We start from the raw sequence: 57,671 nt of genomic DNA, 5'->3' as shown, positions 1-57,671 counted from the left end.
GGGTGTGCCCTCAATTGCTCGTTTTGCTCTACGGCGCGTCAGGGATTTAATCGTAATCTCACCGTAGGCGAAATCATTGGCCAGGTTTGGCATGCGGCCAAGACCTTGGGGCAATTTGAGCGTCAGCAAAGCGAACGTTCGGTTACAAATGTCGTGTTAATGGGCATGGGTGAACCGCTTTTGAACTTCGACGCCGTGGTCGCTGCCATGCAGATCATGTTGGATGACAACGCTTTCGGGTTATCCCGTCGTCGTGTAACGCTGAGCACCTCTGGCGTTGTACCTGCGCTGGATCGATTAGGTAAGGAATGTAATGTCGCCCTGGCAATATCCCTGCATGCAGTTAACGACGATCTGCGTGATGAGTTGGTTCCTATCAACAAGAAATACCCAATTAAAGAGTTGATGGCGGCGTGTCGCCGCTATATCGAAGACTCCAGTCGGAAAATTACTTTCGAATATGTAATGTTGCAAGGTGTGAATGACGCGCCCGAGCATGCGCGCGCGCTGATTAAATTGCTTCGAGGCATACCATCGAAGGTGAATTTGATTCCGTTTAACCCATTTCCTAATTCGGGCTATCTGTGCTCTTCTCCCGACACTATTGATCGTTTCTCAACGATACTCCAGGAAGCAGGACTGGTAAGTATTACGCGCAAGACACGCGGCGATGATATTGATGCGGCGTGTGGCCAGCTCGCTGGAAAGGTCCAGGATAGGACGCGACGAAGCGTCAAAATGATGAGAGCCGTAGGCGACTAAGGAACAAATGCTAAGGTTAAACATTATAAGGATATTGTTGGTCATTTTTTTGCATTTGCTTGTTTCATGTGTGACGGTGTCGAGTGACAAGCGTAGCGACAAAGAGAAAGCCTCGGACTATGTCTCTCTTGGTGCGGAGTATTTCCAGCATGGTCGACTTGAACCCGCGTTGCAGTATCTGAAGAAAGCGGTTCAATACGATAAAAAGTCGTACCCTGCCAATGCTTTGCTGGCGCTGGTTTATGAACAGCTGGGGCGTTACGATGAGGCTGGCGAATACTTTCGGCGCGCAATAGATCTGGTGGATACGGATAGTCGTGATTTTGGGTCTATTCATAATAATTACGCTGCTTTCTTGTGTAGCCGAGGGAAAGTGTCTGACGCGGCCAGTCATTTTCGTATAGCTTTCGAGCATTCCTTATATGCGACACCCGAGCTGGCATTGGAAAATGGTGGGTTATGCTTTATTCGCCATGACGACCTGGAAAGTGCGGAAGGATACTTTCGTGAGGCTTTGAAGCGAAATGGGAACTTGCCTCGTTCACTTGTTTCGATGGCGGAAATTTCGCTTAAGGGAGAACATTTTTTAGCTGCCAGAGCATTCATGCAGCGTTTTTTGGCGATCCAGACCAGGCCGGGTGCCGCGGATTTGCTATTGGCAGTACGTATAGAAAGGGCTATGGGAGATGACGTCAGTGCTCGAAAATTCGGGCAGACTTTGCGACAGCAGTATCCCACTTCGGAAGAAGTAAAACAGCTGGCTGAGTTGTATTGAGTTAGCTAGGATTAGTTTAGTTGATAAGCATACTTTTGGGGGCACTATGAGTAGTCCAGCGGTAAAGCAGGAAGAGTGGGCAAAAAAGGAAGAGCAGTCTGCTCCAACCAAGGAAGACATCTTGCGCGCAATGAATGCGTCTACTGGTGAAGGGCCTGGGCGATTCATAAAACAGTTTCGAGATCTGTCTGGAATGTCGGAAATGGAGGCTGCGTCGCGTATGACGATTAGTTTGCATCAGCTCCGAGCCTTGGAGGCGGACGATTTTGCGCAACTTCCCGCGCCAATTTACGTGCGTAGCTACCTGCGACGGTTTTCTGAGGTTTTCTCCGTGCCGATGAGTGATTTGCTTGCCTCGTATGAGCGCTGCGAAAGTAGTCGTGAGCCGTCAATTGCACGCGTGTCCCAGAATCAGCGAATTCATTACCGAGGGGTATCTACTAAATCTCTCATATACGGTATTGGCGCGGTCATTCTAATCGTTTCACTGTGGCTGGCGAAGATGGCGGGTCTGGATGACTGGGTGAAGGGTGTCGCAATAAACCATGGCAGTACCGAGTCCAGTGAGGTCTTGGCAATACCCAGTCAAGCACCCGAAACAGCCGATTTGGAGCCGATAACGCCGCCTGTGGAATAAATTGGTGATCAAATTGATGATAAAAACGCCGCATATGCGGCGTTTTTTCATATAATAGGCGCCATTTTTGGGTGATGAGGTATAAGTGGTGGCAAAAGGCATCCAGGCCATTCGGGGAATGCATGATGTGTTGCCGACGGATTCTCTTTACTGGCAGCATCTGGAACGATGCGTCTCCGATCTCATGTCGGCTTATGCCTTCGATCAGATTCGTATGCCGGTGTTAGAGAAGACCGAGCTGTTTAAGCGCACAATTGGTGATGTCACCGACATCGTCGAAAAAGAGATGTACATGTTTGAGGATCGAAACGGCGATAGCCTGAGTCTTCGGCCTGAAGGTACTGCGGGATGCGTACGCGCCGTTATTGAGCATGGGCTCATACATAACCAGGTACAGAAATTATGGTATAGCGGACCAATGTTTCGCCACGAGCGTCCGCAAAAAGGCCGATATAGACAGTTTCACCAAATTGGCGTCGAGGTGTTTGGCCTCGCTGGACCGGACATAGACGCGGAACTGATTGTGTTGACCCGACGTTTATGGGAAAAGCTCGGACTTTTTCCCTATGTCGGTCTGGAAATCAACACCCTGGGTACGCAGGACGAACGGCATGAATATCGCGCAGCATTGGTGGATTTTCTCCTGACAAAGGAAGAAATGCTGGATGAGGACAGCAAACGCCGATTGCACAGCAATCCGCTGAGAGTGCTTGATTCCAAGAGTGAGTCAACACAAGCGGCATTAAGAGACGCGCCGAGTTTGCTGGATTTTATTGGTGAAGAGTCTACACAGCATTTTGAATCACTCAAATTGATGCTCGACAGCGTGGGAATTTCGTATACAGTCAACCCCCGTCTGGTTCGAGGGCTGGATTACTATTCGCGCACGGTGTTCGAATGGGTGACTGATAAATTAGGTGCCCAGGGGACTGTGTGCGCTGGTGGTCGATTTGACAGTCTGGTAGAAATGCTTGGCGGTCGCGCAACTCCAGCGGTCGGCCTGGCCATGGGGGTTGAGCGTTTAATAGCGCTCATGCAGGACTTTAATACCGTTGCTGTTGGCGAGCAGCCGGATTGTATTTTGATTTTACTTGGCGACCTTGCTCAGAATGCTGGCGTACGCATTGCCGAGGAATTGCGCAGTAGCGTCACTGAGCTGCGAGTGGTGCAAAATCACGGAGGCGGCAGCCTGAAATCGCAAATGAAAAAAGCCGATCGCATCGGTGCGCGCTGGGCGATCATCATTGGCGAAGAGGAGTTGAACCAGGGCGTTGCCAGTGTAAAGCCGTTGCGTGGAGAAGGCGAACAGTCTAGCGTGAAGCTGACTGATTTGGCCGCCTATTTTGAATCTGCAAAAGTATCAGCTTGAACATACGAAGGAGAACATAGTGGAAAACTATCGTACCGATGAAGAACAGGTAGAAGCGTTAAAGCGCTGGTGGGAAACCAATGGCAAAGTCGTCATTCTATTCGGCATCCTCTTTGTTGCGGGTACTGTCGGTGGAAATGTATGGATGGATTATAAACATTCAACCGCGAGCAAAGCGTCCACGGAATATGATCTTATGATGCAGGAAATGCAGACTGGCAAGGCAGAGGCGGCCATGCAACGCGGCGCCACGCTGATGGAACAACACAAGGACAGCACTTATGCCGCCTTAGCGGCATTAGCCGTGGCCAAGCTGGAAGTGGAAAAAGGGGACTATTCCGCAGCCGGGTCGCGCTTGAAGTGGGTGCTGGATAATGTGACTGAGACTAATGTGCAACATGTCGCTCGATTACGTCTGATTCGGGTAATGGTAGAAGAGAGTAAGCTGGATGAGGCCCTCGCTTTGGCCAATATTGCGGAAGCCGGTAAATTCAAGCCTGAGTACGACGTCTTAAAGGGTGATATCTATGTTGCCAAGGGGCAATCTGATCTCGCCCGCGGCGCCTATCAGGCGGCTTTGAGTGGCGAGGGATTGTCTCCCCAAACGACATCCGAATTGAGGTTGAAGCTTGATGATCTCGGTGGCGGGGCAAGTTCTTGAAGAAATTAGTCCTAATTGTCTCTCTGAGCCTTGGACTCTGGTCTTGCGCTGAGTTGCAGAGCAAAGTCAATGGGGAAAAGCCCTTTCTCGAAACTTTGCCACTTGCACCGGTGGAAGTCAGTTGGTTTCGGCAGTTTGCTGAATATGGCGTAGACAGGTTTTCGGAGCTCCGGCCGGCGTTGGGCGAAGATCTTGTAGTTCTTGCCGATAAGCGCGGGGACGTGTCTGGCTACGTATTGAGTGACGGGGCTGAGCAGTGGCGCAAATCCATGTCGGTTCAGTTTACTGCCGGCCCAGAGTTTGGAAAAAACAAAATCCTTCTGGGGACACGAAACGCAGAAGTCGTGGCGCTTTCAGCTGAGTCTGGTCAAGAGCTATGGCAGGTACGGGTAAGCAGTGAGGTGCTATCTGCCCCGAGACTGGCTGAGGATATGGTGATTGTCCATACCGCTGATGGCAAAGTTCAGGGTATAAGTGCCGAAAATGGCCAGACTATCTGGACATTTAGTCGTCAAGTTCCTGTGTTGACCTTGCGGGGTACGGGATCACCGCTAGTTGTGGACGACACCGTGATTATCGGTTTGCCTACGGGAAAACTGGTCGCCCTGGCAGCTGCGGATGGCAAGATGTTGTGGGAAAGCCCTGTAGCTTTGCCGAGGGGGCGTTCCGAGCTTGAGCGCATCGTGGATATCGACGGGAGGATCCAGCATGCAGATGGCACGCTATATGTCACCAGCTATCAGGGACAGGTTGCCGCGCTAACTATCGAAAGCGGTAGGGTGTTATGGACGCGAGAAATGTCTTCCTACTTAGGCGTGACTATTGATGGGCGGCATCTTTATGTAACAGACGTTGAAGGTAAGGTATGGGCACTGGATAAAGACAGCGGCGCGACGGTATGGATGCAGGATAAGCTTGCTGGCGCGAATACTGTTGTGACAGTTGTTGGCGATCACCTTGTAATTGGGGATGTAGACGGTGGGCTTTACTGGATGACTGCCACCGATGGACGGTTGGTCGCACGCTACCCCTATTTAGAGTTTGCGACCAGAACGGGATTGCTTAATCCAGCGGAACCCGATGACGCGCGCGACGGTTTCAAACGTTCTCAGGGTTATAACGATATTGGCGTTGCCAGTGCTCCGGTAGCGACAGCGAATGGTCTGTTGGTTACCTATCGTAGTGGCGTTATGGCAAATATCTCTCTCAAATCGACTATGTAGTCCTTCCGGAAATCCATGAAACGAGTCATTGCCCTGGTAGGGCGCCCAAATGTGGGAAAGTCCACCCTCTTTAATCGTCTTACTCGGACGCGTGATGCGCTGGTCGCAGACGAACCTGGTTTGACTCGTGATCGTCGCTACGGCACCGTAAAAAACGCTGGTCAGTCATACATGTTGATCGACACGGGCGGCTTGTCCAATGATGAAAACGACATCGATAATTTGATTAAAGACCAGGCCTTACTGGCCGTTGGCGAAGCAGACCTGGTTTTCTTTCTGGTCGATGGCAGGGAAATTCTGAGCGCCGACGATCAACGGATCGCCCAAAAATTAAGATCTACCGGCAAGTCTATTGTTCTTGTTTTAAACAAAACCGAGCGCATGGAACGGGAGCAGGTGGTCGGCGAATTCTACCAACTCGGTTTTGATGAATTGGTCCCTATTTCAGCTGCTCATGGTAGCGGTATTGATGATCTTCTTGATTTGTTGGCTGATCGTTTTCCTGACTCCTATGAAGAGGAGGAAGAGGACTCTTCGACGGCTAAAGTGGCAATAGTCGGTCGACCTAATGTGGGGAAATCGACGCTAGTGAATCGCCTGCTGGGCGAGGAACGGGTCTTGGCCTATGACATGCCAGGGACCACGCGCGATAGCATACATGTGCCTTTCGAATATGAAGGCGATTCTTATGTTCTTATCGATACTGCCGGGGTCCGACGTCGTTCAAAAATTGATGAGAAAATCGAAAAATTCAGCGTTATAAAATCCCTGCAAGCCATAGATGAGGCCAACGTAGTCATTTTGGTCATTGACGCGCATGAAAATATCAGTAGCCAGGATACCCATTTGTTGGGTTATGTGCTGGATGCGGGCAAGGCCTTGCTCGTCGCGGTAAACAAATGGGATGGATTGCCGAAGGAACAAAAAGATTATCTAAAAAAAGAGGTAGACAGGAAACTCCAGTTTGTCAGTTTCGCATCGCTTCATTTTATATCCGCACTACATGGAAGCGGTGTTGGGAATTTAATGGGAGTTGTGAAAAAGGCCTATGCCGCCTCACGTATGCAATATCCCACGCCGCAATTGACGCGGATTTTGGAAGATGCGGTGATGACCCATCAACCTCCGCTAGTCCATGGTCGGCGCATAAAGATGCGTTACGCTCACCAAGGGGGGCAAAACCCGCCGGTTATCGTTATTCATGGAAACCAGGTTGATAATGTGCCCGATGCCTATCGACGCTATCTTGAGAACACGTTTCGTAAAGTGCTAAAGATTGAAGGTACTCCGATACGGATACAATTCAAGAGCGGTTCCAATCCTTTTGAAGGCCGTAAAAATACATTAACCGCGCGTCAGTTAAATAAACGTAAGCGAATGATGAAGCACATCAAGCGGCGGTAACTCGCCTCATCACGTCTATATCCCGGAAGTATAGTCAGTTTTTCAGTATGCCTTAAGCTACCCCCCTTATTGTGAGACGCTAACCATGAGTTCGATATGGGGAATTTTGCAATAAGCGGATAAACGTCGTACGGCAATATTTACAAATCGAACGACGACAATAATTTACGCAAAATATTTGGGGGAAGGGCGGTTTCAGTTTTTGAAACCGGGTGTATCACCAAACTTCTAGCTGAACAGCCAGCTTTCTTATTGCGAGTTGGTAATGTTCCGCCAGCCTCAAGGGATAGACAGGCTTTCTCCCCCCTCGTTTTGCCGCAATTGTTTTTAATCAGTGTAGTTTCGGCGCAATCGTCTCATATGAGGGAGCCGGTAAAAGGGGGTCAAATGAAACGCATAATTCAAACCGCGCGTAAAAGCCTGGGATTGAATGCATTATCACTAACGGTATTGTTATTCATGACGGGGTGTATCGGTCAGTTACCGGAAGGTGGGCTGGACGGTGCAGAAAATATGGATATCGCGCTAGCCGGCGAAATTCGCCGCGAGTCTCGGCGTAACTTTCAGAACGATATCGTGCGTTCCGCATTCTGGGATCAAAACAACGGAGTATTGGTTGTCAGTGGGTTTGGTGAACTGGACGATGATGACAATCAAATCACCGTATTGAACGCATTTACCCGCCAGATCCTGATTCCCAATAATCAAAACATCAATCTCAATCGCGCACTAAATAGTGATGACGATGATAACTGGGTATTGCGTCTCAATAATTTGGCCGCCGTTCCTTGTTCCATCAGTGTTACGACACGACGCGGCGTGCAGAATATTCCGGTACAAAATGCGCCACTGAGTTGTGCGGGTGCTTCGGTAGCGCCTCTTGGCAGCATTGTTGTCTCAGAAGCAGAGTGGAAGAATTCTTCTGCTCGCCTAACTGTAAAGGGTAGCGGCGCGATTCCAAACCAAGTCGTAAACGTATTCGACTCCGTGTCCGGTCAATATCTCGGTAGTGATCAGGCCAATTCCGTTGGTTCCTGGAGAGTGCGCGTTCGCAATGTGTTTCCAATTCCATGTGCTGTCAGTGTTTCGTCTAACGGTTTAATCGCTCAAGCGGTGGTTTCAAATTCGCCGTCTACTTGCTCCGGCACAATTGGTGGAATTCCATTCTCTCCAATTGGAAGTTTTCCTGGAGGTGTTCCACCGACGACTCCTAATGCGCCACCACAGTTTTTTGGTCTGGCTCCGGAAAGTGTAATTCAGGCACCGCTTGCGGACCTGACAATTCCTGTTGGTACAACAATTAACTTTGTCGGTAGCGGTTTTGATCCAGATGGTGTAGGTCAATTGAGTTATCGTTGGTCATTTACCGGTACCGCATTCATGCAAGATCGTAGCGGTGCATCGGTCAATGTGTTGTTTAGCAATCCAGGGATTTACTATGTCACCCTGACTGCAACCGACGCTAACGGCTTGTCGGATCCAACACCTGCAACGCGTTTGGTTATTGTGCAAGACACCAGTGGTTTTCCAGTTCCTGGTCTGCCAAACGGTGGCGGCTTTAATCCTCCAGAAGGATACATCGTACAGCCTGCACAACAGCAGAATCTGACCGTAAATGCAGGTCAGTCGATTTCTTTCTTTGCCGAAGGATTTGACGCTGATGGCAATTTGCCGCTGACTTTCTACTGGGATTTTGGCGGTGCGGCACCGAACATGACTGGTCCGGCTCCTGGTCCAGTAATCTTTGCGATTCCTGGTACTTATCTCGTGAGTATGGTGGTTGCTGACTCGCGCGGTTTGACAGATCCAACTCCAGCGTATCGTACAGTTACTGTTCTGGGTTCAGGTAATAACTTCCCTGGACAAGGAGGACAAGGTCCGTCTGGGTTTATCAGTCAACCAGCTTCGGATGTGTCGATTCCAACAGGTGCTTCAGTAACATTCGCAGCATCTGGCTATGATCCAAACAATAGCAACCCATTGAGCTATCGTTGGGACTTCGGTGGTGCACGTCCGGCTACGACAGTACAAAACCCAGGCGCGCTGACGTTCAATACTCCTGGTGTTTACATCGTCACCATGACGGTAACTAATGCACTAGGCCAGTCTGATCTGACGCCTGAGCGTCGTATCATCACTGTTGGTGCGAATACTTCGATCGGTGTGAATAATCGTCCGCCAGTGAGCAGAATAGTTGCTCCTGCGTCTAACGAAATTCAGATCGCTCTTGGGCAGTCAGTCAGTTTTGCGGGTACAGCAACAGATCCAGATGGTGATACACAGTTGTTGTATCGTTGGGAAATGGATGGCGCGATGCCGGATATTCGCGCGCAAAATCCTGGTGATATCATCTTCAACCAACCTGGTACTTATCGCATACGTTTCACTGCGACCGATTCGCAAGGCGCGAGCGATCCAACGCCAGAAGTTGTTAAGGTAACTGTACAAGGTGTGACTACTGGATTTAATCAGCCGCCAAATGGTTCGATCATTGATCCAAACGTCAACATGACTATCAGTGTCGGTCAGAGCCTGAGTTTCTCTGCACTGGGATCTGATCCAGAAGGTGGTCAGGTAACGTTTAACTGGAACTTCGATGGGGTTGAAGAAAATACCACCGGTCAGGTTACTCCGCCAATCACCTTCAACCGTACCGGAACCTTCCGTATACGCTTGACGGCAGTTGATAACGCTGGCGCAAGAGACATGACCCCAGATGTACGTGTGGTAACGGTAGTCGGTAACAATCTGACTCAACCACCAATTGCATCGATTGTTTCTCCTGCAACCGACGTAGTGATTCGTCGCGGTGACAGTATCAACTTCATGGGCTCTGTCTATGACCCTGATTCTGCTCCGGCAGCAATGTCTTACAACTGGGATTTCGGATTCCTGACGGGTTCTACGCAAGTGAATTACAATACTGCGTATGCGGGCTTGGTCTATTTCTCAACAGTTGGGGAATTCCCTGTTCGCTTGACGGTGAGTGATGGTATCTCTAGCGATACAGTGACTCGTATTGTAAAAGTTATTGATCCAACACCAGCGTTAGGCGCAACCATCTCAGTCATTTCTGGTTCTGCTATGGTCGAAGTTCCTGTGAACTTCCAGGTGCTCAATACAACTGGCGGTGTGATCACAGACTACTACTGGAGCTTTGATGGTGGCGCACCTGATACGACAGTAGCTTCTCCAAGCGTAACGTTTAAGCGCGCAGGAAGTTACAACGTGGCCCTATATTACACCGATGCGCAAGGTCGCTTTGGTAAGGCGACGCAAACGGTTAATGTTTGTAGTGCAGGTTTTAGCTGTGGCGGTAGTATTCCTCTGAGTGTAACGCCGGTCATAACTCTGCCTGCGCAGAACAATATGACTATCAATGTTGGCAGCAGTATTGATTTCGCTGCATCGAATGTTGGTGGTGGCTATGCTCAACGCTGGAATTTTGATGGAGCGGTTGCATCACTAACCTTCTCTAATCAGTTCGGCAGTGTTGTTCAGGCGCAAGGTCCAGGTCGTGTAACGTTTAACCGAGTGGGCAACTACAACGTAACACTGAGATATGTTGACGTAACAACTGGTGCAGTTAGTCAGTCTGCTACTCGCACTATCTCAGTTGTTGCAAATGGTGGTACGCCATTTGGCACAGGTATACCGGGTTTTCCTGGTGCGGGCGGCTCTGTTGGTGGTTTCCTCAATGCAGTGATTCAGTCACCACAAAACAACAGCACGTTTGCTTGTGGTGCGAATGTGAACTTTGAGGCCTCTAACATCAGTACCGCGATTAACTATCAGTGGACCTTCTACCAGAATGGCCAGGCGCTTGCCTTCCGCTCTGGAATAACAACCTCGATGATTTTCTATCAGGCGGGTAGTTACGAAGTGACATTGAGTGCAAACGATCCGACTACAGGAGCGGGTAACGCCACGCCTGATCGTCGTACCTTTACTGTGATCAATAGCAGTGCCTGTACCGGACAGCCGATAGGTGGTGGTGTTGGCACGCCTGGTACTGGTGGTGCAGGAGCAGGTAGCGGTTTTGGTTTAGCACCGAATGGCAATATCACCTCGCCATTGAGTGATATGACGATTCGTCGCAATGAAAGTGTTAACTTCACTGCGGAAGGATACGATCCTTCAGGTGCATCCGCTGCGGGACTGCTTTATACCTGGGATTTTGGAAGTCTACCTGCAACAGGTGTTCAACCAAATTCACAAAACGCAGGCAATATGACATTCACACAATCCGGTGTATATGTCGTTAAGCTTACAGTACGCAATGCATCTGGCGTGTCTGATCCTACGCCTTCGATTCGTGTGATAACCGTGTTGCCATAACGCTCACAGTTACTTAATCACAACTGAAAAAGCGACGTTAACTTATTAGTTTTCGTCGCTTTTTCTTTTCTGTTTTTTTTATTTTTTGCCTTGAATTATCTCGCTTCGCGTTCTATCTTTTGCAATATAAAAATAATATTTCTTCGTGGGAAGGGTCTGGGTTTTTGCTTTGGTGTTGGAATCAACATCCCCTTCAAATGCGTAAAAATAAAAATTAGTTTCGAACAATAACTTCCGGCAATTTTATCTATGCGGTCATCCTTGCTACAGGGATGTGGTGTAGTTCGCACGCGCAAATGGAGGTTATAAATGAAAACTACTTACTCTCAGAATTACCAACGCAATATATTTCTTACGTTCTCTATTTTTCTACTATTACTTTTGTCAGCCTGCGCGAAGCCGCCAGGAAATGACGGTGAGCTTCTATCTGGCGAATCTGGTGAAGAACAGGTAGATGTCGTTCGAGCCGCTGTATTGACGACCAATTTTGTTACACGTGCGCAATGGCGAGCAGACAGAAGTCGTCTCATTGTTAGTGGAAATGCAAACGCTGGTGATGCAAGCGTAGACGTCCTAAATGCAGATTCCGGCCTGTATGTCGGAACAGCGGTAGTCGATTCACGCATGCAGTGGCGTTTGTCGAAAACAATCAATCAAAACACTGACGTTCCATGTAAAGTTCGCGCGAAAAGTCGATCACTGGAATTCTCCCTGGTTGTTGCAGGCGCTCCTGCTAATTGTAGTGGAGCTGTTGTTGTGAGTAATAGCCCACCCAATGGGACGATTTTGCAACCATCGACCAATCTTGCTATTAACGCAGGTGAAACAGTTTTCTTTTCTGGAACTGCAAGTGACCCTGAAAATGATCCCGTCACATACCAATGGGATTTCTCAAATGTTGCCGCAGTAAACAATTCGCAAACACCTGGAAATATTCGATTCAATCAAGCAGGTACATACACAGTAACGCTAAGCGTTCGTGACATTTACGGCAATGTCGATCCAACACCAGCGAGTAGAACAATTACGGTAAACCCGGTTGCTACGAACACTCCACCCAATGGAATTATCCTATCACCTGCGCAAGATGTGGTTATCTCCGCAGGCGGCATTGTTCGATTAACGGCTTCTGGTGTTGACCCAGATGGTGACGCCATCAGTTACCTTTGGAACATGGATGGTAGTCGGCCGAATTTCAATATTCAGAATCCGGGTGACGTAGTATTCAATACGCCGGGCGTTTATCACATTAGTCTGTTGGTAACTGATGCACGAGGTCTGGCCGACCCAACACCGGCGCTAAGAATGGTTACTGTCGAAAGCGTACCAGTTAACACTCCACCCAACGGGCGTATCACGCAACCGACAGGTAATATGGCGATATATGTCGGCGATACTTTATCGTTTAGTGCGAGTGCTACAGATGCTGAGGGTGATGCGGTCACCTATTACTGGAATATGGATGGTTCAGTTCCGAACAGAACGACGCGAAGCCATAGTGCAACATTTTCACAGGCAGGTACGTATAACATCACCATGACCGCTACCGATGCTCGTGGTGCAAGCGATCCAACACCGGCCATGATTACGGTGTCGGTCCTGGGAATTGCGCAAAATCTTCCACCAAATGGAACGATTACTTCACCCGTATCCGATGTCGTTATCACCGAAGGACAAAGTGTAAACTTTAGTGCGCTTGGTATTGATCCCGACGGCAATACACCGCTTGCCTATCACTGGAATTTCGGTGGAGGCGCGCCGAATGCACATGTGCAAAACCCTGGCTTGATCACTTTTCCAAGCGCAGGCGTGTACGAAGTGAATCTGGTTGTAACAGATTCGTTAGGACTCGCCGATCCGCAACCGGCGACGCGATTGGTAACTGTCGAGGGTGTGCCGGTGAATCGTCCGCCTGTCGGGTCGATTGACCAGCCAACAGGAAACATTACGATAGATGTTGGCGACACTGTGTACTTTAGTGGCAGCGCTACAGACCCTGATGGAGATGCAGTCACATATTTCTGGGATATGAACGGGGTTGCACCAAACACGACTACCCGTGTACCAGGAAATATCAGCTTCCAGAGTCCGGGGGTTTTCACCATTCGCTTGATAACGACTGATGTGCATGGACTGTCCGATGCGACACCGGAACAAGTTGTTGTTACCGTCAACTATCCTGCGGTTATTAATGTTCCACCTAACAGTGTGATATCGACACCGATAGGCGATGTAACAATTAATGCTGGTGATTGGTTGAATTTTTCCGGATACGGATTTGATCCGGACAACAATACGCCACTGACTTATCTCTGGACGTTTGATGGAGGGGCGTCGTCTTCGGTACAGCAGAATCCAGGTGTGGTGCAATTTACGACACCAGGTGTGTTTCATGTAACATTTACCGTGAGCGATGCACTAGGTCTGAGTGATGCTTCTCCCGCAACAAGAGTGATTACGGTTCGCGATTTTCAACCTGCGAATAGTCCACCTAACGCAGTCATTCTTTCACCGGCCAGCGATATGACGATATACGAGGGTGATCGCGTGTATTTTGCCTCGTACGCGACAGACCCCGAAGGTAATACGCCATATGTTTACTCGTGGAATTTCAATGGTGCACGCGCTGGCAGTGCATTGCAAAACCCAGGTGAGGTCTTGTTTACAACAGCGGGTACATACAACATACAGTTGAGTGTAACCGACAATCTTGGGGCGAGCGATCCGACGCCAGCAACACGCACGATAACCGTAGTGGCGAATGTGCCTGTATCCGTGCCACCGAATGGTATTATCAATACGCCCACTGGAGATTTGACGATTACTGTTGGTGATCGCGTTAACTTCACGGCATCCGGTGTTGATCCCGATGGCAATTATCCATTGAGCTATCGTTGGAGTTTCGATGGTGCTGTTCCAGATATACTCGCGCAAAATCCAGGTCAGATCAGTTTTAATCAAGTAGGTACGTATCGGGTGCGTCTGGTAGTTACCGATGCGACTGGTATTTCTGATCCTGTTCCTGCAGAACGCTTGATTACAGTTGTGGGCAGTGCAACAACAAATCAGGCGCCAACAGTGTCGATTAGTCAACCGTTAACAAATCGGACAATTAACGTGGGTGATTACGTCTACTTCAGCGCTACGGGTGCAGATATCGACGGACATTATCCACTCACATACCACTGGAGCATGGCTGGAGTTGCGCCGAATGCGATGGGTGCCACTCCGGGTAATGTGCAATTCAATCAAGCGGGGACATTCAATATCCGCGTTTGGGCCGTCGATGCGCTTGGTTTGATTTCTCAAACCTACGCCGAGCGTGTTATCACGGTTATTGGATCAACCACGAATACCCCACCTAACGGTACGATAATCTCGCCTACTGCTGATGCAACAATACGCGCGGGAAGTTGGTTGTATTTTGATGGTAGCGGCTACGACGCTGATCAAGATGCGTTGACTTATCAATGGGATTTTCAAGGTGGTGTGAGTACATCAATCAATAACACATGGGCGACGCCGGGTTGGGGTCGGTTTGATGTTCCCGGTGTCTACACGATAACGCTAACGGTGACCGATTCCAGAGGGGCTGTTGATTCAAGTCCCGCGACGAGGACGGTGACAGTTACTTACTAGTTTTGCTGCTGCGTTGTGTCTTTAGTGGCCCTTGTGGCCACTTTTTTTTGGCGGTACAAAATTATTCGCGGGCGACTTAGGCGAAGTGAAATAGTAACGTTTGTAGAATCAAATGCGGTCTGAGAATACGTTAAAGAAGATAGCCGCGATTCTTTTTTCCAACAGAAACATTTGCCTTGGTAGCGACGGATCGTCGACAGCCTATGTGAAGGCTGGGGAACTTTCCATGACCCCGATTCGGTTCGAATTTGATGCTCTCTAATGTTAGGATAGGCCCACGTTGGCCATCCTCTTTCGGCCTGCCAAGCGTTTAATTTTTAGAAAATGTCCTGGAATAGCTTATGAAACAAACAGTTGTTGTTATCGGTCAGGGGGAGATGGGTGGCGTGTTTGCGCGCGGATTGCTGCGAGCGGGCTATCCGGTCTATCCCGTAACCAGAGATATGGATATGCAAGCCGAGGCGGAGCTAATCCCGGACCCTGTGTTGGTGCTTTTGGCAGTTGGTGAGGCTGATCTACAAGCATCTATGGAAACTATTCCAGAAAAATGGCGCGGGAAACTGGGTTTGTTGCAAAACGAATTATTGCCTCGCGACTGGAAGCAGTATGGATATGATCAACCTACTGTGATCTCCGTCTGGTTCGAAAAAAAGAAAGGACAGGATGTGAAGGTCTTGATACCGAGCCCGGTATTTGGACCCGCCGCCTCTATATTGATGGAAGCGCTGACATCGCTACAAATTCCAGTTAAGAAAGTAGAGACAGAAATTGAGATGCAGCGGGAGTTGGTGCTGAAAAATGTTTATATCGTTACCACTAATGTTTCGGGTCTAGTGGTTGGTGGAGATGTCGAAACCTTGTGGAAAGAGCAACAACAACTTGCACGAGAAGTCGCCAGCGATGTAATCGACATTCAAGAATGGCTTACCGACACACAATATGATAGAGAAAACCTGTTAGAAGGTTTCGTTGAAGCGATTAACGGTGATCCAAAACATATGTGCATGGGACGCTCGGCGCCTGCACGTTTAGCGCGAGCTGTAGCTCAGGCTGGAGAAGCGGGGATCGCGGCAAACAAACTGCGTGATATTCAAGGCAAACAGTGAGCGGTGCGACGATGAGTAATGATAAGCCCTATCGCATTCATACGATGGAACTCGGTCCGATGGAAAATTTTGTTTATCTGATCGAAGATATTGTGACCAGGACCGCTGCAGTCGTCGATCCCGCCTGGGAAGTGAGCAAAGTCAACGCCAAAGCAAAATCACTTGGCTTGAAGATAACCGATATTTTGCTGACGCATAGCCATTTCGATCATATCAATGGCATTGGCGATGTACACAAGGAATTTGATGCGCAAGTGCATCTTTTGAAGGAAGAAGCAAAATTTTGGGGCGAATACCAGGATACGCCAACAACACATCATGGCGGCGACATGATACAACTCGGTAAAACTGAGATATCTGTTTTACACACGCCTGGTCATACACCAGGTTCAGCATGCTACCGATTAGGAGATGATTTAATTACCGGCGACACACTGTTTGTTTTTGGTTGTGGCCGTTGCGATCTCGAAGGTGGCGACCCTCATGTGATGTACCAGACCTTGAAAAAGCTCGGTGGCAGTATGCCTGCTCATACCTGCATTCATCCCGGCCACAACTATTCCGATCGTGAAACGAGTCGTATGCAGGACGAACTGGACGGCAATCCTTTTATGCACTTCGACGACGAGAAAGACTTTGTCGAATATCGTATGGTGAAACACGACAAGATTCGAAACGCACCCTATCTGCCAGTGCCGCGCAAATCGTAGTTGCACAGCGAGTGGACGCAAAACATTTTTCCATATCTGTCGTTATTCCCACTTTCAATAGATGTTCGCGTCTGCAAACATCGCTCGAATCTGTGTTTTCCCAGACGCGTTTGCCAGACGAAGTCATTGTTATTGACGATGGCTCGACAGACGGCACCGAAGAAATGCTTGCGCAAAGTTTTCCTCAGGTGATTTACATAAAGCAAGATAATTGTGGAGTGAGCTCTGCCCGTAATTCGGGTATAGCATTGGCCGCCGGGGAGTGGATTGCCCTTTTGGATTCCGATGATAAATGGATGCCTGAAAAGCTTGCGCAGCAGGAAGCGGCGTTACGCGCGAAGCCAGAATATTTGATTTGTCATACGGAAGAAATCTGGATACGCAACGGTGTTCGCGTCAATCAGATGCGAAAACACCGCAAATACGGAGGATGGATATATCAGCGCTGCCTGCCACTTTGCGCAATTTCACCTTCATCGGTATTAATCCATAAAAGTGTTTTTCACGAAATCGGCGTGTTTGATGAAAACCTGCCGGCGTGTGAAGACTATGACTTGTGGCTGAGAATGTGTTCGAAATATCCCGTATTGTATCTAGACCAGCCTCTAATAAAAAAATATGGGGGACATGAGGATCAGCTGTCCAGGCGCTATTGGGGTATGGATAGGTTTCGTATTCAATCGCTGGCGTCTATTTTGAAGCATGGTGAGCTAGACCCAAATTTGCACGATGCAACGCGTGAAATGTTAGTTAAGAAGATTTCCGTTTATGTTAAGGGGGCACAAAAACGGGGAAAGCTCGAAGAAGTGCATCGGTATAAACGACTGATTCGGGAGTTATGATGAGACAGGCTTTTATTCACTGCGCTTTGTCTGCAGAAGCACGACCGTTAATTGATGCCCATAGATTGAAGCAGATCGAAAGCAAACCGTTCGCAGTTTATCAGCGGGAAAACGACTTCCTGGTGGTGTCAGGCATTGGAAAGCTGGCGTGTGCGGCGGCGATCGCTTATGTCTATGGAAAGTATGCCCACCCGAATGATGTGTGGATTAATGTCGGTGTTTGTGGTGCGAAGGGGTATGAAACTGGGAAAACCCTGTTAGTGAATAAGCTAATTGATGTTGCGACGAGTAAGACATTTTATCCGCCGTTGCCTCCATTAAGCAATCTTGAATCTGAAATCTTGTATTGCGTCGACACGCCTGAGTTGGCATATAATCATCCCGGATTGTATGACATGGAGGCATCTGCATTTTATTTTACCGCCAATCGATTTTCTACTGCAGAACTGGTTCAAAGTATTAAGACGGTTTCCGATACCGATAATAGCGGAATTGGTCACGTCGATAAGGCCTATGTAATCAAGTGTGTTGACGCCTTGCTGCAGCCGTTGCAATCTATGAAAGCCCATCTACTGGAATTGGCCGAGTCCCTGCCTTCCGATGAGCTTGTATTGCCAATTTATCATGAGCTATGTAAACGCTTTCACTTTAGTGCGACGCAACAGCGGCAGTTGTTGCCGCTGCTAAACCGCATGTTTGTCCTGCAGGGGCCTGAGATTAACCTGGACGAAATGGCAAAGATAAAATCCAGTGCAGAAGTTTTGTCCCAACTTACTCAACGTGTGGAAAATATTGTGCCGGAATTCTAACTATGCTTTTTCAAACGCTTTACATTGAAGAAGAAGTAGCGAGTCACCCACGTGTACTGGAAATCACCGGGCGTTTCCCTGAGGCGAAAATCGTGTACTGTGAAAACTATGGTGAGGTATTTAATCGTTCAGCACAAAGTTTTAGATTGCAGAAGCAAAACCCGTCCCTGATTCTGGCGAGAAAGTACAAAAATCATGTGTTAGAAGCACCAGAAGGCTATGGTATCGGCGCCTCAGAGAATTACTATTTTTCCCACATGTTGAACTGTGTGTACGACTGTCGCTACTGTTTTTTACAAGGCATGTACCAGTCGGCGAACTATGTACTGTTTGTCAACTACGAAGATTTTTTTAGTGCGATACAAGTGCTTCCTTCGCGGCACGAGACATCGCATTTCTTCTCTGGGTATGACTGCGACAGTCTCGCGCTTGAGCCTGTTACTGGCTTCGCAGAGGCCTGTCTGGACTTTTTTCAGCAACAGCCAGGAAAGCTTCTTGAGTTGCGCACCAAAAGTACACAGATTCGCGGCTTGCTCGGACGTGAGGCAATGGATAATGTGGTTGTGGCGTTTAGTCTGTCGCCGGAAAATATCGCTGAGAGTCTTGAGCATAAAACGCCTCCGTTGCAAAGGCGTTTGGATGCCATGAATAAATTGGCCAATGCAGGGTGGAAGTTAGGGCTACGTTTCGATCCAATTATCTACCATGCAAACTTCAAACAACACTACGATGAATTGTTTAGCCAGGTTTTTTCGGCAATCAAACCTGAGTCGATTCACTCCGTGAGTCTAGGGGTGTTCCGCTTGCCTACAGGCTTTTTCCGTAAGGTGCAAAAACTCTATCCCGAAGAAAAACTCTTCGCGGGTCCGATGCAGGACCGCAAAGGAATGATGGCCTATCGTGATGATGTGGAACAGGAGATAATGGACTATTGTAAGCAGCAGATAATGCGATATATTGACAACAACGCCTTTTTTCCTTGCCTATATGACTGACGATATACATGACTTAAAAGTATTGGTAACCGGTGCCTCCAGTGGTATCGGCCTGGCGATTTGTCGCCAATTACTTGAGGCAGGTGCGAGGGTCTTAGGGGTGGCACGAGACCCGGCAAAAATGCCTCTCTCGCACGAGAAATTGTCATTTCATTCCATGGATTTGGCTGATCTAGATCAACTGCCGACGAAATTGAATGCGCTGTATAAACAACATAGCGATGTGAATGCGCTTATCTGTTGCGCCGGTATGGGGCGTTTTGGCTCGCTGGAAGAGTTCTCTTTCGATCAAATACGTTCTCTTTTGGACCTGAATCTCGTCGGACAGATATATGTTATCAGGCAATTTCTACCTGGATTGAAGCGATTTGATAAATCCGATATCGTTTTAATGGGCTCAGAGGCCGGTATTAGTGGTGGTAGACGAGGTGCGATATATAGCGCAAGTAAGGCTGCGCTACGTGGCTTTGCTCAGGCATTGAGGGATGAAAGCGCCAAGGCAGGCGTACGCGTCAGTATTATCAACCCGGGTATGGTCAAGACACCTTTTTTTGATCAATTGGCTTTTTCACCTGGAGAAGATTCGGATAACTTCATTGAACCAGATGATGTCGCGCAGGCAGTAATGATGATTTTGCGCACACGAGCCGGAACAGTCTTTGACGAAATCAATTTATCACCATTGAAAAAGGTAATTCAGTTTACAAAAAATCAGGGTTTGTAAAAAAGACTGAGATTGCCTTGAAACACTTTGACGTAGTTTATATCTTTAAAGTAAAGGTATGAGTTGGACATTCTGGGAGGAAGGAAATGAGAACGATATTTTTTAGCGTGGCCGTTGGCGTTTTTATAATGTTATCCGCATGTGCTTCGCAGATTCCACAGTCTGAAAAAACTACCGCGCCTGATGTTGCGAAGATCGAAGACATTCCAGCGGGGCCGCCAGGTATGTTTGACGGTGAAATTTCTATGGCGGTTGCTTCGGCCAGTACCCCAAAGCCCGAATCAGAACCTGCTGATGGTTTTATAGGCATTATACAGCGTATGGAGGTAAATCCATTTACCCAGTATTCGCGGGAACGTAACCAGTATTCATTCTATGTCGGCGCAGAATTGGAAGCTCAGCTACAGCCAGGTAAGGCGCTGATACTACGCGAAGACTCAAGTCAACCTGGACTGGTTTGCAAGTATCATCTTGATGGTAAACTCGACATTGCCAATATTAGCTTTGAAGAATTAAAGTCACGTCAAAAGGCCTGCGCAAATTTGATGTTTACCTTTGATAAGCAGCTCAACGAAGAATAGCTGATTTAGTACTGGTAATGGATGCCCATGCCTGAATAAAAAATATTCTGCTCCAGTAGAGTAAACTCGGCTTCCAGTGTAAGGGCTTGCTTGAAGCGTAGACCTAGACCGATGCCACCGGATACGCCGTAGTCACGTTGTGGAAGCTTCTTTTCTCGTGTGTTATTCGTTACGTTTTCGTATAACAAACCGAGTTTCGTTTTGGCATAGAAATTATGGGTAAATGGGTAACGATACACGCCATAGGCTGCGATTGTCCACACATCGAAGCTGCCAAAATTGCCATCACCTTGATTGTATTTTCCGCCTGCGAGGCCGATGTTTGCCTCTGCCTCGATAGCGGTACGTTCATCCAGGCCATAACCGTAATACAAACCAGAGGCCAATAGTGGTTTAGTGTTTGCGGTATTGATTAACATGGCACCTACCCTGGCAACAAGATACTCACTATTGGCATGTGAATTACCCAAGCAGACAAATGTTAGTAGTGTTCCAAATATTATTTTTTTGTACATATTCTTTATCTCTTTTGTAATCTTGTCAGAGTTCTTCCAGCCAAATCGTATAGCAAGTGGTTGGGAACAGAATTTTAGTTGTTGCGATGCATGTCAACGAGAATAGAGTTTTGTTCTGTTGAGAACATTTTCGAAGGCTCCCATTCGCAACATTACCTAAAATCAACAGACCATAACTGGCCCGAAGACACATCAGTAATATCACTGAAACCAAAAACACTAGGAAGTCCGAGTGGATTGTAAAGTACGTCACTAACCGAAATCGTGTATTGTGAACTTACGTTCAACTCACGGCCTGCTTGCCACGCTTCTCCTCCCGTTTTTCGTTCGCGTACGAAAAGAGTTTCGTGTTCTCCGTCATAGGATGACCAGATGCTAAAGGCATTTCCGTTGTCACTGATACCGAAATACTTCAATTGATGATCAATATTGGAATCGTCCGACAACTTGAATGACTCTGACCAGTTCAGAGTGTCGAAAGTATTAGTCCAAATTTGATGTGTAATATTGACATCAATTTCTGTGAATTTGTACTCCCAAATCGCGATGACTTCCGATTCATCTGTTGCTTCAGCATGGAGACTTTTTGGTGTCCCCAAGGTCTCGGCCGCGCCGATATTGTCGACTGAAATCAAAGAAGGTTTAAGCTTCCAGTTACTGCTCGTTGTAAATTGATTGGCGTATACGCTGGTGATGGTATTGCCATTGTTGGTTTCGTCCTGAATCCAAAGCGCGTGAACTTTTCCTGATTGATCAACAAGGGCTTGAAACTCGGCAATCGGACCGCTGTTGTTGTCAACAATAACAGCGGCGGCACTGGATATAGAACCAAGCCCAATCTTCAGTTCGTCTTTTTCGTCAAAGCCAAAACTATTTGACCAATAATTCGAAAAGCTGTCGCTGGCGTTTCTTTGTTCCCAAATGGCTATTGCACCTTCGCCAGATTGCAGCAGCACAATCTCTCCTATTGCTCCAGTTTGTGTTCCATCGGATACCAGCTTGGCCAGGCTTGCATCCCAACTGTTGCCAAATCGGCTTGCATTTGCGTAGAGTTGGGTGTCCTGTTGCCACACAACAATTAAATCGCTGCTTATTTGCTCCGCTGATTGGGCAAGGGCAAGGGTGTCTACTCTTGATACATTTAGGGGGGCGCTGATTCTATATGCGTCTGACCACGCCTTGTCGACGATGTTAACTGACTTTATCCACAATCCGTCACCTGTTGCGGAGCCGCCTGTTGGGGTAACTATTTGTGACCACAAGACCTGAATATTCCCTGCGCTGTCTTGCATAAGTTGGACATTCTCTATCGCGCTTACATTGGCACCCGGAAGAGAAACCGCTTCTCCTGCGTTATTGCTCCAAACTCCGAGATTGTTGACGGAGTATTGTGCCTTCAGCGTCTGATTTTCTAGCCAGGTTAATGCGATAATGCCGTTACTTACGCTAATCTGTGCGGCGCTGTTTGTTTGCTCAATATTTAACGGTATTCTCTGCGCAGAAAGCCAACTGTCATTAGCAGCGTTGTAATGAGCATGTAAAAGATCATAAGTTGAGGAGACTTTTTGATACCACAGAAAAGATACGTTTCCGAGTTTGTCACTGGCGACATCAAAGGCAGGAATAACACCAAAGCTACTGTTATTGGTTATGTTCGACACAACAGTTGGTGATTGACTCCATCCTGTCGCCAGTTCATATCGATTGGCATGGATAACACCGCGTCCATTCTCATCGAATAGCCAGCTTAGCGTGACATTGCCTGAGGCATCGCTACGCAAATCAATTTGTTTGAATTGACGGCCTTCGTCTTTTTGATCCATGCGCTTAGCTTCTAGCCATTTTGCTTCGTCTGCATCATATCGACGAGTCCACAGGTGAAAGAGTTTGTGCTTATTGGCGCTAGTCCAAACCAATGTGATGTTGCCGGCGTCATCGATAATTTGATTGGAGAAATCGCTATTTTCGGAGTGAGTACTTCTATTTCCCCAGTCTTGCGCAATCTCGATGGAAACAGTCCCTTTGGCTTTTCCGCCCCTGTTGTCGCCAACGGTATAGCTGAATTCATCAGTGCCAGAGTCGCTGTCAATATGGGGCGTATAGGAAAAAACACCTTCACCGATATAAAGTACGTTGCCTTTTGAAGGAGGCGTCCAATCTAGCATAATGAGTTTGTCCTGATTGGGGTCAGTATCATTATCGAAAACGTTGAAGGTAATGGAGTTAGTTCTTGCTGCAGTGATCTCATCGTTACTGGCTACGGGCGCGTAATTGATGTCGCCAACATTGAGCACGACGGTGCCTTCGGAGCTGAGTTCACCGTCGCTGACCTTGACGATAAAGCTGTCTCTACCCGTGTAGCCTGGGGTAGGCGTGTATCGAAGTTCTCCTGCATCGTTCAGCGATATGCTGCCTTTACTGGTTTTACTGATTAGCTCAAACGCCAGGACGGGGCTGTCGACATCGACAATTGCGCCGCTATCAAGCAGCATAAGTGGTGTGTTGACCTGATCGGTGAATATAGCGATCGGCTTGTCAGTAAACACCGGGGCGTCATTGATATTATTTACGACGATTTTAACGTTAGCGCTGTCGGTACCACCATGCCCGTCGGACACTGTGTAAGTAAAACTGTCGCTGCCGGTAAAGTCAGTATGCGGTTGAAAAACCAGGATTCCGGTTTCACTGCGGCTAAGTGTTCCAAATTCTGGTGAAGTATAGGCAGCGAGGGTGAGTTTGTCGCTGTCCAGATCGGTGTCATTATTGAACAGTGCGTTCAACTCGAGCGGTTCGTCTTCGTTTATCTCGTATACGTCGTCTTGTGCGACAGGCTTGTTGTTTGGTTGATTCGCTAGCTGTATTCCGCCACCGCAACCTACAAATAGAAGACAAAACAGCCCCGTGATTATTGTTTTTTTCATCTTTATTATTATCCTTTTGGATGAACCCGAGGTGGGTTTCCTTTTTATACAGATTCAGATATATAGCCTGGCCGAGTTTTATACTCCAGTCGCCATTAATGTTTCCTTAAGGCGAGCTGAAGAAGTGGATAACTGCCTGAATGATATGAAAATAGAATCGGGCTATGGAGTGATTAAGTGAACAAAAGTTTAGCTACCAACGCCCTGGCGGCGCTATTAGTGGTCGGTGGTCTGGTTTCGCCGCAGTTTGGTGATCAGATCTTCTCAGTCGGTATTTTTGCGCTGTCTGGCGCATTGACTAATTGGCTGGCAATACACATGTTATTTGAACGCGTCCCGCTTTTATATGGATCAGGGGTGATACCCAATCGATTCGCCGAATTTAAACATGCGATCAAGCAATTGATCATGACTCAATTTTTTACCGAGGCGAATCTAAAACGATTTATTGCCGAAGAAGAAGACACTATCAGCCAGTGGTTGAAGCCTGGGCAGATCATTGATGCGCTGGACTACGAGCGCATATTCAAGAAACTGGTCGATGCGATTATGGAGTCGTCCTTTGGCGGCATGCTCGGTATGTTTGGTGGAGAAGCCGCCCTGGATCGGTTGAAAGAGCCGTTTATTGAAAAGATCAAAACGGCATTGAATGAGATGGTGAGTGGTCCGGTGTTTAAGCAAGCGCTTGCCCGGAGTATCGATGCGGACAGCTTGAGCGCCGATATGTCGCAGCGCATCGAATCGATTGTCGATCAGCGCCTGGATGAATTGACACCGCAAATGGTTAAACAGATTGTTCAGGAGATGATTAGACAGCATCTGGGCTGGCTTGTGGTGTGGGGCGGCGTTTTCGGAGGTTTGATTGGCCTGTTGGTGAGCTTGTCAGGCTTCTAATAATTTAAGCTCGGCGCAAACTTGTCGAGCGATAGCCTTGGCCTCAAAACCGAGTAGCGCAGCAATAGCATCGGTACCTTTGTAAGCGATCACCTGGGCATTGAGGGCGTCGGCAAGTTCGTTACCTGTTTCGGGTGGAGCAACATTATGTTGTTCCCCAATCAGGACCATGCAAGGGCAAGTAACTGAGGGCGTGGTTTGCTTCAAATAGAGATCCTTGAGCACTGCCCCCGATTCTCTCCTTTCCTGGATTTCGTCGCGAGGGTGTGATGATGGCATATCGTCTAGCCATTCCCTGTCTTCATTACGCCAAGGAATAACCACAGGGGGAATCGTCAATTCTTCACCGATCCAGGCCTGTGGGCCTAGGGGATTTATCAGCACGATGGCTTTGGGCTGGGACTCCTGTGCAAAGCGAAGTGCGAGCATGCCTCCCATGCCGACACCAACCATAACAGGTGTAATCAATTGGTGTCTTTCGGCAAAACGTTTCGTTTGATTTAGATAGTCTGCACTGGTGGTGTGTTCGAGACCTTTATCTGCGGCCTCAAGATTGATGGCGTATGTTTGAAATTGATTTTGGCGGAAGATGTTTTCCCACACGCACCATTCCCAACTTCCGCCCCCGGCTTCGTGTATAAACAGGACGGATGGGAGGGGCATGAGTTTTATTCCAAGAAAAAAGGCCGGTAACGGCCTTTTTCGATTAAGCGGCGTTAGTGAGTACGAAGCTCGCGAGTGATGCGTATACGAGTAAGCACACGATAAAGATAATGGTGACGCGCGTGGTTTCTGCTTTGTCCTGCTTCATCTTTATCTCCTCCTTCATGATGAGATGAAAATCGATTAATGGGAAAGTATATGTGTCGGGAATTTTGCTTACAAGTTATTTTTATGGATCAATAAGGCATTTAATCATATTAGGTCATTCTAATGTGATCATGAGCTTACAGGTTATAGATGTATGACACGGTGATGGCGCTAATGGCTGGATTAACCTGCAAACCGCTTGTACCAAGGGAAAGAGACTTGCCGGAGGAAAGCTGGATCGCCCGTGTATCGATAGAAAAATAGAAATCGTCGTATCGAATATCTATATAAAATCTTCCGCTATATCCGACACCGATACGGCGATAGGATTTTAATTCACAGGATTGCTCAAGAGCGGTTAGTGCTCCAGTGGCTTCGTTGATCAAATCAATCCCAGCCTGATAGCAGGTTGGTGAACTGGATTCTACGCCTTCGGTTAAATATCCGTGGCCGACAATATCCGCGTATCCCAAGCCGAAGCCTAGCCCTACGAGTACATATCGACGGGGTGTGAAGTCTTTCGCGCCATAGGAATAAAACAGACTGGCCTGGGTCGAAAATGTATTGGCAATGGTATAGGTTCGTAAATCCCGAGTGGTACTGCCATTGGGGCGCTTTATCGTCTGGCTCAAGGCGTGAGCCTGCTCGAAACCAAAAGCATAGTCGTATCCAAAATCTGTTTCGTCGATGAAATTCAATCGCGTCTTAAGCATGACCTTGGGCATAAGGTGTAGATCGCCGTTGAATCGCGCGGATGCGCCGTCTATACCGGGGGAAGTCGTTAGCAGATACCCTGTAAGCCCGCCGGCAATATAGCCACCTTCCAGAAAATTCAAAATGTGGTTTCCGCAATCTGAGTTTCGGATCTGTTCGAGCAGATCTGCACAGGCGTCAAGTTTTTCTTGTATGGTTTTCTCTGGCTGAAATATCTTGTCTGATTGTGACCAGGCGGGAAATATGTGGCACAGCAGGAGAGCAAAAACGAATAACCGGGATAGATGCATTGTGTAATAAGCCAAACGGCAGATATAAAGGACTAACTGAGAAGCAATATTACTGCCGACTGGTCAAGCGGGTACGAGCATCTCGTCGCGACGATTCTCCAGCCTGATGGCGCTGGGTCCACCGAGTAATCCTGTGCTGTAAAGACTGTTATAAAGCTGTTTCGGTGCTCCGCTGACCGTGAGCGCTGAGACTCGTCTGGATAAGGCGCGCAAGGTATTGACCAGGGTTAGCAGTGTAATACCACTTTCGATATCAAGCTGACTAACGTCAATCAGTAACTCGCTGTTGTAAGGAATCGGGTTATCCGCTAGTGTCTCCACTAGATCAAGGATGTTGTCTCGCTTGATTTCGCCCTTGAGTACAATGATCCCTTCCTTGGGTCGTGTGATATTAAGATCCGCGATCGCGGTATTCATTGATTTGTGTCCGTTGAAATCATGTCAGGCATTTTTAGCAGAGGTGATTTACTAAAGCCAGTCCCCCATTAGTACTAGGTTTATCTGTCGTGGCTTTAGATATGCGGCAGAGTAGTTGGTTTTATGGTAGATTTCTGGCCTTTCGGCACTGCGCGCACATGGAGATGGTAAGTGGAATTTTTATATGAATACGGCCTTTTTACCGCCAAAACGTTGACTATCGTCCTGTCACTAGTCATAGGATTGATACTGGTTATATCCATGGCGAGTCGAAACCGCGATGAGCGGGATGCTCATATTGAAATTCGTCGTTTAAACGAAGCGTATGAAGATACGAAAAGTGTCCTCAAGCAATTCATGGCAAATAAGCAGCAAGCTAAGCAGCTGCAAAAAGAACAGAAGCAAAAGGACAAAAAGGAGAAAAAGGGAAACCGGGAAAAACGACCGCGAGTATTCGTGCTCGATTTCCATGGAGATGTAAAGGCGAGTGCGGTGTCTCACTTACGCGAGGAAGTTAGCGCCGTTTTGATGATCGCGGAAGATGGCGATGAAGTGTTTGTCAAACTCGAAAGCGCGGGTGGCATGGTACATGGCTATGGTCTGGCCGCGTCTCAGTTGCAACGATTACGTCATGCCAAGATATTCCTGACGGTATCTGTAGATAAGGTTGCCGCAAGCGGTGGCTATATGATGGCTTGTATTGCTGATCGCATCATTGCCGCACCATTCGCTATAGTTGGTTCTATCGGTGTGGTGGCTCAGCTTCCCAATTTTCATCGACTTTTGAAAAAGCACGACGTGGATTTCGAGTTAATCACCGGTGGGGAATACAAGCGTACACTTACGGTATTTGGGGAAAATACGGATAAAGCGCGAGCTAAGTTCAAGGAAGATATTGATGATACCCACGAGTTGTTCAAAACATTTGTAAAAGAACATCGTGAGGTTGTCGATATCGCGCAAGTCGCAACAGGTGAGCACTGGTTTGGGCGACGCGCGCTGGATTTGAAACTGGTGGATGAGATTCAGACCAGCGATGATTATCTGCTCTCGAAATACCAGGATCACGACCTGTATCAGATCACGCACAAGAGTAAGAAGCCTTTATCATCCCGGATTGCCGGATTTGCCCAAGGGGTGGCCGACAAATTACTGTTGTCCTGGTCGACTCGACACCGCGAAAGAGAGTTGTTGTAGTGTTCTGAAGCGCATAAATACCGTATTTCATCTTTATTTGGTCAATTATTTGACGCGACATTCCGATTCCTTGAAATTCAAGGCAACGGAATCTTTTTTGTTCGACTATTTCACTAAGTTTTTCTTTCCCTCACCTATACTTTCAGTAATAAATCATACAATAAACTGAAAATAAGCTTTCGAATAATAAGAATATTTCCAGATGGTGCTAAACCACTGGAAAAGCAGCAATGTATCGGGTGCACGTGGGAGAGGTTTGCCCAAATTGGAGATTGGTTCTTGTCGTCTAGGTATTTGAGTGATCACCAACAATAACTGAAAACAATGATTACTTAGAGAATTTCATATTGTTGTGGTTCTAGTAAGACCTCTCATGTCTGCGTGTTGATCAGGTTTATCCTGGTTCTCCGAATAAATCGGTAACAGTATTGTTTACCGTGGTGTGGGGCATGGGGCGCGAAAGAACTACAAATAATGGACTGCTTGATTCAAATCGCTCGTTGATGAAAAACAACGACGGGCTTTTCCTTGTTCTTATTTTTCTTGTCTTTTGTTTCTTCAGTATCGCGCAAGCGAAAGCTATCGATATTCCCCTCAACCATGTGCCAATCGCTGGTGCTAAATGCAACGCCTGTCATATTGATGGATTCGATGGCGCAGCTGTATCCATGTCTCATGAGGTTGTCCGCAATCGCATTCCTTGCCAATTATGTCACTCCGAAAAATATGTAGGTGAGCGCTCGAAAACGCACATCGCCAGTAGCGGGGAGTGCCAGACTTGTCATATGAGCACGAATTGGCTACCTGCGTTTCTTGAGCACGGGCAGCTGAAAGGCGCATGTGTGGATTGTCATAACAGCCAGATCGCCACGGGTAAATCGACAGGACATCTCGCTGTTAGTGACGATTGTGAATCGTGTCATGTGAGTCGCAACTGGACTGAAATTGTCCGTTTTGATCATGCGCAGACGATAGGTGATTGCCTTTCATGTCATACAGGTCCGGCAGGCTCGTTTAAACCAAAAACGCATCTTTTATCGAGCAATAATTGCGATAGCTGCCATGCTGTGAGTGCATGGGTGCCGGCCATGCGCGTGGATCACCAGGAAGTATTTGGGCGTTGTGAAGACTGTCATAACTCAATTGTGGCGGTGGGTCAGACTGCAGATCACTTTCGCACCAGTGAAGCGTGTGATAGCTGTCATAACACAGGTACATGGTTCGATGTGAAACCAGGGCATCTTGCCAAGCCGCGACTTAGCGGACGCCTTAACCATTTGCCGGTCGACCATAATACCTTTGTTGACGGATGCGGAAATTGTCACGGCGTCGATGCTCAAGGTAAGCCTTTGACTCATGTTCAAAGCTCGAATCGCTGCGAGGCATGTCACAGTGTCATTACCTGGAAGCCAATTCTGTTTTTTGATCACAATGAAGTGAGTGGTGCGTGTAATTCCTGTCACAATATGATTGCTGCAGTTGGACAGCCTACTGCGCATATACCGACGACTGAAAATTGCTATGCCTGTCACTCGCAGGCGACCTGGCGTCCTGTTATACGCGTCGATCATACTCAGGTGCTGGGAGTTTGCGTTGACTGTCATAACAATCAGGTCAGTCTTGGAAAGCCCACGACGCATATTCCCACCTCGGATAATTGCAAAGCGTGTCACTCCGAATTGACCTTTAAGCCAGTATTGCAAGTGGATCACCTGCAGGTAAATGGTCGCTGCGTGAATTGTCACGATGGTGTGCTTGCAAGCGGAAAAAATCTCACTCATATAACAAGTACCGATAGTTGTTCTGCTTGTCACTCCACCAATTCATGGCGTGCAGGCGTGAAAGTGGATCATCTGCAAGTTAGAGGTACGTGCGAATCCTGTCATGACGGGGTGTTGGCAACAGGCAAACACGCAACCCATATTCCCACCAGCGATGTATGTGGTGCCTGTCACAATACGACGATCTGGCGTTTAGTCGAATCTGTCGATCATAATGAAGTTCAAGGCGCTTGTAGTGGATGTCATCAAGGTGTCGTAGCAACAGGAAAATCTCGGACGCATATATTTTCCTCAGATTCTTGCGAAGCCTGTCATACGACAACGGTATGGCAACCGGCAATTACTGTTGACCACCAGGAAGTATTTGGTGTTTGCAGCAGTTGTCATAACAATCGTATCGCCAGTGGTAAGCCGGGGACGCATATTCCAACACTTGCCGAATGTGATGTTTGCCATAACACCCGACGCTGGCAAGGTGTCACAATAGGTCAAATACATACCGGAATATCGGATAACTGTTTCTCCTGTCACAACGGTAGAGAGGCAACCGGTAAATCGCTAACTCATATTCCAACGACGGATGTCTGCGAGGTTTGTCATACCACAGCGATGTGGGTGCCAGCCAAGAGCGTGGATCATCAACACGTGCTGGGCGAATGCGTTGGATGTCATACCGGTGCGCTCGGCAAGAATACGGGGCATATTCAGTCCTCAGATGTTTGTCAGGCTTGTCATACAACATCGAGATGGAAGCCTGCTCTGAAAGTGGATCATACCCAGGTCGCAGGTTTGTGTATCGCGTGCCATGATGGCGTAACGGCAACAGGAAAGAATGAAAGCCATATTGCCAGTAGTGATGGATGCGACATGTGCCACTCAGTCGCATCATGGAAACCGGCAAAACGTGTCGATCACACTCAGGTTATTGGAGATTGTTTTTCCTGTCATGACGGCACGATCTCGATGGGTAAGAATAATGGCCACATAAATACCACAGACATGTGCGGTACTTGTCACACGACGCTACGTTGGAATGCAGTCAGAAAAGTTGATCACAATGAAGTGCTAGGTATTTGCCAGGACTGTCATAACGGAACCATCGCGACTGGAAAAAATGCTGCACACATTACATCGAGTGAGGCCTGCGATGCGTGTCATGTGACTACCGCCTGGACATCTGTTGCCGCCGTAGATCACACACAAATCACTGCCGCCTGCGTTAGTTGTCATGACAATGGTCTGGTGGCGGGAAAGCCCAGTTACCATATACCGGTAACCAATCTGTGTGAGGTCTGCCATTTCACCACAAGCTGGAAGCCCGCGTCGGCAGTTGATCATGCGGAAGTCGTTGGTGCGTGTAGCGACTGCCACAATGGCACGACAACGGTAGGAAAGAGTGGCCTGCATATTCCTACGACTAATGATTGTAAGGAGTGCCACAATACCGCCCCATTTACCTGGGCCGATATCGTTGTCGTCAATCACGATTTTGTCAGAGGACCGTGTTTCGGATGCCACAACGGTATCAGTGCTACGCCTAAGTCGAACGGACACATAAATACGACAGAAGTCTGTGAGGCATGTCATACGCCAGCGGGTTGGAGTCCGACCACTATTGTTGATCACAAAGAAGTTATTGGCATTTGTACCTCTTGCCATGACGGGACTACTGCGCCGTATAAAAACCAGGCACATATTGACTCGTCTGAAGCATGTGACCTTTGTCATTCCACGCTGCAATGGAAGCCTGCTATAACGGTGGATCACACCCAAGTCAAAGGTGTTTGCGTATCCTGCCACAATGGCGGGCCTGCGCCAGGAAAGAACGCTGGACATATCTCTACAACAGACGCCTGCGACACCTGTCACTCGACAGCAACTTTCAAACCTGCGATTCGTGTAGACCACAACGAAGTCCTGGGGATTTGTGAAAGTTGCCATAATGGAACCGCAGCGCCAGACAAGCACGCGGAACATATTAATTCCAGCGATGCCTGTGGCGCCTGTCATTCGACTATTGCCTGGGTTCCCTATATATCGGTTGATCACAATGAAGTCATCGGTAAAGAAAACTGTGGTGCAAATTGTCACAACGGGACCAAGGCGAAAGGTAAGTCGGACGGACATATCAATACCACTGAGTTGTGTGGCGCTTGTCACACGACGCAGGTCTGGTCGCCAGTGGCGCTTGTTGATCACGCCGAAGTGTTAGGCGTTTGTAGCGATTGTCATAATGGCATTCTGGCGCCTGATAAATCACCGCAGCATATTAATACGACGGATGACTGTGGTGCCTGCCATAACACCACGCGTTGGATGCCTGTCGTTACTGTGGACCATGACTTTGTGCTCGGTGAATGCGCTAGCTGTCACAATTCGGTATTAGCGCCAGGTAAATCAGCGAAACATGTTCCTACAACGAACAATTGTGGTTCATGCCATGTGCCGAATGTGTGGACGCCGGTAACAAAAGTGGATCATGCGGATGTATTAGGGGCATGCGCGAACTGCCATGACGGCACCTTTGCCACACCGAAGAATGATACGCATATTACCAGTAGCGACGTCTGTGATGCGTGTCATTCGACCGAACAATGGGTGCCATATATAGTTGTTGATCATTCGCAAGTCATTGGTGATTGTATTGCCTGTCACAATGGAATTGTTGCAATTGGAAAGCATGATGCGCATATTCCGACGACTGATGTATGCTCGGCTTGTCACTCGACATCAATATGGGTTCCAGCGAGTACGGTAGATCACAATGAAGTTGTCGGCACATGTGACACTTGCCACAACGGTATTGCTGCTCCTGGTAAAAATCAGGGACACATCAACAGCAGTAATGACTGCGGGGCCTGCCACTCAACCACGGCATGGAAGCCCTATATTATTGTCGATCATGCGTTCGTTATTGGTCAGTGCATTGAGTGTCACAATAATCAACTGGTACCTGGTAAAACCCCTGACCACATTTTGAGTTCAGACGCGTGTGATGATTGTCATACGACGTCATACTGGACCCCAGTAATAACTGTTGATCACGTTTCAGTTATTGGTCAGTGTTTCGATTGCCACAATGGCACAACGGCTAAAGGCAAATCATCAAGACACATCAGTAGTAGTGAGGCCTGCGATGCATGCCACTCGACAAATGCTTGGACGCCGGCTATACGCGTTGACCACGCTCATGTAATTGGGTCGTGTGGTAACTGTCATAACGGCGTTACCGCGCCTGGGAAGGATCCAGGTCATATCACTACTACGGATGCCTGCGATGCTTGTCACTACACAACGCGATGGGTTCCGTTGATTGTTGTGGATCACAATCAGGTTATCGGTAATTGTGACGCGTGCCATAATGGAAACGTGGCTATCGGAAAACACCCCACGCATATTTCATCAACTGGAAATTGTGGTGCATGTCATCTCACCACTTCCTGGGTTCCGTTCGGTGTCGATCATAATGATGTTATCGGTCCGTGTGAGAGTTGTCACACTACACCGGCAAACCACTCCGCTGTTGGCGTGACAACAGGCTGTGACCAATGCCATTCAACGACGACCTGGTTCCAGGCAAGTAATCCGCTACCTGTACCTGCAGGGGCGATTCTTCAGCGCGGGTTTATACAGGGAAATATGTAAGGGCTATTGTATACCACGATTTGGCCAGCTTGATACCCAGGCATTCAACTGCTAAATCGACTGGGAAGGCACTGCAAAAAAGGCTCAATTACTCAGTTTAAATAGCGCGTCTGTTTGCATTTTGGCGCACCTCACAAGCGAACTAATTTGAAGTCCGTATTGCAAGAAAAAAAATTTAACGCAAATTGAGCGGGTCATATTTTTCATTGTTGTGGAATATACTCGCGCTGACTGACGATCAAGTCGTCCTGCGTGAACCATAATAAATCGGGGCCCGTGCCGTAATATGCGTTGCTTCTGACAAGCAGATTGTTGGCGTCGAAGACATCGTCGTGATAGCCCCAGACTATATCGTCGGGAGTAAAACAGCTCAAATCGGGGCCGGTACGATAGGTCGTGGTACGTATCGGTAAGTCGTTTGCATCACGCGTGAGTTGTTTGCAGGAATGGATATTATCGTCTGGGGTAAACCACGTGGCATCAGGGCCTGGACCGCCATGATGCATGATAACGGTTTCAATTCGTCCTGTAGCGTCGTAACTCAGGTCATGGTAATAGACTATCGTGTCATCAGTAGTAAATGGTATGCCGTCAATACCGGTATCGGCATATAGAATATAACGGACAAGATTTCCGGCAGCGTCGTAAATATTCAACCAGTGCTGATAAACAGAATTGTCTTCGAACGTGAACCAATCGTTATCTGCGCCGGGAGTAAGATAAGTTGCGACCTGTTGTTGATCCTGAACTATCGCGCCGTATCGTGTGATCCAGCCGATCTGGTCATCGTTGGTAAACCATGTGCCATCGTCTCCGGCAAGTGACACGGCAATATGGAGCATCTCGCCGTTACTGGCATCCGTTTGCTGGCGTTCATAATAGCGAACTTTATCGTCAGCGGTGAACCAGGTGCCATCGGCGCCTCTGCCGTCATAAATAATGTACGCAATAGTATTGTCTGTTGGTGCGTAATCGGTGTATAGCAGGACGACATCGTCGGGCGTTAACCAGTTTGCATCTGCGCCGGGTGCGCTAAAACGGGTGCTGCGTAGTTTTTGGTTTCCGTTATATTCGATGTTGTAATAGCTGTCTATTTCACCATTCAGGTAGGAAACCTCTCGGGTTAGCAAGCTGCTGCCGTCTGAATTCGTAAAGCGACCGCCTATAATTCGACGATTGGAATATTCCTGTACGCTCATGGGTTCACCGACAGAAACTTCTGGATAGGCGATACTATTGCCGATTCGATCGAAAGATGTTTCCTTCGGGGGCGAACATGCAATGAAAGACAGACTAGATAGGACCAAGATACTGGCGGCTCGGATCATTGGATATACCCTGATTCTTATTGTGTAGCCAGTTTACGTTATAGCGAGAAAGCCTTCAAGAAACCTTACGATATAGCCATTTTTCCAGAATTTTTATCAAATTTTCGAGTGTGAGTGGCTTGACCAGATACGCATTCATGCCAATTTCCAGACAGGTATTTTTGTCATCCTGGCTGGTATTGGCAGTGAGAGCAATGATCGGAGTGGCAGAGGACTTGGTTTTGTTTTCGTGTTCTCGAATGAGTTGGGTCGCCTTTATGCCGTCCATATGGGGCATTTGCAAGTCCATGAATATGAGATCAAAGTATCTGGTTTGTGCTAACTCCACCCCCTCCCTGCCATCATTGGCGATCTCAGTCTGCAATCCCAGTTTGTGTAAAAAGGTAGTGGCAACCTGTTGATTAACTGGATTATCCTCAACCAATAGGACTTTGCCCGAAAAGGCGTTCCGATATTGACTCCACAAAGTCGTTTGTGGAGCCGTGGGAATGCTTTTGGGCGCCTCACTTGAGGCGGGTAGCGAAAGTGGGAGCGAAAACCAGAATCGTGTTCCGTGCGCAATATTGCTTTCCACACCTATTTCACCCTGCATGAGATGCACAAGTTTTTGGGTGATGGCCAGACCGAGACCGGTTCCTTCATAGTGGCGAGTTCTGGAACTGTCAACCTGAGAAAACAGGTCGAAGATTTTGACCTGATTTTCGGGAGCGATTCCAATGCCGTTATCCTCAATTGCAAAACGAAGCAAGTTCCTGGCGCTATCGACCTCGGCTTCGATGCTAATTTTTCCATTACTGGTGAACTTGACGGCGTTTCCAAGCAGGTTGGCAAAAATCTGTTTCAATCGATTCTCATCGCCAACGATGATTTGAGGTATGTCGGGGTTGATGAACAGGGATAGTGTGATATTTTTTGGCTTCGCTAATACCTCGAACATCTCAAACATTTCGCGAAGTAATCTATGAAGATTTAGTTCTCGAGTATGTAATTCCATCTTTTTCGCTTCAATCTTGGATAAGTCGAGAATGTCGTTGATTAATGCCAGGAGTTGCTTGCCAGAGGTTTGTGCAGACTGGGCTAAATTCTGCTGCTCAGAATTTAGTTCGGAGTCGAGCAACAGTTCCGTCATGCCAATCACGCTGTTTAGTGGCGTTCTGATTTCATGGCTTATGGTGGATACAAATTCAGACTTGGCTTGATTTGCTGTCTCTGCGGAGTATTTAGCCAATAGTAGTGCCTGTTCAGTCTCTTTGTATCGCTCAATGATGTCTTGCAGTTGTTGCGTACGCTCTCTAACGCTTAGTTCAAGCTGGGCCTGAGATGTTTGAAGAATTTCCTCTGCCAGTTTTCTTTCAGTAACGTCATGGAATACGCATATGTGCGCCAAGGTGTATCCATAACTATCTGTGAGGTTGGATTTGGATATTTGTAAATGACGGGTAGACATTCCATCGTAAAATTTAGCTTCACTCTCTGATTGTTCAGTATTGTTTAGAATCGATGATAATTCTTGGGTGAAATTTTCATCCAGTATCATGTGGCAAAAGTCTTTTCCTGGAACAATGGTTGAAGATTTGAAGAATAGTTGTTCACTGGCATGATTGGCTAACAGTAGTTTTCCTGAATCGTTGATGATCAATATCGGCTCATGCATGATAGTCAATATCGTCTGTGCAATATCTGTTAAGGACAAGCTGCTTAAGCGATGTTTGTATACGATGAAAGCGGTATAAACTAATAAGAAGCAAACAAACGCAAAACCGACCGGGAATACACCAAAGCCATAAGCAGGAAGAAAGTCTATAGCTCCTAAAATGCCGACAGAAAATGCCTTGGACAACTCATTTGCTCTTCGCTTTCTTGCCGAGTTAGGTTGTGATTCGCGTATCGCATCAAAATACAAATAAAAACATGTGCTCATGTAGATTGAGAAGTACAACATGTAAAAATAGGCGTATGGGCCAAGATGTACATAGTAACCCCAATCGTAATGTGTTACGCCTGATACATAAGCCGGATGTGTGATCGCGAGATAGGCGAATATGCTGGACATGATGAATGCGCTGGCAACAAACATACGAAATCGTGTCAGCATTTCCAGAATAAAATAAGAGAGCAGGGTAAAGCCTGCCGGGATGAAGGCGACGCCCGATTCTGCAAAACTTGCCCAAATGATCGCGGTGTGTTCGTCGGTAGACGCCGCAACAGCCGCTGCCCCAGACATCCAGATAAATATGGGTAGAGTAAACGCAACGTATACCCAACCTATTCGCGACCATTTTTCACGAATCAGTGTAATCAGACTTAATATAAGAATGAGTATTGCCGTGATTCCGCTGCATGCGGCGTATAGGGTTAGGGAATAATTTGCGTTTACGACGTCAGCTAACATTCGGTCTTTTTTTTGGAAGAAGTTCTTTGTTAACTATTTGTATCGGAAGCCCGTGTAACCGTCTTAATAACCTTAAAGGAGTAGTCTAAGGAGCAAATGCGCGAATACGTCACATTGTTTCAGAACTAAGACTGAATTAGTGCGATTATCCAGGGGGCAGCGAGTGGTGTGATCAACGCAGACGCGGCCATCGCAAGACCAGAATACGCCCCCATTTCCTGGCTAATGTGAAATGCTCTGGCTGTACCGATGCCATGAGCGCTCACGCCCATAGCGATCCCTTTGATTCTGTCGTCCCGAATTCGCAACAGGCGATATATAAGAGTGCCTATCATTGCGCCAGTAATGCCGGTAAGGACGACTGCAACTGCGGTGAGCGTGGGTAGTCCGCCAGTTTTTTCAGCTATGCCCATGGCAACGGGTGCCGTTACGGATTTGGGGGCCAGAGAAAGAATTATGGCGTTATTCAAACCCAATGCCCAAGCGATGCCGATGGTAGACAACAAACCTGTCAACGATCCAAACGCTATGGCACATAGAAGTGGAATCCAGGTCTTTTTTAGTTTTTGAAACTGCTGATACAGTGGGACGGCTAGTGCAACAGTTGCTGGCCCGAGAAGAAAATGAACAAACTGCGCGCCTTCAAAATAAAGCGTATAGTCGATTTTGGTCAGCCATAGCGCGCCGATGATGAATATGATGGCTATCAAAACAGGGTTTAGTAGCGGATGAAATTTATACCGCATGTAGAGTTGTACCCCGATCAAATAGGCGACTATCGTTAACGCGAGGCCAAATAGCGGTGAAGCAGATAAATAAACCCAGATGACTTGCGCATAATTGTCAATCATGTTTTTTTTCTGCTCCGAAAACGCGTAGGAAAAATATCAAAGAAATGGCGGTTACTAGCATGGTGATGATGGTGCTGAGCAACAGCGTAGTGCCTATGGCTATCCATTCGGTTCCCAGCTTGTCCATGTGGACCATTACACCCACGCCTGCAGGTATGAATAATAGTGATAGGTGAGTCAAAAGGTGAGAGGAGGTTTCATTTAAATAGCTTTTTGACTGTCGGCTTTGTGTCAAAAAGACAAAGAGTAAAATCATGCCTATTACGGGTCCAGGTACAGGAAGCGCCGCAAGGATAACCACGATTTCACCGAGAAGCTGGAAGACTAGTAAAATTGCAAGACCGCTAAGAAATCCCATTATAAATATCCTATTTCACAAGCCGTATTATTCTATATGAGTAGTCTGGAAAAAACGTTTTTCCGAATGTTTTCGTTTTGATCTTAAGCTGCCTCTTAGCTCACCCGATAGCGTATTTGAATTTATGTACGGAGTAGATTTATGAAAAAAATTGGAAAATTATTAGGGATTGCCGGGTTTGCCCTGGTTATTCTGTTTCCACCATACAATATGCTCGGACATGTTGAATGGGGTTTCATTCTGAGTAATATCGTAGGTGCTTTTGGTAAGGGAGTGCCTGTTTACGAGCACATCAACTATGTTTGGCTCGTTGGTGAGCTGGCTGTGGTTGCACTGATTTCGTTTTTAGTGATGAGACAGCGCTAAAAGTCGATTAACCCTGTTGGGTTTGTGTGTTTTTAAGGTTATAATCCCCGCGGCAAAATAATTAGAGTGTCCACAAATGGTCCGCCGGGGTGTCTCGTCTGTATTCCTGTTATTCGTCATTTTAGGTTTTTCCTATCCAAAACTTTCGCTAGCGCAATCGGAAGCAGAACCGGAATTTAACTACAAGTGGTCGAAGCAGCAAAAGCTCATTACCACGAATATCGTGGCGAATACCTTTATAGGCGTCTGGGGGTTGAGTGTGTGGGACTATGGGGTCCGCGACATGCATTTCACCAACGAATCCTGGTTTCAAGCGAATACACTGCACGGCGGAGCAGATAAAATTGGCCACACCTACGCGACTTTTGGTTTGGGGCATATGTTTGCCTGGTACTTTGAGCGCTGGGGATATACTCAAAAAGAAGCGGCGGCCTATGGCGCCCTGACTAGTCTTGGTATGCATTCCTTTATGGAATTTGGCGACTCGTTTAGCTGGTTTGGGTTTTCCTATCAGGACTTCAGCATGAACGTACTGGGCGCGTACCTCGCTTATTATTTGTATCAACACCCGCAGCGTAATCGATACCTGGATTTACGCGTGGAATATATTCCGAGCGGGACAACTTACGATGTTTTTACCGACTACCAGGGCTTGAAATATCTCGCGGCGCTCAAATTGGAGGCGTTTCCCTGGATCCGTTCACCTGTATTGCGCTACCTTGAGTTGCATACAGGTTATTTTGTTCGGGGATACGAAAAAGTTAAGGAAGCAAAACAACGACATGTTTATGTAGCTGTTGCGCTAAACGTCGGGCGTATGTTTCGGCGGCAGGGCGTTAAAAGAATGGACTGGTTTTTACGCTATTTTCAGGTTCCCTTTGCGTATTTGCCGGCAACAGTGGATCTAAATGGGGCAAGTCGAGCGCCGCAATTGCTTCATTATCAATGAAAACAACAGGTTGCATAGAGTTTTCGGTTGGGTAAAATAATTTGCTAAAAACCGCCCATTCTACTGTTTTTATAAAGAATTCAAGGTAAAATAGCGGCCTTTTTTATCTGGCTGGAATGGCGGGCAAAATCGGTTTTGATTTTGCTAGTCTCTCGAACTTGATTTATCTGAGCAGGACCTAGATCCTGGCATCCGCAGTTCTCCCCAGCTTAAGGTGTAGGCACCGGAAGTGTTTCGCAATGTCCGAGTCAAGACGCCTCACCCGAACCCGAAGCGTGCTGGGTTGCCAGAATACAATTTTCAACAACCACTTTATATTAGAGTAGAACGATGACCGACCTAAGCAAATACAGAAACATAGGTATCTTTGCCCACGTAGACGCGGGTAAGACCACCACTACTGAGCGTATTCTCAAGCTCACCGGGAAGATCCACAAGCTGGGTGAGGTGCACGATGGTGCAGCGACCACTGACTTCATGGACCAGGAGCGCGAGCGCGGCATCACTATTCAGTCCGCTGCAACGACCTGTTTCTGGAAGGATCATCGTTTTAACATCATCGACACACCGGGACACGTTGACTTCACTATCGAAGTTTATCGTTCACTAAAAGTTCTCGATGGCGGTATTGGTGTTTTCTGTGGTTCCGGTGGTGTTGAACCTCAGTCAGAAACTAACTGGCGTTATGCGAATGACTCTGAAGTCGCACGTATTATTTACGTTAACAAACTCGATCGCATGGGAGCGGATTTTTACCGCGTTGTAGGCCAGGTCAAGAATGTACTTGGTGCACGTCCGCTGGTAATGACACTGCCTATTGGTATCGAAGATGATTTCTCAGGCGTCATTGACCTGATAAACATGAAAGCATGGATGTGGGATGATTCTGGTCTGCCGGAAAACTATGAAATCGTCGATATCCCTGCCGAGTATCAAGACAAGGCCGCTGAGTACCGCGCGGAATTGGTCGAAACTGCTGTTGAGCAAGACGATGAGTTGATGGAAGCCTATCTTGAAGGTAATGAGCCGTCTGTTGAAGACCTCAAGCGTTGTATACGCAAAGGTACTATCAACCTGGATTTCTTCCCAACCTTCTGCGGTTCATCGTTTAAGAACAAAGGTATTCAATTGGTGCTTGATGGCGTTGTTGATTATCTGCCTAACCCAACTGAAGTTAAGCCTCAGCCTGAAGTTGACCTTGAAGGTAATGAAACAGGTACATTTGCCATTGTTGATGCTGCCAAGCCTTTGCGCGCGTTGGCGTTCAAAATCATGGACGACCGCTTTGGTGCATTGACTTTTATCCGTGTTTACTCGGGTAAATTGGAAAAAGGAACGACAGTTCTGAATACCTATACCGGTAAGACTGAGCGTATCGGCCGTATCGTAGAGATGCATGCCGATGAACGTATCGAACTGGATGGCGCACAAGCAGGTGACATTGTCGCGGTAATCGGTATGAAGAATGTTCAGACTGGTCACACGTTGTGTGATCCAAAGGTGCCCGCGACTCTGGAACCAATGGTATTCCCTGAGCCGGTTATTTCTATCGCTATCGCACCAAAAGACAAGGGTGCTTCCGAGAAGATGGGTATCGCGATCGGCAAGATGGTTGCTGAAGATCCATCTTTCCGTGTTGAGACGGATGAAGAATCAGGTGAAACTATCATCAAGGGTATGGGTGAATTACATCTTGATATTAAGGTTGATATCTTGAAGCGTACTCACGGCGTTGAAGTTACCGTTGGTAAGCCTCAGGTTGCCTATCGCGAAACAATCACCAAGCGTGTTGAAGATAGCTATACGCACAAGAAGCAGACAGGTGGTTCCGGTCAGTTTGCGAAAATTGACTACATTGTTGAGCCTGGTGAACCTGGTTCAGGTTATACCTTTAAGTCTTCTGTTACCGGTGGTAACGTTCCTCGTGAATTCTGGCCTGCAGTTGAAAAAGGCTTCAGAGACAGTATGGGTAAAGGTGTGCTTGCCGGATACCCGTGTCTTGATGTTCACGTTAATCTTACCGATGGTGGCTTCCACGCGGTTGACTCTTCTGCGATTGCATACGAAATCGCTGCTAGAGCGGCTTACCGTCAATCATTACCAAAGGCCGGTCCTCAGTTGCTTGAGCCGATCATGAAGGTAGACGTGTTTACACCGGACGATCACGTTGGTGACGTTATCGGTGACTTGAACCGTCGTCGCGGCATGATCCAGGGTCAGGAGTCTGGCGTAACAGGTGTTCGCGTTAAGGCGGAATGTCCACTGAGCGAAATGTTCGGTTACATCGGCGATCTGCGTACCATGACTTCTGGTCGTGGTCAGTTCTCCATGGAATTCGCGCATTATGCGCCATGTCCGAACAATGTTGCGGAAGTGGTTATCAAGGAAGCGAAAGAGCGCGCTGCTAAGAAGTAAGCGACTTCTGTTTCTATTGAATCGAAAAGCCGGGGTTTATCCCCGGCTTTTTTTGTTTCGGGGCATGGTTGTCGCTATGTCGTTTGTCAGGGGCTAGCGGTTTGATTTTTTGTGAGCGAGCCTGCTATTAATGACCGACGCCAGCACAAACGAAAAATCGTTGGCCCGGGAACGCTCGCAACACGACACTCCGGCACAAACCACCCGTCAATTAATCAAGCTATCGTGATGGGAAGACTGAGGAGAATTGAGATCAATTTCCGGCATCGGCATTTGCATATGCTCATGGGCGTGATTGTCCGCAGCAAAACCAAATTCGTCTGGCGCGCTGACGTGTGCATAGCCATGCATTTGCATTAGAAATAAGTAGACACCGCAAAAGATTAACGCGTAGTTGGAAACACGACTGAAGTTTTCAAAAGATTTTGCTTTGCGCCAACCGGTCAATACCAGCAACATCACCGTCAAGGCTGTAATTTGCCCAAACTCGATGCCGACATTGAATGAAATAATATTCATCAATAAAGCATCTTCACTCAATGGGAGTTGTTGTAAACGCGTCGATAGGCCCAGGCCGTGAATCAGTCCAAGAACCACGATCATGATCAACAGATTCGGTGGAGGAATTTTTAAATGCTTTCGAAATCCATCCATATTGGCAAAGGCGATATACGCAACACTCAACCCAATAATCGCGTCGATGACGAAGTAATTCATCTGGATGCCATTAAACGTAGCAAAGATCAGTGTTACGCTGTGGCCCAGCGTGAAAGCGGTAATGTACTTGACGATTTCTTTGAACGTAGTCAGAAAAAATATGATGCCGAAGACAAAAGCGAGATGATCATAGCCTGTGAGCATATGAGTAGCACCTAACCATAAATAGCTTAAATTGCCTCCCTCTATGATGGACTGCTTTTCCTCTTCAGACATGCCATGCCCAAAAGCGATAGATGTCACCAAAAGTGACGCCAAAAAAAATAGAAAACCAAATGTGCGACGTGACAATATCATATAGATTCCTGAAAAAAATTGTTGCGCTATTCTACCGTGCAAGACCGATGTTTTATGGACTATCAGGCCACCGTTAATAGAATAGGTTTTCCTCGAGTGATTACCATGGTGTGCTCATATTGAGCAGAAATATTGTTTTCCGCGGCGACCAGGGTCCAGCCATCGTCGGCTTCGCTGACTAGCGAACTCTTGGTGGACAGAAAAGGCTCAATAGTGATTACCTGACCATTTTTTAACATGCGTGTATCCTGCGGCACGTAATAGCCGGGAATCTCCTTAGGTTCCTCGTGCAGGCTGCGACCGACGCCGTGACTGCACAGATTTTTTATTATCTTGAAACCTCTTTGACGCGCGACTTTTTGTATCGCTTTGCCTATGCCATTAAGTGGCTGCCCTGCGCGTGCCCGTGATGTAGCTTCTGCAAGTGCAAGGCGTGTTGCCTGACACAAGCGCTCTTTGAGCGCTGAGCTGGGCGGAACGATAAATGTGCCGCCGGTATCAGCAAAATAGCCGTTTTTCTCCGCTGAGACATCAATGTTTACCACGTCGCCAGCGGCGATGATGCGGTCTCCCGGAATTCCATGCGCGGCTTCTTCATTAATGCTTATGCAGGTGTGGCCTGGAAAGTTGTAGCTCAATTTGGGTGCCGAACGAGCGCCGTGTTGTTCGAGCAATACCCTGCCAATCTCATCAAGCTCCAATGTCGTCATGCCAGGTTCGCAGCGTTGCATCATGGTTTTCAAAACAATTGCCACAATTTTGCCAACCACTCTGAGTTGCTGTAAGTCATTGTCCGTTTCAATTGTCATCTTAGTTACCTGTCATAGATGCGGAAAACTTGTCTCTTTCGTCTTTGGCATCGCGAATAATCTGAATTCCTCCCCGCACAACCACCAAAGCGATCGCCAAACCAATAATTAAATCCGGATAAGGCGAGGAAAGATAGTAAACCAGAAATCCTGCGACGATTATGCCGATATTGGCAATGGCATCGTTTTTAGTAAAAATCCAACTGGCGCGCATGTGCACTTCGCCATGGCGATGTTTTGCAATGAGTAAGATGCAGATGGAATTGGCAATGAGTGCGACGAAGCCAATGCTAATCATAAAAATGTGTTCGGGTTCGCTGCCCACAAAAAATCGCCGTATTACATCTATTGCGACAAAGAGTCCGAGTATAAGCTGGAAAATACCACTGATATGGGCAGCCTTAGCTTTTACTATGACCGCCTTTCCTACGGCATATAAGCTGATGGCGTAAACAGTGGCATCGGCCAACATATCGAGGGAGTCGGCGATTAGCGCTGTTGACTCGCTCAGAAAACCGATGACTAATTCCAGGACGAACATCGCGGTGTTAATCGCAATAAGCCAGATTAAGACGCGAGTTTCTTCACGGTTTTTTACTTCAATCTGACAATCACAACCGCTCATAGTGATGACCTTTATTTGCCAGCATGAGAAATCAATCGATCCAGGTTATCGGCAAATGCCTTCTTGTCGTTGTTATTAAGCGCGGGTGGGCCACCGGATTCAATGCCGCTGGATCGCATAGTGTCGAGAAAGTCGCGCATATTTAGACGCTGGCGGATATTCTCTGGTGTAAAAAGCTCACCTCGCGGGCTAAGTGCAAGCGCGCCTTTTTCAATTACATCGGCGGCAAGCGGGATGTCGCCGGTGACGACAAGATCACCAGGCTCTGTACTTTCAGTAATGAGTTTATCTGCCACGTCAAACCCATCTTCTACACGTTTGAAAAAAAGGTTCGGGCAGGCGGGGACTCGCATATAGTGGTTTGCCACCAATGTGGTGCGAATGCCGGTTCGCCGTGCAGCCTTGAACAGTATCTCTTTTATTGCGACCGGACACGCATCCGCGTCTACCCATATCTTCATATGACGAAACATCTAAGAAAAATATGTCACATGCTACCAAAGGAAGGCCATCTTAGATATTGCCAATAACCCACATTCCCCCTCGGGATCTTAAATTTTCGTTGCTAAAAATGCTAAACTTGGCCTGTTTTTGAGTTCCAAAGAGGTTGTTATGGCTGGCCACAGCAAGTGGGCAAATATTCGCCACCGCAAAGGGGCGCAGGATGCCAGAAGAGGGAAAGTATTCACCAAGATTATCCGTGAGATCTCTGTGGCGGCCAAAATGGGTGGAGGGGATCCCGCTTCCAATCCACGTCTGAGGGCAGCGATAGATAATGGTCTTGGTAATAACATGCCCAAAGATACCATCGAGCGGGCGATTAAACGCGGCGTCGGTGGCGACGACACGGCTAATCTTGACGAATTAGTTTATGAGGGTTATGGGCCTGGGGGTGTGGCAGTGATGGTTGAGTGCATGACGGATAACCGTAATCGTACTGCGGGTGAGGTGAGACATGCCTTTACCAAACACGGTGGTAACCTGGGAACTGATGGCTCTGTCGCCTATCTTTTTTCAAAAATTGGGATCATCAGCTATGACGCCGGTGTCAGTGAAGATGCAGTCATGGAGGCGGCCCTGGAGGCCGGCGCAGAAGATGTATTAAGTCATCCGGATGGCAGTATCGATGTGATGACTTCCCCTGAAAATTTTGGCGTGGTTAAAGATGCGCTCGATGCGACCGGTTTGTCGGCGGTAAACGCCGAGGTAACCATGCAGGCATCGACGAATGTAGAACTCGATTTGGAGAAAGCCGAAACCATGCTTAAGATGCTTGATATGCTGGAAGACCTGGATGATGTTCAGAAGGTCTACTCAAATGCGGAAATCTCCGACGACATAATGGCAAAGCTTGGGTGACACACATATTAGGCATAGATCCTGGCTCTAGAGTGACCGGATTCGGCATCATCCGACAGGAAGGGCAGCAGCTGTACTATGTGAATAGCGGCTGTATTCGTACGCAAAATGACAACTTCATTGCCAGGCTTGGTGAAATCTATGAAGGCGTGCAACACATCGTCAAGACATATAAGCCGCAAACCGTGGCAATCGAAAAAGTGTTTGTCAAAAAGAATGTAGAATCGGCGTTAAAATTGGGGCAGGCACGTGGCGCGGCCTTATGTCCGTGCGTGCTCGAGGGGCTTGAAGTAAGCGAGTATTCGCCAACGCAGATTAAGCGAACTGTCGTTGGTGTGGGGCGGGCGAGTAAGGAGCAGGTGCAACACATGGTTATGCGTTTGTTGCGTTTGTCCGAAACTCCGCCAAGTGACGCGGCCGATGCCTTGGCGATCGCGCTTTGTCATGTGCAACAGATGAGTATCAGGCGTTTGGGCTTGTCGGCCTGAATCGCAGTAGAACGGGTAATAGTGGTAGATAACTTCAGGGTGTTACATGATCGGTAGACTTCACGGGGTGTTGATTAGTAAGCAGGCGCCGACCTTATTGCTCGACGTCAACGGTGTAGGGTATGAGCTGGAAGCGCCGATGACGACGTTTTATAACCTGCCTCCGCTCGGGGAGACGGTGACACTGCATACGCATCTGGTGGTTCGTGAAGATGCGCACCTGCTGTTTGGTTTTATACAGGCTTCTGATCGGACTCTATTTCGTAGTCTGATTAAAATAAACGGTGTAGGCGCAAAGTTGGCGCTAACTATTCTCTCTGGCATGTCAGTTAAGGAGTTATCGCGTTGTGTCGAACGCGATGATCCCGCACCCTTGGTAAAGCTACCGGGTGTTGGGAAAAAAACCGCCGAACGCTTAATTATTGAATTGAGAGGTAAGCTCAAAGAGCTTGCACCTGCGCCGACGCTTCCGGATGCCGTGGCAAAAATGACGGCCAGTGTGTTGCCTGCAGATCAGCCAGATCCGATTGAGGATGCCGTAAGCGCATTGGTTGCGCTGGGGTATAAAGCTCAGGAAGCGAGTCGTATGGTCAGAAGTATCGAAAGCCAGAATAAATCCAGTGAAGAAATCATTCGGATGGCGCTCCAGAATGCCGTTGCAAAGGTGTGATCTATGATCGAATCTGACCGTATTATTTCCGCCCAAACCGCGCGTACGGAAGATGCGATTGATCGCGCAATTCGACCAAAGACACTGGATGACTATGTAGGGCAGGCAAAGGTGCGCGCGCAACTGGAGATCTTTATCGAAGCGGCGCGGGCGAGGTCTGAAGCCCTGGATCATGTGTTGCTTTATGGCCCTCCTGGCCTGGGTAAGACCACGCTTTCCAATATTATCGCGACCGAACTCGGTGTAAATATTCGCCACACCTCCGGCCCAGTGCTGGAGCGCCCCGGTGATCTCGCGGCATTGCTCACCAATCTTGAAGCGCATGATGTTTTATTCATCGACGAAATACATCGTCTGGGCACTGTGGTGGAAGAGGTATTGTATCCTGCCATGGAGGATTACCAGATTGATATCATGATTGGTGAAGGCCCTGCGGCACGATCTATCAAGCTCGATCTACCACCTTTTACGCTAGTTGGTGCAACTACGCGCGCCGGCCTGCTTACATCACCGCTCCGTGATCGTTTTGGTATTGTGCAACGCCTGGAGTTTTACTCCGTGGAAGAGTTGGTGAAGATTGTGTATCGCTCTGCAGGTATCCTGAACATGTCTATCGACGCGGATGGTGCGCGTACAATCGCACGTCGTTCTCGTGGAACGCCGCGTATTGCCAATAGATTACTGCGTAGGGTGAGAGACTACGCCGAGATCAGGGCCGATGGCATCGTAAATGAATCTGTTGCCGATGCCGCCTTGAGAATGCTCGATGTAGACAATGCCGGCTTTGACATGATGGATAGAGAATTGCTTCGGGCAATTATCGAAAAATTCGACGGCGGACCGGTCGGCGTAGAAAATCTTGCAGCGGCAATCGGTGAAGAGCGGGGAACTATTGAGGATGTTTTAGAGCCATATCTCATTCAGCAAGGTTATCTGATTCGAACGCCGCGTGGCCGTGTGGCAACCGCCAATGCTTATCGTCATTTCGGATTAACAGAAAATGCATCCGGCCCGGACGTTTTTCAAAATAGTGATCTATTTACCGAAGATACTAACGTCTGAAGCATGAAAGTGTTTGAAAAATAGTACATAATGGCGCGGTTTTCGTTGTTTTGTACCGCCTATAGTCCAAAATGCCGGGAAAGGTTTAATTCTTGCTAATGAAAACGTCACGCGAAATATAGATTGCACTGGAAGTGATCAATCTAGGTTTCAGCCGCGAAAACGTTTTATCAAACAATTATCATGATTTCGTTTTTAACATCAGGGTAATACTCGCGTTTGGTCTGGACCAGCATGCAATCAATGACAATGTCTGTTGTCGTCGAGGAGCGACGGTAGATGTGTGTGAACGACTCGGAAGGAGAGTGTAAGTGTCAGATGAATTGTCGATAGTCAGCCTGATTTCCGGGGCATCACTGGTAGTGCAACTAGTGATGGGCCTGCTTGCGGCGGCATCTGTTGTCTCGTGGACCATTATTATAGGTAAGTGGCGTTTGATGAAATGTGCGTCCACGGCAGCGTCCAAGTTTGAACAAAAATTCTGGTCTGCGAGCGATCTCTCCGAATTTTACAAGCAAAACTCAAATGAAAATCGCAAGCCGGGTGAAAATGGTATGGCCGCAATTTTCGAGGCAGGATTTCGCGACTATGTCAGGCTCCGCAAAGACGGCGAACTAGGGGCCGTAGTTGTCATGGAAGGTGTGCAGCGTTCGATGCGTGTTGCACTTAATAGAGAAATCGATGCGCTCGAAACACATTTGCCCTTTCTGGCAACCGTCGGTTCCACTAGTCCATACGTAGGCTTGTTTGGTACGGTATGGGGTATTATGAATTCCTTTCGCGCACTAGGTAATGCCAAGCAGGCGACGCTCGGAATGGTTGCTCCAGGTATTGCAGAGGCGTTGATAGCAACAGCGATTGGTCTGTTTGCCGCGATTCCGGCGGTAATCTTTTATAACCGCTATATCACTGAACTTGATCGCCTAACGAATCGCTACGACGCCTTCTTCGAAGAATTCATCAATCTATTGCAGAGACAGGCGCATAAATAATGGCCGCAGGCGGACAGCGTCGAGAGCGGCGCAGGACAATGTCGGAAATCAACGTCGTGCCCTATATCGACGTGATGCTGGTGTTGTTAGTGATTTTTGTTATTACGGCGCCGCTGTTGACCCAGGGCGTGAAAGTGGAATTGCCCAAAGCCGCTTCCGAACCTATGGAAACAAAGGATAATCAGGAGCCGCTGATTGTTACCGTCGACAAAGGCGGGCTTTATTATCTGAATATCGGTGCTGATCCAGAAACGCCGATCGGTCATGACGATATGGTGAATAAAGTGGCGGCGGTAATTCGATTTAAACCGGATACGCCAGTGTTGGTTAGAGGCGATCGGGATGTGAATTATGGCGCGGTTGTTGTTGCGATGGCTTTGTTGCAAAAAGCCGGGGCGCCCAGTGTGGGTTTAATTACCGAGACGCCGGACCGGCCTAAGAAAAAATAGCATGTTCAACTTCAATATTATTAAACGCCATCCTAAAGCCTTTGTGGCCGCGCTTATCGGGCATATTATCATCGCCGTGTTATTCACCGTCAGCTTCGAATTTACCTATATCCCGGACACGCCACAGGAAGTGGACGTGGTTCAGGCAACAGCTGTTGACGAGGCCCAGGTGCAGGCAGAGTTAGCCAAGCTTCGTCGCATTGATGCGGAGCGTAAAGCCAAAGAAGAAGCCAGGGTGCAGAAGCTGGAGACGAAAGCTCAACAGGCGGAAGATAAACGGCGCAAGGAACAAGAGCGGATCGCAAAACTTTCAGAGCAGCGCAAAATTGAAGCTCAGCGTAAGCAAGAGGCCGAGGATGCGCGTAAACAGGCGGAAGAAAAACACCGCCAATCGCTAGAACAAGAGCGTGCACAGGCAGAAGCTGTGAAACGTAAGCTAGAAGAAGAGCGACAGGCCGCTGAAAAACAGGCACGCGAAGCAGAAGAGCTTGCGCGAAAGATGCGCGAAGAAGCCGCTGCAGAACTGGCAGCAAAGGCAAAGGAAGAGGAAGAGCGAATGTTGCGCGATCAGCTTGCGGCGGAATCGCGTGAGGTTGCAGCCAATTCTGAGCGTATGAAGTCGGAGATTGCCAAGATTTCTGAAATCTTCAGGCAACAGGTGCAACGTAACTGGAATAGGCCGGGCACGGCCAAAGAAGGAATGCAGTGTGTAGTCAAAATGCGTCTGCTTCCCAATGGTGACGTAATAAATGTTAGTATCGTCAAAAGTAGCGGCGATAAAGTATTCGATCGCTCAGTGGAGACCGCAGTGCGTAAGGCAGCGCCGTTTCCTATGCCTAAGGACACTGCTTTGCGGCGGGAAGTATCCGATCTGACATTTGTGTTTAACCCGACTAAGAAATAAACAGGAAAAGAATGCGACTTTTTTACCTTATCTTGTTTTCTGTGATCTTCTCAACGCCGGTATTTGCTGCGTTGACAATCGAAATCACCGAAGGCGTGGAAGGTGCGCAGCCGATTGCTGACGTGCCTTTTTGCTGGAAAGGACAGGGCACGCCCCCTCAGGATATTGCACAAATCATCGACGGTGATTTGCGCAGAAGCGGGAAGTTTAATCCATTGAAGCGAACTGATATGTTGAACAAGCCCTGTTCGCGTGCAGAGATCAGATTTCAAAACTGGCGTATTCTTGAAATACCCAATTTAGTCATTGGCACTATTGAGCAACGCGGCACCCTGTATGACATCGAATTTCGCCTGTTTGATGTATATCGCGCCAAGCTGCTCAAGGGGCTCAGATACCAGCAGCTCTCGACCGAGCAATTGCGCAAAGCCGCTCATCAGATCGCAGATTCAATCTATGAAGAACTCACCGGTGAGCGCGGTGCCTTCGATACCAGTATTGCGTATATTAAAAAGCTGGACGATAACCGTGGTTTTGGCTTGTTCATCGCAGATTCGGATACGGAGGCTGAGCAGGTCGTTTTGCGTTCTCCGTCCGCGATTTTGTCTCCGATGTGGTCGCCCAAGGGGCGTAAACTCGCGTTTGTAAAGACGGGTAAGTCCAATCCGGCTATTTATATGCTGGATATCGACAAGATTGGTGACCCAAAAATACCACTGGAAGAAAAGCAAGCAAAGCGCTTGTCGCCTGCATTTGAGAAATTCAGCTCGCCTGCCTGGTCGCCCGATGGTAAGAAAATGGCGATGGTTAAGTACGAAAATGGTAGCGCGGATATTTTCGTGATGGACCTTGGTAGCAATGATCTGGAACGAATCACGGATCATTGGTCTATCGACACCGAGCCGACGTGGTCGCCTGATGGGCAGAGCCTGATATTTACTTCGGAACGCGGTGGATCGCCGCAGCTTTACCAGTATTTCTTCTCGAGCAAGAAGATCAAACGCTTAACCTTCGAAGGTGCTCAGAATCTGAGAGCTGCATTTTCGCCTGATGGACGTATGATTACTTTTGTACATCTCTCGGATAACAAGGACTACAATATCGCTACCTTAGAATTGGACGGCGGAATTATGCGTATTGTGAGTCGTAAGGCTGATGGTGAATCTGAGCATGAGTCGCCGAGTTTTGCGCCAAATGGCAGCATGATTATATATGCGGCAAACTACCACAAGGGTAAGATGGCGAAGAAAACCGCACTCTCTGCTGTTTCTGTAGATGGTGGATTTCACCAGAGATATATAAACAAAACCGGCAGCGGTGAGGTAAGAGAACCTGCCTGGTCGTCTTTTTAGTGATAAATATGTGGATTCAGTCCTAGAACTCCGCATATTAGCAGGTATAATAAGCGAAATTTTGCGCCGGCATCAGTTGTCGGGGTGGGCGTAGGTTAACAGGCTAACAGTGATAAGGAGTGACAAAATGAAGCAGGTTGGCAAAGTCCTATTGTTGACGCTAATTGCAATTGCCTTTGTCGGTTGTGGCGGTAAAGAGGTCAAGGAAGAAGCGCCGGCTGAGGAGGTAGTGACTACTCCAGTGAAAGAAGAGGTTAAAGCAGAAGAAGTCGTCGAAGAGAAGGCCGCCCCGGTTGAAGAGGGTAAAGACCTGCTTTCTGAGCGTAAAATCTACTTCGATTTTGATAAAAGCGAAATCAAGGATGAGTTTCAGGCCATAATCGAAGCTCACGCCAAACATTTGATGGCGAATCCTTCCATATCGATTTCGATCGAAGGGCATTGTGATGAGCGTGGAACGCGTGAATACAATATGGCGTTGGGCGAAAGACGCGCGCATTCCGTCATGCAAATGCTTTCTTTGCTTGGTGTGAGTAAGCGACAGATTAACACAGTGAGCTTTGGCGAAGAGCGTCCCGACGTAGATGGTCATGATGAGTCTGCCTGGCGTTGGAATCGTCGCGCTGTTTTCGTTTACAACGAATAGTGTCCGAGAGTACGAGGATAATCTTGCCAGTGATCGCCTGGATTAATTCTTTTATGCCTACAATAACCCGCCATGTCGTGGCGGGTTTTGTTGTCTCTGTCATTTCGATTTCCTCACCTGAATTGATCGCTGCCGAAACCCGAAATATGACGATAGACCAGCGTTTATTGCGTATCGAACGGATGATGGAAAACCAGAACCTTGTTGATATGTTCATGAAGTTGCAAAGTCTGCAACAAGAGGTCGAGCGTATCAGAGGGGAATTTGAAGTCTTGTCTCATGATATAAAAGGCATGAAGCAGAGTCAGAAGGATTTGTACCTGGATCTGGATAATCGAATTCAACAGGTCGAAATGGCAACGAGTAATCTGAGTAACGCCGGCAACGGCGCATCACTGGGCGATTTAGGTTTCGGTTCAAACGGTGGCGATACTGGCGTGAAAGCGGGCGAGCCTGCTTCTGAACAGGAAATGTATCAAGCGGCCTTGAATTTGTTGAGAGATGGAAAGTTTCAAGAGGCCAGTGAGCAGTTCAAATTAGTGTTGAACACCTTTCCTAGCGGCAACTATTCCGATAATGCCCAGTATTGGTTGGGCGAATCCAGTTACGTTTTAAAAGACTACAAAGTTGCGATATCTGAATTCTCCAAAGTGATTAGCCAATACCCATCTAGTAGCAAGATTGCCGATGCGCATCTGAAAATTGGATTCAGTCACTATGAATTGGGTGATAACGAGAAAGCTCGCCAGTCACTCGAAAAAGTCATCAAAGATTTTTCCGGTACCACCTCGGCACGTTTGGCGCAAAGCCGACTGCGCCAAATGAAGTTGCAAGGCCGGTAGTCTCATGCCTCTGTCGAGGCCTTCTTTAAAGCGTCACTGTACATGTCCAAAGATAATTCAGATCGTCTTCGTATAACGGAAATCTTTTTTTCCTTGCAAGGCGAATCGCGTAGCATTGGCTTTCCAACGGTATTTATTCGACTCACCGGGTGTCCACTACGATGTGCCTATTGCGATTCAGCTTATGCTTTTCAGGGTGGTGAATGGCAACAAATTCAGGCAATAGTTGAACAAGTTGCCAGCTACAAGCCGCGATTCGTCACGGTAACCGGTGGAGAGCCTCTGGCACAAAAGAATGTTCATCGCCTGTTGACGTCGCTATGCGATCAGGGTTTTAACGTTTCGCTTGAGACCAGTGGCGCTATCGATATATCGGCGGTTGATATCCGTGTTTCCCGCGTCGTAGATGTTAAGACGCCGGGTTCAGGTGAGGCGTCGCGAAATCGCTGGGAAAATCTACTGTGCTTGAATAAGAACGATCAAATTAAATTTGTTCTTGTTGATAGGGCTGATTACGAATGGGCAATTGAAAAAGTAAGAGAACACGATTTATCGAATAAGTGTGAGGTATTGTTTTCTCCGGTATGGGGTTCATTAGCGCCCAGGGAGTTGGCTGACTGGATTGTTGAGGATCGTTTGAACATAAGATTTCAGTTGCAACTGCACAAAATATTGTGGGGAGATGAGCCTGGACGCTAAAAACAAAAAAGCCGTTGTTCTGCTGTCGGGTGGTCTGGATAGTGCCACGGTACTGGCGGTCGCGAGGTCGGAAGGCTACGAGTGTTTCGCGCTCAGTTTTGACTATGGGCAGAGGCATGAAGCGGAACTGAGAGCGGCAGTCAATGTTGCAAAGGCCGCTGGCATCAAAGAGCACAAAGTTATCAAGCTTGATATGCAGCAATTTGGTGGTTCAGCGTTAACCGATAGCAATATTGCTGTGCCCACGTCGCCATCAGAGGGTATCCCTGTTACCTATGTACCTGCACGAAACACCATATTTTTGTCTTTGGCGCTGGCGTGGGCAGAGGTATTAGAAGCGGAGCATATATTTATTGGGGTTAATGCTGTTGATTACTCCGGCTATCCTGATTGTCGACCAGAATATATTCTGGCATTTCAAAAGATGGCAGCTTTGGCAACCAAGTCAGGAGTTCACGGGCGCCCAATAAAAATTCACGTTCCCTTGATCAATCTGAGCAAGTCTCAAATCATCAAATTAGGCACAAGTCTTAGGGTTGATTATGGTCTGACAGTCTCATGTTATTCCGCTGATGCTGACGGTAAAGCTTGCGGTGTGTGCGACTCCTGTCGTTTGCGCAAAGAGGGTTTTAGCAAGGCGGCGATACAAGATCCTACATCATATATCTAGTTGAAAATTAAAATTTGTTGCGCGGTGGTCGAAAAATAGTTCATGGGAAAGTATATTTAATTTATCCCTTAAATAATTATATTGCGATATTCCATGTTTGAGCATGCCTCTTAGGCTAAAATGCTTGCAAGTTTTACTAGGGTTCTGCTGTACCAGATTCATGGCGGTGAGCGTATTTTGCTTCCCCCATAATTTATTTTGGAGGTAATTCAATGGAATTTCAGAATTTTGCGGAAGCGCAATCTGTTCTTCTTTGGTCGGCGTTTGCGATTGCAGTAGTGATGGGCGCAGTTGTGAATAAAACAAATTTCTGCACCATGGGCGCGGTTTCTGACTGGGTTAACATGGGCGACACCGGTCGTTTACGCGCGTGGCTGTTTGCCATGGCAGTGGCGATGATTGGTGTGGCAATACTTGAAGCAGCTGGAGTCCTTCGCATTAGTGATGCTTTTCCTCCCTATCGTGGTGGTCAATTGGTATGGTTGGAGAATCTGCTTGGTGGTTTGATGTTTGGCATTGGGATGACGCTGGCGAGTGGCTGCGGTAATAAATGTCTTATTCGAATTGGTGGCGGCAATATCAAGTCAATTATGGTGTTAGCTATCATCGGCGTGATCGCGTACTACATGGTGAATCCATTGCCGGGTACAGATGAAACCTTGATGTCGCTGCTGTTTTATCGCTGGATGCGGCCAACAGCCATCGACATGGGGGCCTCGCAGGATTTAGGCTTTTTATTTGGTGGTGCCGAGAGTGCGGCAATAGCACGGACAATTATTGGTGTGGCGATTGCGCTGCTGGTTTTTGTATTTGTATTCAAGTCAGCTGAATTTCGTAAAAGTTTTGACAATATACTCGGTGGTCTAGTTGTGGGTGGGGCTGTTCTCGCGGCCTGGTATGTTAGCAGCACCGTGTCGGTTAACCTGGACGGTGAGGTCTATAATCTGGCCAAATTTGCCCAGGACTGGGACTTTCTTGCGGAATCCTCTGAAGGGAAGCCTGCGGAAATACGTAGTTTGAATCCGCAGTCATACACGTTTATAAATCCCATGGGGCAGACAGTCGGTTATGCTGCGACGGGCTTTCAATCTAAATTCCTAACCTTTGGTATTATGTCGGTGTTCGGGGTAATTCTGGGCTCATTCCTCTGGGCTGTGATTAGCAAAGGTTTTCGTATAGAGAAATTTGCAAGTTTTGCCGACTTTCGTAACCACTTGGTTGGCGCGGTGCTCATGGGTTTTGGCGGCGTGCTGGGTATGGGGTGTACGATTGGCCAGGCCGTCACTGGTGCATCTACGCTAGCAATTGGATCCTTTATTACTTTTGGTGCAATAGTTCTCGGCTGTGCCTTAACGATGAAAGTTCAGTATTACAAGCTGGTGTATGAAGAAGAGGCCACTTTCATGAAATCATTGATTACGGCATTTGTTGATTTCAAAATGTTGCCGGCTAGCATGCGCAAACTGGACGCGGTGTAGTCTGCATAAAAGGGCTTGTCATTTTCTGATAAAAAGGTATTATAGCGCCCTCTTTTTAGGGCCGTTAGCTCAGTCGGTAGAGCACCGGACTTTTAATCCGTTGGTCCTGCGTTCGAGTCGCAGACGGCCCACCATAAAACGAAAAGGGCTTGCATATGTGCAAGCCCTTTTTATTTTTCAAAACGCCTCGCTATCGGTGGATTGAAAAAATACATCTTCCAGTTCGCGCTGTAATCGTCGTCTCTCCCAATAGTCTTCAATAGATCGCCAATAAAGTTTTCGGGCGGGCCGACCCCGTTTTGTGGTCTCGATATTATCGTCATTCTGGTACTCTTCGTACGCGTCTTCCTCGTATGCGGATATAGCCATCACTGCTCTCCTTTTTTGTTGTCAGCTTGTCGCGCATATTTTTTTTATTCGATGCGGCTTCCCAGGCGATGGAGTTAATGCGATGTTCCCTCCTCCATAATATTGTTGAGTGTCCCCCTGTATTTTAGTTTCGACTATAACTATTCAATGATTTGCAGGAGTGCAAAAATTGTTTTATGGCGCTATTACCGTCCGGCAGGTGCGAATAATGCCGTTTGGTGCATTGTGCCGCCCGGCACGTCTTGTTCAGGGGGTTGACGATTAATTGCTGCTAATAGGTTGACATTGAAGGGGGTATAAAGGACAATTTGCCGCTATTTTTTGGAGGGGTTCCCGAGTGGCCAAAGGGATCAGACTGTAAATCTGACGGCTCCGCCTTCGAAGGTTCGAATCCTTCCCCCTCCACCATATTCATGATTTGCAGCGGTTTCTGTGAGTTGGAAACGCTTGATCGGCTGATGCCAAGGTTGGGCGTTTTATTTGGAAAGGGCTGATCGGCCGACATGCGGGTGTAGTTCAATGGTAGAACCTCAGCCTTCCAAGCTGATGACGTGGGTTCGATTCCCATCACCCGCTCCATATTAGGGGTTTTTGCTCACATGGCTCAGGGGTAGAGCACTCCCTTGGTAAGGGAGAGGTCCCCGGTTCAAATCCGGGTGTGAGCACCAGTTTCGGTTACTTTATATATTGATATTTGTCTTTGGTTCTTTAGAGGGGATGGTCCATGTCCAAGGAAAAATTTGAGCGTAAGAAGCCGCACGTAAACGTCGGAACGATCGGTCACGTTGACCACGGTAAGACAACGCTGACAGCGGCGATTACCAA

At 47.8% G+C, this 57,671-nt stretch carries 51 protein-coding genes and 4 tRNA genes (1 of these 55 running past the window's edge); 40 read left to right on the top strand and 15 right to left on the bottom strand.

Annotated features, from left to right (window positions below; genetic code table 11):
- The 16 genes from rlmN to OEZ43_18660 form a co-directional block, all read left to right on the top strand.
- On the top strand, positions 1 to 762 hold the 3' portion of the coding sequence (gene rlmN, locus OEZ43_18735) for a 23S rRNA (adenine(2503)-C(2))-methyltransferase RlmN (GenBank protein MDH5547620.1). 336 nt of this gene lie to the left of the window's left edge; the window shows 762 of its 1,098 coding nt (coding positions 337-1,098); the start codon falls outside the window, past its left edge; its stop codon occupies positions 760 to 762.
- 7 nt (positions 763 to 769) lie between these two features.
- Positions 770 to 1,537, top strand: a complete 768-nt coding sequence (gene pilW, locus OEZ43_18730) for a type IV pilus biogenesis/stability protein PilW (GenBank protein MDH5547619.1) — start codon at positions 770 to 772, stop codon at positions 1,535 to 1,537.
- A gap of 46 nt (positions 1,538 to 1,583) precedes the next feature.
- Positions 1,584 to 2,174: a helix-turn-helix domain-containing protein gene (locus OEZ43_18725; GenBank protein ID MDH5547618.1), complete on the top strand. Its 591-nt coding sequence runs from the start codon at positions 1,584 to 1,586 to the stop codon at positions 2,172 to 2,174.
- Between the two features lie 88 nt (positions 2,175 to 2,262).
- Positions 2,263 to 3,543, top strand: coding sequence for a histidine--tRNA ligase (gene hisS, locus OEZ43_18720; GenBank protein MDH5547617.1), 1,281 nt, complete (start codon positions 2,263 to 2,265; stop codon positions 3,541 to 3,543).
- A gap of 19 nt (positions 3,544 to 3,562) precedes the next feature.
- Positions 3,563 to 4,204, top strand: coding sequence for a tetratricopeptide repeat protein (locus OEZ43_18715; GenBank protein MDH5547616.1), 642 nt, complete (start codon positions 3,563 to 3,565; stop codon positions 4,202 to 4,204).
- Complete coding sequence (gene bamB, locus OEZ43_18710) at positions 4,201 to 5,427, top strand: outer membrane protein assembly factor BamB (protein MDH5547615.1); 1,227 nt, start codon at positions 4,201 to 4,203, stop codon at positions 5,425 to 5,427. Before OEZ43_18715 ends, bamB begins: the two co-directional genes overlap by 4 nt.
- A 15-nt stretch (positions 5,428 to 5,442) precedes the next feature.
- On the top strand, positions 5,443 to 6,831 hold the full coding sequence (der, locus tag OEZ43_18705; GenBank protein MDH5547614.1) for a ribosome biogenesis GTPase Der: 1,389 nt from the start codon (positions 5,443 to 5,445) through the stop codon (positions 6,829 to 6,831).
- A gap of 387 nt (positions 6,832 to 7,218) precedes the next feature.
- Positions 7,219 to 11,169: a PKD domain-containing protein gene (locus OEZ43_18700; GenBank protein MDH5547613.1), complete on the top strand. Its 3,951-nt coding sequence runs from the start codon at positions 7,219 to 7,221 to the stop codon at positions 11,167 to 11,169.
- Between the two features lie 309 nt (positions 11,170 to 11,478).
- Complete coding sequence (locus OEZ43_18695) at positions 11,479 to 14,808, top strand: PKD domain-containing protein (protein ID MDH5547612.1); 3,330 nt, start codon at positions 11,479 to 11,481, stop codon at positions 14,806 to 14,808.
- A gap of 341 nt (positions 14,809 to 15,149) precedes the next feature.
- Positions 15,150 to 15,914 carry a hypothetical protein gene (locus tag OEZ43_18690; protein ID MDH5547611.1) on the top strand — a complete coding sequence of 255 codons (765 nt, stop codon included), beginning with the start codon at positions 15,150 to 15,152 and terminating at the stop codon, positions 15,912 to 15,914.
- Between the two features lie 11 nt (positions 15,915 to 15,925).
- On the top strand, positions 15,926 to 16,624 hold the full coding sequence (locus tag OEZ43_18685) for an MBL fold metallo-hydrolase (protein MDH5547610.1): 699 nt from the start codon (positions 15,926 to 15,928) through the stop codon (positions 16,622 to 16,624).
- Between the two features lie 11 nt (positions 16,625 to 16,635).
- Positions 16,636 to 17,466 (top strand): glycosyltransferase family 2 protein, encoded by an 831-nt coding sequence (locus OEZ43_18680; GenBank protein MDH5547609.1) that lies wholly within the window; start codon positions 16,636 to 16,638, stop codon positions 17,464 to 17,466.
- Positions 17,463 to 18,275, top strand: coding sequence for a hypothetical protein (locus OEZ43_18675; protein MDH5547608.1), 813 nt, complete (start codon positions 17,463 to 17,465; stop codon positions 18,273 to 18,275). The genes OEZ43_18680 and OEZ43_18675 overlap by 4 nt, the downstream gene beginning before the upstream one ends.
- A gap of 2 nt (positions 18,276 to 18,277) precedes the next feature.
- Positions 18,278 to 19,270 carry a DNA photolyase gene (locus OEZ43_18670; protein ID MDH5547607.1) on the top strand — a complete coding sequence of 331 codons (993 nt, stop codon included), beginning with the start codon at positions 18,278 to 18,280 and terminating at the stop codon, positions 19,268 to 19,270.
- Positions 19,263 to 19,994, top strand: a complete 732-nt coding sequence (locus OEZ43_18665; protein MDH5547606.1) for an SDR family oxidoreductase — start codon at positions 19,263 to 19,265, stop codon at positions 19,992 to 19,994. Before OEZ43_18670 ends, OEZ43_18665 begins: the two co-directional genes overlap by 8 nt.
- An 86-nt stretch (positions 19,995 to 20,080) precedes the next feature.
- On the top strand, positions 20,081 to 20,575 hold the full coding sequence (locus tag OEZ43_18660; GenBank protein ID MDH5547605.1) for a hypothetical protein: 495 nt from the start codon (positions 20,081 to 20,083) through the stop codon (positions 20,573 to 20,575).
- A gap of 5 nt (positions 20,576 to 20,580) precedes the next feature.
- Here the strand turns inward: OEZ43_18660 and OEZ43_18655 are convergent, their stop codons facing one another.
- Positions 20,581 to 21,090, bottom strand: coding sequence for a porin family protein (locus OEZ43_18655; protein ID MDH5547604.1), 510 nt, complete (start codon positions 21,088 to 21,090; stop codon positions 20,581 to 20,583).
- A 152-nt stretch (positions 21,091 to 21,242) separates the two neighbouring features.
- Positions 21,243 to 24,011 (bottom strand): cadherin-like domain-containing protein, encoded by a 2,769-nt coding sequence (locus OEZ43_18650; protein MDH5547603.1) that lies wholly within the window; start codon positions 24,009 to 24,011, stop codon positions 21,243 to 21,245.
- 177 nt (positions 24,012 to 24,188) lie between these two features.
- On the opposite strand from OEZ43_18650, the gene OEZ43_18645 reads away from it, so the two are divergent.
- On the top strand, positions 24,189 to 24,905 hold the full coding sequence (locus tag OEZ43_18645; GenBank protein ID MDH5547602.1) for a DUF445 domain-containing protein: 717 nt from the start codon (positions 24,189 to 24,191) through the stop codon (positions 24,903 to 24,905).
- Here OEZ43_18645 and OEZ43_18640 read toward each other — a convergent pair.
- The 3 genes from OEZ43_18640 to OEZ43_18630 all read right to left on the bottom strand — a co-directional run bounded on the left by OEZ43_18640 (position 24,894) and on the right by OEZ43_18630 (position 27,136).
- Complete coding sequence (locus tag OEZ43_18640) at positions 24,894 to 25,568, bottom strand: alpha/beta fold hydrolase (protein ID MDH5547601.1); 675 nt, start codon at positions 25,566 to 25,568, stop codon at positions 24,894 to 24,896. The genes OEZ43_18645 and OEZ43_18640 overlap by 12 nt on opposite strands.
- A gap of 284 nt (positions 25,569 to 25,852) precedes the next feature.
- Positions 25,853 to 26,551, bottom strand: a complete 699-nt coding sequence (locus OEZ43_18635; GenBank protein MDH5547600.1) for a hypothetical protein — start codon at positions 26,549 to 26,551, stop codon at positions 25,853 to 25,855.
- A 231-nt stretch (positions 26,552 to 26,782) separates the two neighbouring features.
- Complete coding sequence (locus OEZ43_18630) at positions 26,783 to 27,136, bottom strand: hypothetical protein (protein MDH5547599.1); 354 nt, start codon at positions 27,134 to 27,136, stop codon at positions 26,783 to 26,785.
- Between the two features lie 171 nt (positions 27,137 to 27,307).
- Between OEZ43_18630 and sohB the strand changes: the two genes are divergently transcribed.
- Complete coding sequence (gene sohB, locus OEZ43_18625) at positions 27,308 to 28,333, top strand: protease SohB (protein MDH5547598.1); 1,026 nt, start codon at positions 27,308 to 27,310, stop codon at positions 28,331 to 28,333.
- A 488-nt stretch (positions 28,334 to 28,821) separates the two neighbouring features.
- On the opposite strand, the gene OEZ43_18620 is transcribed toward sohB, so the two are convergent.
- A complete protein-coding gene (locus OEZ43_18620) occupies positions 28,822 to 29,010 on the bottom strand; it encodes a hypothetical protein (GenBank protein ID MDH5547597.1) in 189 nt (62 codons plus the stop codon).
- A 108-nt stretch (positions 29,011 to 29,118) separates the two neighbouring features.
- Here OEZ43_18620 and OEZ43_18615 point away from each other — a divergent pair, with 108 nt between their 5' ends.
- Entirely contained in the window at positions 29,119 to 33,759 is a 4,641-nt protein-coding gene (locus OEZ43_18615) for a hypothetical protein (GenBank protein MDH5547596.1), read from the top strand.
- Positions 33,760 to 33,962: 203 nt separating this feature from the next.
- On the opposite strand, the gene OEZ43_18610 is transcribed toward OEZ43_18615, so the two are convergent.
- The 4 genes from OEZ43_18610 to OEZ43_18595 form a co-directional block, all read right to left on the bottom strand.
- Positions 33,963 to 34,958, bottom strand: coding sequence for a hypothetical protein (locus OEZ43_18610; protein ID MDH5547595.1), 996 nt, complete (start codon positions 34,956 to 34,958; stop codon positions 33,963 to 33,965).
- Between the two features lie 184 nt (positions 34,959 to 35,142).
- Positions 35,143 to 37,479: an ATP-binding protein gene (locus OEZ43_18605; GenBank protein MDH5547594.1), complete on the bottom strand. Its 2,337-nt coding sequence runs from the start codon at positions 37,477 to 37,479 to the stop codon at positions 35,143 to 35,145.
- Between the two features lie 125 nt (positions 37,480 to 37,604).
- Positions 37,605 to 38,330, bottom strand: a complete 726-nt coding sequence (locus OEZ43_18600) for an LrgB family protein (protein MDH5547593.1) — start codon at positions 38,328 to 38,330, stop codon at positions 37,605 to 37,607.
- Positions 38,323 to 38,688 (bottom strand): CidA/LrgA family protein, encoded by a 366-nt coding sequence (locus OEZ43_18595; GenBank protein ID MDH5547592.1) that lies wholly within the window; start codon positions 38,686 to 38,688, stop codon positions 38,323 to 38,325. Before OEZ43_18595 ends, OEZ43_18600 begins: the two co-directional genes overlap by 8 nt.
- A gap of 141 nt (positions 38,689 to 38,829) precedes the next feature.
- On the opposite strand from OEZ43_18595, the gene OEZ43_18590 reads away from it, so the two are divergent.
- From OEZ43_18590 to fusA, 3 genes are all read left to right on the top strand, one after another.
- Entirely contained in the window at positions 38,830 to 39,054 is a 225-nt protein-coding gene (locus OEZ43_18590) for a hypothetical protein (protein MDH5547591.1), read from the top strand.
- A 76-nt stretch (positions 39,055 to 39,130) separates the two neighbouring features.
- Positions 39,131 to 40,003 (top strand): YfiM family protein, encoded by an 873-nt coding sequence (locus OEZ43_18585; GenBank protein ID MDH5547590.1) that lies wholly within the window; start codon positions 39,131 to 39,133, stop codon positions 40,001 to 40,003.
- Between the two features lie 330 nt (positions 40,004 to 40,333).
- Complete coding sequence (gene fusA / locus OEZ43_18580) at positions 40,334 to 42,418, top strand: elongation factor G (protein MDH5547589.1); 2,085 nt, start codon at positions 40,334 to 40,336, stop codon at positions 42,416 to 42,418.
- A 207-nt stretch (positions 42,419 to 42,625) separates the two neighbouring features.
- Here fusA and OEZ43_18575 read toward each other — a convergent pair whose 3' ends face one another.
- From OEZ43_18575 to OEZ43_18560, 4 genes are all read right to left on the bottom strand, one after another.
- Positions 42,626 to 43,432, bottom strand: coding sequence for a HupE/UreJ family protein (locus OEZ43_18575; GenBank protein ID MDH5547588.1), 807 nt, complete (start codon positions 43,430 to 43,432; stop codon positions 42,626 to 42,628).
- Positions 43,433 to 43,494: 62 nt separating this feature from the next.
- Positions 43,495 to 44,241 (bottom strand): type I methionyl aminopeptidase, encoded by a 747-nt coding sequence (gene map, locus OEZ43_18570; GenBank protein MDH5547587.1) that lies wholly within the window; start codon positions 44,239 to 44,241, stop codon positions 43,495 to 43,497.
- 1 nt (position 44,242) lies between these two features.
- Entirely contained in the window at positions 44,243 to 44,866 is a 624-nt protein-coding gene (locus OEZ43_18565; GenBank protein MDH5547586.1) for a cation transporter, read from the bottom strand.
- A gap of 11 nt (positions 44,867 to 44,877) precedes the next feature.
- Positions 44,878 to 45,327 carry a YaiI/YqxD family protein gene (locus OEZ43_18560; GenBank protein ID MDH5547585.1) on the bottom strand — a complete coding sequence of 150 codons (450 nt, stop codon included), beginning with the start codon at positions 45,325 to 45,327 and terminating at the stop codon, positions 44,878 to 44,880.
- 151 nt (positions 45,328 to 45,478) lie between these two features.
- Between OEZ43_18560 and OEZ43_18555 the strand changes: the two genes are divergently transcribed.
- The 14 genes from OEZ43_18555 (at position 45,479) to OEZ43_18490 (ending at position 56,611) form a co-directional block, all read left to right on the top strand.
- Positions 45,479 to 46,225: a YebC/PmpR family DNA-binding transcriptional regulator gene (locus OEZ43_18555; GenBank protein MDH5547584.1), complete on the top strand. Its 747-nt coding sequence runs from the start codon at positions 45,479 to 45,481 to the stop codon at positions 46,223 to 46,225.
- Entirely contained in the window at positions 46,222 to 46,713 is a 492-nt protein-coding gene (gene ruvC, locus OEZ43_18550) for a crossover junction endodeoxyribonuclease RuvC (GenBank protein MDH5547583.1), read from the top strand. Before OEZ43_18555 ends, ruvC begins: the two co-directional genes overlap by 4 nt.
- Before the next feature lie 46 nt (positions 46,714 to 46,759).
- A complete protein-coding gene (gene ruvA / locus OEZ43_18545; GenBank protein MDH5547582.1) occupies positions 46,760 to 47,383 on the top strand; it encodes a Holliday junction branch migration protein RuvA in 624 nt (207 codons plus the stop codon).
- Between the two features lie 3 nt (positions 47,384 to 47,386).
- A complete protein-coding gene (ruvB, locus tag OEZ43_18540; GenBank protein ID MDH5547581.1) occupies positions 47,387 to 48,445 on the top strand; it encodes a Holliday junction branch migration DNA helicase RuvB in 1,059 nt (352 codons plus the stop codon).
- A gap of 311 nt (positions 48,446 to 48,756) precedes the next feature.
- Positions 48,757 to 49,437: a protein TolQ gene (gene tolQ, locus OEZ43_18535; GenBank protein ID MDH5547580.1), complete on the top strand. Its 681-nt coding sequence runs from the start codon at positions 48,757 to 48,759 to the stop codon at positions 49,435 to 49,437.
- The gene (gene tolR, locus OEZ43_18530) at positions 49,437 to 49,886 is read left to right on the top strand and encodes a protein TolR (protein ID MDH5547579.1); all 450 of its coding nucleotides are present in this window, start codon (positions 49,437 to 49,439) and stop codon (positions 49,884 to 49,886) included. The genes tolQ and tolR overlap by 1 nt, the downstream gene beginning before the upstream one ends.
- 1 nt (position 49,887) lies before the next feature.
- Positions 49,888 to 50,790 carry a cell envelope integrity protein TolA gene (tolA, locus tag OEZ43_18525; protein ID MDH5547578.1) on the top strand — a complete coding sequence of 301 codons (903 nt, stop codon included), beginning with the start codon at positions 49,888 to 49,890 and terminating at the stop codon, positions 50,788 to 50,790.
- Between the two features lie 11 nt (positions 50,791 to 50,801).
- On the top strand, positions 50,802 to 52,142 hold the full coding sequence (gene tolB / locus OEZ43_18520; protein ID MDH5547577.1) for a Tol-Pal system beta propeller repeat protein TolB: 1,341 nt from the start codon (positions 50,802 to 50,804) through the stop codon (positions 52,140 to 52,142).
- 127 nt (positions 52,143 to 52,269) lie between these two features.
- A complete protein-coding gene (pal, locus tag OEZ43_18515) occupies positions 52,270 to 52,788 on the top strand; it encodes a peptidoglycan-associated lipoprotein Pal (protein MDH5547576.1) in 519 nt (172 codons plus the stop codon).
- 53 nt (positions 52,789 to 52,841) lie between these two features.
- Positions 52,842 to 53,630, top strand: coding sequence for a tol-pal system protein YbgF (gene ybgF / locus OEZ43_18510; protein MDH5547575.1), 789 nt, complete (start codon positions 52,842 to 52,844; stop codon positions 53,628 to 53,630).
- A 42-nt stretch (positions 53,631 to 53,672) separates the two neighbouring features.
- Complete coding sequence (queE, locus tag OEZ43_18505; GenBank protein MDH5547574.1) at positions 53,673 to 54,329, top strand: 7-carboxy-7-deazaguanine synthase QueE; 657 nt, start codon at positions 53,673 to 53,675, stop codon at positions 54,327 to 54,329.
- Positions 54,313 to 54,999: a 7-cyano-7-deazaguanine synthase QueC gene (gene queC, locus OEZ43_18500; GenBank protein ID MDH5547573.1), complete on the top strand. Its 687-nt coding sequence runs from the start codon at positions 54,313 to 54,315 to the stop codon at positions 54,997 to 54,999. Before queE ends, queC begins: the two co-directional genes overlap by 17 nt.
- A 212-nt stretch (positions 55,000 to 55,211) precedes the next feature.
- Positions 55,212 to 56,477 carry a YeeE/YedE family protein gene (locus tag OEZ43_18495; protein ID MDH5547572.1) on the top strand — a complete coding sequence of 422 codons (1,266 nt, stop codon included), beginning with the start codon at positions 55,212 to 55,214 and terminating at the stop codon, positions 56,475 to 56,477.
- Between the two features lie 58 nt (positions 56,478 to 56,535).
- Positions 56,536 to 56,611 (top strand) — tRNA-Lys (locus OEZ43_18490).
- A gap of 43 nt (positions 56,612 to 56,654) precedes the next feature.
- Here OEZ43_18490 and OEZ43_18485 read toward each other — a convergent pair.
- A complete protein-coding gene (locus OEZ43_18485) occupies positions 56,655 to 56,846 on the bottom strand; it encodes a DUF3545 family protein (GenBank protein ID MDH5547571.1) in 192 nt (63 codons plus the stop codon).
- 323 nt (positions 56,847 to 57,169) lie between these two features.
- Here OEZ43_18485 and OEZ43_18480 point away from each other — a divergent pair.
- From OEZ43_18480 to OEZ43_18465, 4 genes are all read left to right on the top strand, one after another.
- Positions 57,170 to 57,254: transfer RNA gene (locus OEZ43_18480), tRNA-Tyr, on the top strand.
- 97 nt (positions 57,255 to 57,351) lie between these two features.
- Positions 57,352 to 57,425 (top strand) — tRNA-Gly (locus OEZ43_18475).
- A 14-nt stretch (positions 57,426 to 57,439) separates the two neighbouring features.
- A tRNA-Thr gene (locus OEZ43_18470) sits at positions 57,440 to 57,514 on the top strand.
- A gap of 56 nt (positions 57,515 to 57,570) precedes the next feature.
- A partial coding sequence (locus OEZ43_18465) for a GTP-binding protein (protein MDH5547570.1) occupies positions 57,571 to 57,671 on the top strand: 101 nt, incomplete at its 3' end.

Source organism: Gammaproteobacteria bacterium, from assembly GCA_029881255.1.
GTDB lineage: Bacteria > Pseudomonadota > Gammaproteobacteria > S012-40 > S012-40 > JAOUMY01.
This window is presented reverse-complemented; position numbering and strand designations above follow the sequence as displayed.

What these genes read in the sequence shown, in the direction of transcription:
- pilW (MDH5547619.1), top strand. Translation starts at nt 770, where the DNA reads ATGCTAAGGTTAAACATTATAAGGATATTGTTGGTCATTTTTTTGCAT.
- OEZ43_18725 (MDH5547618.1), top strand. Translation starts at nt 1,584, where the DNA reads ATGAGTAGTCCAGCGGTAAAGCAGGAAGAGTGGGCAAAAAAGGAAGAG.
- der (MDH5547614.1), top strand. Translation starts at nt 5,443, where the DNA reads ATGAAACGAGTCATTGCCCTGGTAGGGCGCCCAAATGTGGGAAAGTCC.
- OEZ43_18700 (MDH5547613.1), top strand. Translation starts at nt 7,219, where the DNA reads ATGAAACGCATAATTCAAACCGCGCGTAAAAGCCTGGGATTGAATGCA.
- OEZ43_18695 (MDH5547612.1), top strand. Translation starts at nt 11,479, where the DNA reads ATGAAAACTACTTACTCTCAGAATTACCAACGCAATATATTTCTTACG.
- OEZ43_18690 (MDH5547611.1), top strand. Translation starts at nt 15,150, where the DNA reads ATGAAACAAACAGTTGTTGTTATCGGTCAGGGGGAGATGGGTGGCGTG.
- OEZ43_18685 (MDH5547610.1), top strand. Translation starts at nt 15,926, where the DNA reads ATGAGTAATGATAAGCCCTATCGCATTCATACGATGGAACTCGGTCCG.
- OEZ43_18675 (MDH5547608.1), top strand. Translation starts at nt 17,463, where the DNA reads ATGATGAGACAGGCTTTTATTCACTGCGCTTTGTCTGCAGAAGCACGA.
- OEZ43_18670 (MDH5547607.1), top strand. Translation starts at nt 18,278, where the DNA reads ATGCTTTTTCAAACGCTTTACATTGAAGAAGAAGTAGCGAGTCACCCA.
- OEZ43_18665 (MDH5547606.1), top strand. Translation starts at nt 19,263, where the DNA reads ATGACTGACGATATACATGACTTAAAAGTATTGGTAACCGGTGCCTCC.
- OEZ43_18660 (MDH5547605.1), top strand. Translation starts at nt 20,081, where the DNA reads ATGAGAACGATATTTTTTAGCGTGGCCGTTGGCGTTTTTATAATGTTA.
- OEZ43_18655 (MDH5547604.1), bottom strand. Translation starts at nt 21,090, where the DNA reads ATGTACAAAAAAATAATATTTGGAACACTACTAACATTTGTCTGCTTG.
- OEZ43_18650 (MDH5547603.1), bottom strand. Translation starts at nt 24,011, where the DNA reads ATGAAAAAAACAATAATCACGGGGCTGTTTTGTCTTCTATTTGTAGGT.
- OEZ43_18640 (MDH5547601.1), bottom strand. Translation starts at nt 25,568, where the DNA reads ATGCCCCTCCCATCCGTCCTGTTTATACACGAAGCCGGGGGCGGAAGT.
- OEZ43_18630 (MDH5547599.1), bottom strand. Translation starts at nt 27,136, where the DNA reads ATGAATACCGCGATCGCGGATCTTAATATCACACGACCCAAGGAAGGG.
- OEZ43_18620 (MDH5547597.1), bottom strand. Translation starts at nt 29,010, where the DNA reads ATGAGACATGGATACAGCTGCGCCATCGAATCCATCAATATGACAGGC.
- OEZ43_18615 (MDH5547596.1), top strand. Translation starts at nt 29,119, where the DNA reads ATGAGCACGAATTGGCTACCTGCGTTTCTTGAGCACGGGCAGCTGAAA.
- OEZ43_18610 (MDH5547595.1), bottom strand. Translation starts at nt 34,958, where the DNA reads ATGAGCGTACAGGAATATTCCAATCGTCGAATTATAGGCGGTCGCTTT.
- OEZ43_18605 (MDH5547594.1), bottom strand. Translation starts at nt 37,479, where the DNA reads ATGTTAGCTGACGTCGTAAACGCAAATTATTCCCTAACCCTATACGCC.
- OEZ43_18600 (MDH5547593.1), bottom strand. Translation starts at nt 38,330, where the DNA reads ATGATTGACAATTATGCGCAAGTCATCTGGGTTTATTTATCTGCTTCA.
- OEZ43_18595 (MDH5547592.1), bottom strand. Translation starts at nt 38,688, where the DNA reads ATGGGATTTCTTAGCGGTCTTGCAATTTTACTAGTCTTCCAGCTTCTC.
- OEZ43_18590 (MDH5547591.1), top strand. Translation starts at nt 38,830, where the DNA reads ATGAAAAAAATTGGAAAATTATTAGGGATTGCCGGGTTTGCCCTGGTT.
- OEZ43_18585 (MDH5547590.1), top strand. Translation starts at nt 39,131, where the DNA reads ATGGTCCGCCGGGGTGTCTCGTCTGTATTCCTGTTATTCGTCATTTTA.
- fusA (MDH5547589.1), top strand. Translation starts at nt 40,334, where the DNA reads ATGACCGACCTAAGCAAATACAGAAACATAGGTATCTTTGCCCACGTA.
- OEZ43_18575 (MDH5547588.1), bottom strand. Translation starts at nt 43,432, where the DNA reads ATGATATTGTCACGTCGCACATTTGGTTTTCTATTTTTTTTGGCGTCA.
- map (MDH5547587.1), bottom strand. Translation starts at nt 44,241, where the DNA reads ATGACAATTGAAACGGACAATGACTTACAGCAACTCAGAGTGGTTGGC.
- OEZ43_18565 (MDH5547586.1), bottom strand. Translation starts at nt 44,866, where the DNA reads ATGAGCGGTTGTGATTGTCAGATTGAAGTAAAAAACCGTGAAGAAACT.
- OEZ43_18560 (MDH5547585.1), bottom strand. Translation starts at nt 45,327, where the DNA reads ATGAAGATATGGGTAGACGCGGATGCGTGTCCGGTCGCAATAAAAGAG.
- OEZ43_18555 (MDH5547584.1), top strand. Translation starts at nt 45,479, where the DNA reads ATGGCTGGCCACAGCAAGTGGGCAAATATTCGCCACCGCAAAGGGGCG.
- ruvA (MDH5547582.1), top strand. Translation starts at nt 46,760, where the DNA reads ATGATCGGTAGACTTCACGGGGTGTTGATTAGTAAGCAGGCGCCGACC.
- ruvB (MDH5547581.1), top strand. Translation starts at nt 47,387, where the DNA reads ATGATCGAATCTGACCGTATTATTTCCGCCCAAACCGCGCGTACGGAA.
- tolR (MDH5547579.1), top strand. Translation starts at nt 49,437, where the DNA reads ATGGCCGCAGGCGGACAGCGTCGAGAGCGGCGCAGGACAATGTCGGAA.
- tolA (MDH5547578.1), top strand. Translation starts at nt 49,888, where the DNA reads ATGTTCAACTTCAATATTATTAAACGCCATCCTAAAGCCTTTGTGGCC.
- tolB (MDH5547577.1), top strand. Translation starts at nt 50,802, where the DNA reads ATGCGACTTTTTTACCTTATCTTGTTTTCTGTGATCTTCTCAACGCCG.
- pal (MDH5547576.1), top strand. Translation starts at nt 52,270, where the DNA reads ATGAAGCAGGTTGGCAAAGTCCTATTGTTGACGCTAATTGCAATTGCC.
- ybgF (MDH5547575.1), top strand. Translation starts at nt 52,842, where the DNA reads ATGCCTACAATAACCCGCCATGTCGTGGCGGGTTTTGTTGTCTCTGTC.
- queE (MDH5547574.1), top strand. Translation starts at nt 53,673, where the DNA reads ATGTCCAAAGATAATTCAGATCGTCTTCGTATAACGGAAATCTTTTTT.
- queC (MDH5547573.1), top strand. Translation starts at nt 54,313, where the DNA reads ATGAGCCTGGACGCTAAAAACAAAAAAGCCGTTGTTCTGCTGTCGGGT.
- OEZ43_18495 (MDH5547572.1), top strand. Translation starts at nt 55,212, where the DNA reads ATGGAATTTCAGAATTTTGCGGAAGCGCAATCTGTTCTTCTTTGGTCG.
- OEZ43_18485 (MDH5547571.1), bottom strand. Translation starts at nt 56,846, where the DNA reads ATGGCTATATCCGCATACGAGGAAGACGCGTACGAAGAGTACCAGAAT.